Annotated in this window: 60 protein-coding genes and 1 pseudogene (2 of these 61 running past the window's edge); 25 read left to right on the top strand and 36 right to left on the bottom strand. The window is 63.9% G+C overall.

The features are described from left to right. From sdhD to JJT62_RS06600, 7 genes are all read left to right on the top strand, one after another. Positions 1-173 carry the final stretch of a succinate dehydrogenase, hydrophobic membrane anchor protein gene (gene sdhD / locus JJT62_RS06630; protein ID WP_202071913.1) on the top strand. Its footprint begins 223 nt before the window's first position, so 173 of the gene's 396 nt are visible here — the last part of the coding sequence; its start codon lies beyond the left edge, outside the window; it ends in the stop codon at positions 171-173. 52 nt (positions 174-225) lie between these two features. Then, a complete protein-coding gene (sdhA, locus tag JJT62_RS06625; RefSeq protein ID WP_202071912.1) occupies positions 226-2,058 on the top strand; it encodes a succinate dehydrogenase flavoprotein subunit in 1,833 nt (610 codons plus the stop codon). A gap of 35 nt (positions 2,059-2,093) precedes the next feature. Next, positions 2,094-2,333 carry a hypothetical protein gene (locus JJT62_RS06620; protein ID WP_202071911.1) on the top strand — a complete coding sequence of 80 codons (240 nt, stop codon included), beginning with the start codon at positions 2,094-2,096 and terminating at the stop codon, positions 2,331-2,333. After that, positions 2,330-2,776, top strand: coding sequence for a type II toxin-antitoxin system VapC family toxin (locus tag JJT62_RS06615; RefSeq protein WP_202071910.1), 447 nt, complete (start codon positions 2,330-2,332; stop codon positions 2,774-2,776). The genes JJT62_RS06620 and JJT62_RS06615 overlap by 4 nt, the downstream gene beginning before the upstream one ends. A 1-nt stretch (position 2,777) precedes the next feature. Continuing rightward, the gene (locus JJT62_RS06610) at positions 2,778-3,557 is read left to right on the top strand and encodes a succinate dehydrogenase iron-sulfur subunit (protein WP_202071909.1); all 780 of its coding nucleotides are present in this window, start codon (positions 2,778-2,780) and stop codon (positions 3,555-3,557) included. A 147-nt stretch (positions 3,558-3,704) separates the two neighbouring features. Continuing rightward, positions 3,705-4,088, top strand: a complete 384-nt coding sequence (locus tag JJT62_RS06605) for a hypothetical protein (protein ID WP_202071908.1) — start codon at positions 3,705-3,707, stop codon at positions 4,086-4,088. A 148-nt stretch (positions 4,089-4,236) separates the two neighbouring features. Next, positions 4,237-5,271 carry an aspartate-semialdehyde dehydrogenase gene (locus JJT62_RS06600; protein ID WP_202071907.1) on the top strand — a complete coding sequence of 345 codons (1,035 nt, stop codon included), beginning with the start codon at positions 4,237-4,239 and terminating at the stop codon, positions 5,269-5,271. A 582-nt stretch (positions 5,272-5,853) separates the two neighbouring features. Here JJT62_RS06600 and JJT62_RS06595 read toward each other — a convergent pair. Both JJT62_RS06595 and JJT62_RS06590 read right to left on the bottom strand, forming a co-directional pair. Beyond that, on the bottom strand, positions 5,854-6,651 hold the full coding sequence (locus JJT62_RS06595) for an outer-membrane lipoprotein carrier protein LolA (protein WP_202071906.1): 798 nt from the start codon (positions 6,649-6,651) through the stop codon (positions 5,854-5,856). Between the two features lie 168 nt (positions 6,652-6,819). Beyond that, positions 6,820-7,353, bottom strand: coding sequence for a TetR/AcrR family transcriptional regulator (locus JJT62_RS06590; RefSeq protein ID WP_202071905.1), 534 nt, complete (start codon positions 7,351-7,353; stop codon positions 6,820-6,822). A 152-nt stretch (positions 7,354-7,505) separates the two neighbouring features. Here JJT62_RS06590 and JJT62_RS06585 point away from each other — a divergent pair, with 152 nt between their 5' ends. Together JJT62_RS06585 and JJT62_RS06580 are read left to right on the top strand one after the other, a co-directional pair. After that, positions 7,506-7,955 carry an SRPBCC family protein gene (locus JJT62_RS06585; protein WP_202071904.1) on the top strand — a complete coding sequence of 150 codons (450 nt, stop codon included), beginning with the start codon at positions 7,506-7,508 and terminating at the stop codon, positions 7,953-7,955. 82 nt (positions 7,956-8,037) lie between these two features. Next, the gene (locus tag JJT62_RS06580) at positions 8,038-8,643 is read left to right on the top strand and encodes a nucleoside deaminase (protein ID WP_202071903.1); all 606 of its coding nucleotides are present in this window, start codon (positions 8,038-8,040) and stop codon (positions 8,641-8,643) included. Between the two features lie 16 nt (positions 8,644-8,659). Here JJT62_RS06580 and JJT62_RS06575 read toward each other — a convergent pair whose 3' ends face one another. The 9 genes from JJT62_RS06575 to JJT62_RS06535 all read right to left on the bottom strand — a co-directional run bounded on the left by JJT62_RS06575 (position 8,660) and on the right by JJT62_RS06535 (position 16,628). Continuing rightward, complete coding sequence (locus JJT62_RS06575; RefSeq protein ID WP_202071902.1) at positions 8,660-9,082, bottom strand: PIN domain-containing protein; 423 nt, start codon at positions 9,080-9,082, stop codon at positions 8,660-8,662. Continuing rightward, on the bottom strand, positions 9,079-9,318 hold the full coding sequence (locus tag JJT62_RS06570) for a hypothetical protein (protein ID WP_202071901.1): 240 nt from the start codon (positions 9,316-9,318) through the stop codon (positions 9,079-9,081). Before JJT62_RS06570 ends, JJT62_RS06575 begins: the two co-directional genes overlap by 4 nt. Positions 9,319-9,462: 144 nt before the next feature. Further along, complete coding sequence (locus JJT62_RS06565) at positions 9,463-9,873, bottom strand: hypothetical protein (RefSeq protein WP_202071900.1); 411 nt, start codon at positions 9,871-9,873, stop codon at positions 9,463-9,465. After that, on the bottom strand, positions 9,863-10,117 hold the full coding sequence (locus JJT62_RS06560; RefSeq protein ID WP_202071899.1) for a type II toxin-antitoxin system Phd/YefM family antitoxin: 255 nt from the start codon (positions 10,115-10,117) through the stop codon (positions 9,863-9,865). The genes JJT62_RS06565 and JJT62_RS06560 overlap by 11 nt, the downstream gene beginning before the upstream one ends. 58 nt (positions 10,118-10,175) lie before the next feature. Continuing rightward, positions 10,176-12,722, bottom strand: a complete 2,547-nt coding sequence (locus JJT62_RS06555; protein ID WP_202071898.1) for a DNA translocase FtsK 4TM domain-containing protein — start codon at positions 12,720-12,722, stop codon at positions 10,176-10,178. An 84-nt stretch (positions 12,723-12,806) separates the two neighbouring features. Further along, entirely contained in the window at positions 12,807-13,685 is an 879-nt protein-coding gene (locus JJT62_RS06550; RefSeq protein WP_246744748.1) for a YihY/virulence factor BrkB family protein, read from the bottom strand. A gap of 247 nt (positions 13,686-13,932) precedes the next feature. Further along, positions 13,933-14,307, bottom strand: a complete 375-nt coding sequence (locus tag JJT62_RS06545; RefSeq protein ID WP_202071897.1) for a response regulator — start codon at positions 14,305-14,307, stop codon at positions 13,933-13,935. Positions 14,308-14,310: 3 nt separating this feature from the next. Continuing rightward, positions 14,311-15,768 (bottom strand): PAS domain S-box protein, encoded by a 1,458-nt coding sequence (locus tag JJT62_RS06540; RefSeq protein ID WP_202071896.1) that lies wholly within the window; start codon positions 15,766-15,768, stop codon positions 14,311-14,313. Positions 15,769-15,860: 92 nt separating this feature from the next. Beyond that, positions 15,861-16,628, bottom strand: coding sequence for a helix-turn-helix transcriptional regulator (locus tag JJT62_RS06535; protein ID WP_202071895.1), 768 nt, complete (start codon positions 16,626-16,628; stop codon positions 15,861-15,863). An 86-nt stretch (positions 16,629-16,714) separates the two neighbouring features. Here JJT62_RS06535 and JJT62_RS06530 point away from each other — a divergent pair, with 86 nt between their 5' ends. After that, positions 16,715-17,479, top strand: a complete 765-nt coding sequence (locus tag JJT62_RS06530) for a class I SAM-dependent methyltransferase (protein WP_202071894.1) — start codon at positions 16,715-16,717, stop codon at positions 17,477-17,479. 166 nt (positions 17,480-17,645) lie between these two features. On the opposite strand, the gene JJT62_RS06525 is transcribed toward JJT62_RS06530, so the two are convergent. Further along, positions 17,646-19,016, bottom strand: a complete 1,371-nt coding sequence (locus JJT62_RS06525) for a multicopper oxidase domain-containing protein (RefSeq protein ID WP_202071893.1) — start codon at positions 19,014-19,016, stop codon at positions 17,646-17,648. 323 nt (positions 19,017-19,339) lie between these two features. After that, positions 19,340-21,325 carry an excinuclease ABC subunit UvrC gene (gene uvrC / locus JJT62_RS06520; RefSeq protein ID WP_202071892.1) on the bottom strand — a complete coding sequence of 662 codons (1,986 nt, stop codon included), beginning with the start codon at positions 21,323-21,325 and terminating at the stop codon, positions 19,340-19,342. Between the two features lie 1,219 nt (positions 21,326-22,544). Between uvrC and JJT62_RS06515 the strand changes: the two genes are divergently transcribed. Together JJT62_RS06515 and JJT62_RS06510 are read left to right on the top strand one after the other, a co-directional pair. Next, positions 22,545-23,654, top strand: coding sequence for a calcium:proton antiporter (locus JJT62_RS06515; protein ID WP_202071891.1), 1,110 nt, complete (start codon positions 22,545-22,547; stop codon positions 23,652-23,654). Positions 23,655-23,665: 11 nt separating this feature from the next. Further along, positions 23,666-24,306, top strand: a pseudogene (locus JJT62_RS06510) (glutathione S-transferase family protein). A gap of 220 nt (positions 24,307-24,526) precedes the next feature. On the opposite strand, the gene ung reads toward JJT62_RS06510, so the two are convergent. The 5 genes from ung to tolQ all read right to left on the bottom strand — a co-directional run bounded on the left by ung (position 24,527) and on the right by tolQ (position 29,165). Next, complete coding sequence (gene ung / locus JJT62_RS06505; protein WP_202071890.1) at positions 24,527-25,195, bottom strand: uracil-DNA glycosylase; 669 nt, start codon at positions 25,193-25,195, stop codon at positions 24,527-24,529. Between the two features lie 125 nt (positions 25,196-25,320). Then, positions 25,321-26,622: a Tol-Pal system beta propeller repeat protein TolB gene (tolB, locus tag JJT62_RS06500; RefSeq protein ID WP_202071889.1), complete on the bottom strand. Its 1,302-nt coding sequence runs from the start codon at positions 26,620-26,622 to the stop codon at positions 25,321-25,323. A gap of 145 nt (positions 26,623-26,767) precedes the next feature. After that, positions 26,768-27,964 carry a cell envelope biogenesis protein TolA gene (locus tag JJT62_RS06495; RefSeq protein WP_202071888.1) on the bottom strand — a complete coding sequence of 399 codons (1,197 nt, stop codon included), beginning with the start codon at positions 27,962-27,964 and terminating at the stop codon, positions 26,768-26,770. A 7-nt stretch (positions 27,965-27,971) separates the two neighbouring features. Beyond that, on the bottom strand, positions 27,972-28,421 hold the full coding sequence (locus tag JJT62_RS06490; RefSeq protein ID WP_202071887.1) for a biopolymer transporter ExbD: 450 nt from the start codon (positions 28,419-28,421) through the stop codon (positions 27,972-27,974). Between the two features lie 3 nt (positions 28,422-28,424). Next, positions 28,425-29,165 (bottom strand): protein TolQ, encoded by a 741-nt coding sequence (gene tolQ, locus JJT62_RS06485; protein WP_202071886.1) that lies wholly within the window; start codon positions 29,163-29,165, stop codon positions 28,425-28,427. A 256-nt stretch (positions 29,166-29,421) separates the two neighbouring features. Here tolQ and JJT62_RS06480 point away from each other — a divergent pair, with 256 nt between their 5' ends. Then, positions 29,422-30,399 carry a PstS family phosphate ABC transporter substrate-binding protein gene (locus JJT62_RS06480; protein WP_246744747.1) on the top strand — a complete coding sequence of 326 codons (978 nt, stop codon included), beginning with the start codon at positions 29,422-29,424 and terminating at the stop codon, positions 30,397-30,399. A 220-nt stretch (positions 30,400-30,619) separates the two neighbouring features. On the opposite strand, the gene ybgC is transcribed toward JJT62_RS06480, so the two are convergent. The 6 genes from ybgC to ruvB form a co-directional block, all read right to left on the bottom strand. After that, positions 30,620-31,033: a tol-pal system-associated acyl-CoA thioesterase gene (ybgC, locus tag JJT62_RS06475; RefSeq protein WP_202071884.1), complete on the bottom strand. Its 414-nt coding sequence runs from the start codon at positions 31,031-31,033 to the stop codon at positions 30,620-30,622. Next, positions 31,030-31,320 carry a type II toxin-antitoxin system RelE/ParE family toxin gene (locus JJT62_RS06470; RefSeq protein WP_202071883.1) on the bottom strand — a complete coding sequence of 97 codons (291 nt, stop codon included), beginning with the start codon at positions 31,318-31,320 and terminating at the stop codon, positions 31,030-31,032. The genes ybgC and JJT62_RS06470 overlap by 4 nt, the downstream gene beginning before the upstream one ends. Then, positions 31,317-31,538 carry a hypothetical protein gene (locus JJT62_RS06465; protein ID WP_202071882.1) on the bottom strand — a complete coding sequence of 74 codons (222 nt, stop codon included), beginning with the start codon at positions 31,536-31,538 and terminating at the stop codon, positions 31,317-31,319. The genes JJT62_RS06470 and JJT62_RS06465 overlap by 4 nt, the downstream gene beginning before the upstream one ends. 75 nt (positions 31,539-31,613) lie before the next feature. Continuing rightward, complete coding sequence (locus JJT62_RS06460; protein ID WP_202071881.1) at positions 31,614-33,122, bottom strand: PepSY domain-containing protein; 1,509 nt, start codon at positions 33,120-33,122, stop codon at positions 31,614-31,616. A gap of 262 nt (positions 33,123-33,384) precedes the next feature. After that, on the bottom strand, positions 33,385-33,690 hold the full coding sequence (locus tag JJT62_RS06455) for a hypothetical protein (protein ID WP_202071880.1): 306 nt from the start codon (positions 33,688-33,690) through the stop codon (positions 33,385-33,387). Between the two features lie 501 nt (positions 33,691-34,191). Further along, positions 34,192-35,232 carry a Holliday junction branch migration DNA helicase RuvB gene (ruvB, locus tag JJT62_RS06450; RefSeq protein ID WP_246744746.1) on the bottom strand — a complete coding sequence of 347 codons (1,041 nt, stop codon included), beginning with the start codon at positions 35,230-35,232 and terminating at the stop codon, positions 34,192-34,194. A 60-nt stretch (positions 35,233-35,292) separates the two neighbouring features. Between ruvB and JJT62_RS06445 the strand changes: the two genes are divergently transcribed. Together JJT62_RS06445 and JJT62_RS06440 are read left to right on the top strand one after the other, a co-directional pair. Further along, positions 35,293-35,877, top strand: a complete 585-nt coding sequence (locus JJT62_RS06445; RefSeq protein ID WP_370568494.1) for a Uma2 family endonuclease — start codon at positions 35,293-35,295, stop codon at positions 35,875-35,877. Positions 35,878-35,979: 102 nt separating this feature from the next. Further along, positions 35,980-36,414 (top strand): hypothetical protein, encoded by a 435-nt coding sequence (locus tag JJT62_RS06440; protein WP_202071878.1) that lies wholly within the window; start codon positions 35,980-35,982, stop codon positions 36,412-36,414. Between the two features lie 170 nt (positions 36,415-36,584). Here the strand turns inward: JJT62_RS06440 and ruvA are convergent, their stop codons facing one another. The 5 genes from ruvA to JJT62_RS06415 all read right to left on the bottom strand — a co-directional run bounded on the left by ruvA (position 36,585) and on the right by JJT62_RS06415 (position 39,136). Further along, positions 36,585-37,205 (bottom strand): Holliday junction branch migration protein RuvA, encoded by a 621-nt coding sequence (gene ruvA / locus JJT62_RS06435; RefSeq protein ID WP_202071877.1) that lies wholly within the window; start codon positions 37,203-37,205, stop codon positions 36,585-36,587. Between the two features lie 10 nt (positions 37,206-37,215). Further along, positions 37,216-37,608, bottom strand: a complete 393-nt coding sequence (locus JJT62_RS06430) for a hypothetical protein (RefSeq protein WP_202071876.1) — start codon at positions 37,606-37,608, stop codon at positions 37,216-37,218. Beyond that, complete coding sequence (gene ruvC, locus JJT62_RS06425) at positions 37,605-38,114, bottom strand: crossover junction endodeoxyribonuclease RuvC (protein ID WP_202071875.1); 510 nt, start codon at positions 38,112-38,114, stop codon at positions 37,605-37,607. The genes JJT62_RS06430 and ruvC overlap by 4 nt, the downstream gene beginning before the upstream one ends. Positions 38,115-38,176: 62 nt before the next feature. Beyond that, entirely contained in the window at positions 38,177-38,416 is a 240-nt protein-coding gene (locus tag JJT62_RS06420; protein WP_202071874.1) for a hypothetical protein, read from the bottom strand. A gap of 285 nt (positions 38,417-38,701) precedes the next feature. Further along, positions 38,702-39,136, bottom strand: a complete 435-nt coding sequence (locus JJT62_RS06415; RefSeq protein ID WP_202072035.1) for an iron-sulfur cluster assembly scaffold protein — start codon at positions 39,134-39,136, stop codon at positions 38,702-38,704. A gap of 256 nt (positions 39,137-39,392) precedes the next feature. Between JJT62_RS06415 and folE the strand changes: the two genes are divergently transcribed. From folE to JJT62_RS06385, 6 genes are all read left to right on the top strand, one after another. Next, entirely contained in the window at positions 39,393-40,112 is a 720-nt protein-coding gene (gene folE / locus JJT62_RS06410; protein WP_202071873.1) for a GTP cyclohydrolase I FolE, read from the top strand. Further along, the gene (gene hisI, locus JJT62_RS06405; RefSeq protein ID WP_202071872.1) at positions 40,112-40,501 is read left to right on the top strand and encodes a phosphoribosyl-AMP cyclohydrolase; all 390 of its coding nucleotides are present in this window, start codon (positions 40,112-40,114) and stop codon (positions 40,499-40,501) included. The genes folE and hisI overlap by 1 nt, the downstream gene beginning before the upstream one ends. Positions 40,502-40,505: 4 nt before the next feature. Beyond that, positions 40,506-41,012: a hypothetical protein gene (locus tag JJT62_RS06400; RefSeq protein WP_202071871.1), complete on the top strand. Its 507-nt coding sequence runs from the start codon at positions 40,506-40,508 to the stop codon at positions 41,010-41,012. A gap of 52 nt (positions 41,013-41,064) precedes the next feature. After that, a complete protein-coding gene (locus JJT62_RS06395; RefSeq protein ID WP_202071870.1) occupies positions 41,065-41,853 on the top strand; it encodes a manganese efflux pump in 789 nt (262 codons plus the stop codon). Positions 41,854-41,925: 72 nt separating this feature from the next. Further along, on the top strand, positions 41,926-42,225 hold the full coding sequence (locus JJT62_RS06390) for a DUF2190 family protein (protein WP_202071869.1): 300 nt from the start codon (positions 41,926-41,928) through the stop codon (positions 42,223-42,225). Positions 42,226-42,418: 193 nt separating this feature from the next. After that, positions 42,419-43,471, top strand: a complete 1,053-nt coding sequence (locus JJT62_RS06385) for a patatin-like phospholipase family protein (RefSeq protein WP_246744745.1) — start codon at positions 42,419-42,421, stop codon at positions 43,469-43,471. 310 nt (positions 43,472-43,781) lie between these two features. On the opposite strand, the gene JJT62_RS06380 is transcribed toward JJT62_RS06385, so the two are convergent. Both JJT62_RS06380 and JJT62_RS06375 read right to left on the bottom strand, forming a co-directional pair. Then, complete coding sequence (locus tag JJT62_RS06380) at positions 43,782-44,213, bottom strand: CBS domain-containing protein (protein WP_202071868.1); 432 nt, start codon at positions 44,211-44,213, stop codon at positions 43,782-43,784. An 85-nt stretch (positions 44,214-44,298) separates the two neighbouring features. After that, positions 44,299-45,135, bottom strand: coding sequence for a rhomboid family intramembrane serine protease (locus JJT62_RS06375; protein ID WP_283482064.1), 837 nt, complete (start codon positions 45,133-45,135; stop codon positions 44,299-44,301). 384 nt (positions 45,136-45,519) lie between these two features. Between JJT62_RS06375 and JJT62_RS06370 the strand changes: the two genes are divergently transcribed. Then, a complete protein-coding gene (locus JJT62_RS06370; RefSeq protein WP_202071867.1) occupies positions 45,520-46,125 on the top strand; it encodes a PAS domain-containing protein in 606 nt (201 codons plus the stop codon). Positions 46,126-46,196: 71 nt separating this feature from the next. Next, positions 46,197-46,811, top strand: a complete 615-nt coding sequence (locus JJT62_RS06365) for a PilZ domain-containing protein (protein ID WP_202071866.1) — start codon at positions 46,197-46,199, stop codon at positions 46,809-46,811. An 8-nt stretch (positions 46,812-46,819) separates the two neighbouring features. Here JJT62_RS06365 and JJT62_RS06360 read toward each other — a convergent pair whose 3' ends face one another. From JJT62_RS06360 to ubiG, 5 genes are all read right to left on the bottom strand, one after another. Beyond that, positions 46,820-47,020, bottom strand: a complete 201-nt coding sequence (locus tag JJT62_RS06360; protein ID WP_202071865.1) for a hypothetical protein — start codon at positions 47,018-47,020, stop codon at positions 46,820-46,822. A gap of 219 nt (positions 47,021-47,239) precedes the next feature. Beyond that, a complete protein-coding gene (locus JJT62_RS06355; RefSeq protein ID WP_202071864.1) occupies positions 47,240-49,285 on the bottom strand; it encodes a M3 family metallopeptidase in 2,046 nt (681 codons plus the stop codon). Positions 49,286-49,437: 152 nt separating this feature from the next. Further along, positions 49,438-50,361 carry a polyphosphate kinase 2 gene (gene ppk2 / locus JJT62_RS06350; protein WP_202071863.1) on the bottom strand — a complete coding sequence of 308 codons (924 nt, stop codon included), beginning with the start codon at positions 50,359-50,361 and terminating at the stop codon, positions 49,438-49,440. A 343-nt stretch (positions 50,362-50,704) separates the two neighbouring features. Then, the gene (locus tag JJT62_RS06345; RefSeq protein WP_246744744.1) at positions 50,705-51,322 is read right to left on the bottom strand and encodes an invasion associated locus B family protein; all 618 of its coding nucleotides are present in this window, start codon (positions 51,320-51,322) and stop codon (positions 50,705-50,707) included. Positions 51,323-51,462: 140 nt separating this feature from the next. Next, positions 51,463-52,275, bottom strand: coding sequence for a bifunctional 2-polyprenyl-6-hydroxyphenol methylase/3-demethylubiquinol 3-O-methyltransferase UbiG (ubiG, locus tag JJT62_RS06340; protein ID WP_202071862.1), 813 nt, complete (start codon positions 52,273-52,275; stop codon positions 51,463-51,465). Positions 52,276-52,618: 343 nt separating this feature from the next. Between ubiG and JJT62_RS06335 the strand changes: the two genes are divergently transcribed. Continuing rightward, positions 52,619-53,851, top strand: coding sequence for an aspartate kinase (locus JJT62_RS06335; RefSeq protein WP_202071861.1), 1,233 nt, complete (start codon positions 52,619-52,621; stop codon positions 53,849-53,851). Positions 53,852-54,131: 280 nt separating this feature from the next. Further along, positions 54,132-54,538, top strand: the 5' portion of a protein-coding gene (locus JJT62_RS06330) for a hypothetical protein (protein WP_202071860.1). The gene runs 46 nt beyond the window's last position; 407 of the gene's 453 nt are visible here — the first part of the coding sequence; its start codon is at positions 54,132-54,134; its stop codon lies beyond the right edge, outside the window.

Below are 54,538 nucleotides of genomic sequence, written 5' to 3'. Positions count from 1 at the left end.
TCTTCGGGGTCATCGGCATGATCCACGCCCGCCAGGGCGCCACGGAGATCATCGAGGATTATGTCCACGACCCGGCGCTGAAAGAGCAGGCCCTCTACTGGAACCGGATCGCGTCGATCGCGATCGCCGGCGTCTGGACCCTCGGGATCATGCTGATCGCCGCGCCGAGATAAGAGTAGCGCGCAAGAAAGCCCGCTGGAAAGACATTCAACAAAGGCTTCGATAATGGTTGCGAATGGCGCTGCTTCATCCGTAACGGTCGGCGGACGTGCCTATCCGATCGTCGACCACACTTTCGACGTGGTGGTCGTCGGCGCCGGCGGCGCCGGGCTGCGCGCCGTCGTCGGCTGCGCCAAGGCGGGGCTCAATGTCGCCTGCGTGACCAAGGTCTTCCCGACCCGTTCGCATACGGTCGCGGCCCAGGGCGGCGTCGCCGCCGCGCTCGGCAATATGGGGCCGGACGACTGGAAATGGCACATGTATGACACCGTCAAGGGCTCCGACTGGCTCGGAGACCAGGACGCGATCGAATATCTGTGCCGCAACGCCCCTCAGGCGGTCTATGAGCTCGAGCATTGGGGCGTGCCCTTCTCGCGCACGGCCGAGGGCACGATTTATCAGCGCCCCTTCGGCGGCATGACGACCGATTACGGCAGGGGCCCGCCCGCTCAGCGCACCTGCGCCGCCGCCGACCGCACCGGCCACGCCATGCTCCACACCATGTATGGGCAGGCGCTGAAGCATGAGACACAGTTCTTCGTCGAATATTTCGCCATCGACCTGATCATGGATCAGCAAGGCGCCTGCCGCGGCATCGTGTGCCTCAAGCTCGACGACGGCACGATTCACCGGTTCCGCTCGGCGCTGACCGTTCTCGCCACCGGTGGCTATGGGCGCGTCTATCTTTCCGCCACCTCGGCCCATACCTGCACGGGCGACGGCAACGGCATGGTGTTGCGCGCCGGCCTGCCGCTGCAGGATATGGAGTTCGTTCAATTCCACCCGACCGGCATCTATGGCGCGGGCTGCCTCATCACCGAGGGCGCGCGCGGCGAGGGCGGCTATCTGACCAATAGCGAAGGCGAGCGCTTCATGGAGCGCTACGCGCCTTCCGTCAAAGACCTCGCGCCGCGCGACATGGTTTCGCGCGCGATCACCATGGAGGTGCGCGAGGGCAGGGGCGTCGGCAAGCACAAGGACCACGCTTACCTCCATCTCGAGCATCTCGATCCGGCGATCCTGCATGAGCGCCTGCCGGGCATTTCCGAAAGTTCGAAGATTTTCGCCGGCGTCGACGTGACGCGCCAGCCGATCCCCATCATCCCGACCGCGCATTACAATATGGGCGGCATCCCGACGAATTATCACGGCGAAGTGCTGCGCAAGCTCGACGGGAACCCCGACTCCGTGGTGCCCGGCCTGATGGCGATCGGCGAGGCGGCCTGCGTCTCCGTGCATGGCGCCAATCGCCTCGGCTCCAATTCGCTGATCGACCTGGTGGTCTTCGGCCGCGCGGCGGGCCTGCGCGCCGCCGAGGTGGTCAAGCCCGGTCAGTCGCAGCCAGAGCTGCCCGCCGATTCGGCGGAGCTGCCGCTCTCGCGCCTCGATTTCTTCCGCAACGCCAATGGCGCGATCTCGACGGCCGATCTGCGCGACAAGATGCAGCGGACCATGCAGTCGCATTGCGCCGTCTATCGCACCGGCGAGGTGCTGGCCGAGGGCGTCGCGGGCGTGCAGGAAGTTTGGCGGGAAGCCGCCGAGGTGAAGGTCTCCGACCGCTCGCTGATCTGGAACTCCGATCTCGTCGAGACGCTGGAGTTCGACAATCTCATCGCGCAGGCCGCGGTGACGATCGAATCCGCCGCCAACCGCAAGGAATCGCGCGGCGCCCATGCGCGTGAGGACTTCCCGAATCGCGACGACGCCAATTGGATGAAGCACACGCTGGCGTCGATCGACCGTGAGAAGAAGACGGTCTCGATCGACTATCGCCCGGTGCATAGTTACACGATGACGGATGAGGTGGCTTATATCGAGCCGAAGGCGCGGGTGTACTGAGGAAGCGACGGCCCGACCGAAGGGAGCACGGTGCGATGAATGCGATCGTCATCCGTAATTTGGCCGAAGAGACGCTCGCGAGACTCGAGCGCCTTGCGAATAGCCATCATGTGTCTCTGGAGGACGAGATCGCCGATCTGCTCGAAACGGCGTCCAAATCCCGCGAGATTTGTGATGAGCGCGTACGTCTCGCCGACTCGATCGCCGCTATGACGCCGAAAGGCGTTGTGCAGACGGATAGCACGCTGCTCATCCGGGAAGATCGTGACCGATGAAGCTCGTGATTGACGCCTCGATCGCGGTCAAATGGATCGTCGACGAGGCGGATCACGATCTCGCTCGGGGGCTGCTCGCTCGATGCTCGGATCTTTATGCGCCGGATTTCTTGCTGGCCGAAGTGGGGAATGTTCTTTGGAAAAAGACACGTTCAGGCCAGTTCGCCAGCGAGCAAGCTCTTAAGGGCCTCGCCTCGATGAGTAGCTACTTTACTGAATTGTCGCCTTCGGCGGCATTTGTCGAGCGCGCCTTGGCGTTGGCTACAAGTCTCGATCATCCGATCTACGACTGCCTTTACTTGGCTTGCGCTGAAAGCCTAGCGGCGACATTCGTTACTGCGGATGAAAAATTCCTTCGGAAGGCGCTTGCCTCATCCTGCAATGTCGAAATAGTCGCTCTCCAAGCCTCCGCCTCGCTCCAAGCCTCTTCTCTCCGAGGGTAAAATGGTCGAATTCACCCTTCCCAAGAACTCCGTCGTCGCCGAGGGCAAGGTCTGGCCGAAGCCGGAAGGCGCCGCCAATCTGCGCGAATATCGGATCTATCGCTACAACCCAGACGCCGACGCCAATCCGCGCGTCGACACTTTCTTCGTCGATACGGGCGATTGCGGGCCGATGGTGCTGGACGGCATCATCTGGATCAAGAACAAGGTCGATCCGACGCTGACCTTCCGCCGCTCCTGCCGCGAGGGCATTTGCGGCTCCTGCTCGATGAACATCGACGGGGTCAATACGCTCGCCTGCACCAAGGGCATGGACGAGATCGAGGGGCCGATCAAACTCTACCCGCTGCCGCATATGGGCGTGGTGAAGGACCTCGTGCCCGACCTCACCATTTTCTACGAGCAGCACGCCGCCATCGAGCCCTGGCTCCACGCCGGCGCCAACCCCGAGAAGGAGCGGCTGCAGTCACCGCAGGATCGCGCCAAGCTGGATGGTCTCTACGAGTGCATCCTCTGCGCCTGCTGCTCGACCGCTTGTCCGAGCTATTGGTGGAACTCCGACCGTTTCCTTGGCCCCGCCGCGCTGCTGCAGGCGCATCGCTGGGTGCAGGATTCGCGCGACGAGGCGACGCAGGAGCGTCTCGGCTATGTCGACGATACCTTCCGCCTCTATCGCTGCCATACGATCATGAACTGCACCAAGGTCTGCCCGAAGGGCCTCTCGCCCGCCAAGGCGATCGCGGAGCTCAAGAATCTGGCGATCGCCCGGCAGGAGGCGTGACGCCGCTTCCGGGAGCGACTGTCACGGACCGCGAGCCTTCAGGCTCGCTTTGTCGCGGCGCGCCTGAAGGCGCGCGGTCCAGCGGGGCGCCTTGATCCCGCCGCCGTGCGGCGCTAGGACGTCCCGTTCAATTTCGGAGACAGTGCCATGCGTCTTTGCGCGCGTCGTTTCAGCGGTTCTCTCCTTGTCGCAGCCTTTGTGATCGGCGCCGGCGCGGCTGTCGCCCAGGAGCTGCAGCTCGATCCCAAAGCGTTCGATCCTAAGGCGCTCGACACCAGCGGCGCCTCTTCGGTGCAGACCAAGCGCGCCAAGGGCAGGAAAGGCGCGGACGCCAACGCCCAGCAGACGACGCCCGGCAAGCCGCAGGCGACGCCGAATGGTCCGAACCGCCAGTTCGGCGAGCTGGAAGGCTGGTCTCCCGGGAAGGCCCCGCCCAAACCGAAAGACAAAGAAGACAGCGCCCCTTCGGGATCAAAACCGCCAGTCTCCGTGACCCCCAGCGGAAACATGGGAACCGGCTTCACCTTCTAGCGCGCTTTCGAGATCGCTTGATTGGTTTGGCGTCATTCCCGACGCTTCGCGCCAGCGAAGCGATCGGGAATTGGAATGACGAGCCCAAAAGCGAGCGGTTCAAACGGAAACAGTATGAGACGCCGGCGGCGCCGGCTGGAGAAAGTTCATGGCTTATAAGGTCGCTATCGTCGGCGCCACAGGCAATGTGGGCCGCGAGATGCTGGATATTTTGGCCGAGCGCCGCTTCCCCGTGTCGGAAGTCGTGCCGCTCGCCTCTTCGCGCTCGATCGGCGTGGAGGTCTCCTTCGGCGACAAGACGCTCAAATGCCGCCATCTCGACACCTATGACTTCTCCGACACCGACATCTGCCTGATGTCCGCCGGCGGCAGCGTGTCGACGCAATGGTCGCCGAAGATCGGCGCCCAGGGCTGCGTCGTCATCGACAATTCCTCGGCCTGGCGCATGGACCCGGACGTGCCGCTGATCGTGCCGGAGGTGAACGCCGACGCGGCGGCGGGCTTCAGGAAGAAGAACATCATCGCCAATCCGAACTGCTCCACCGCGCAGCTCGTCGTGGCGCTGAAGCCGCTGCACGACAAGGCCAAGATCACGCGCGTCGTGGTGTCGACCTATCAGTCGGTCTCCGGCGCCGGCAAGGATGCGATGGACGAGCTCTTCGCCCAGACGCGCTCGGTTTTCGTCTCCGACCCGGTCGAAGCGAAGAAATTCCCCAAGCGCATCGCCTTCAACCTCATTCCGCAGATCGACTCCTTCATGGAGGACGGTTTCACCAAGGAAGAGTGGAAGATGGTCGCGGAGACGAAGAAGATCCTCGACCCCAAGATCAAGCTCGTCGCCACCTGCGTGCGCGTGCCGGTCTTCATCTCTCACTCGGAAGCTGTAAACATCGAATTCGAGAACCCCATCTCGGCCGACGAGGCGCGCGACATCCTGCGCGAGGCGCCGGGCGTGCTCGTGATCGACAAGCGCGAGCCCGGCGGCTACATCACGCCGCATGAGGCGGCGGGCGAGGATGCGACCTATATCTCGCGCATCCGCGAGGACCCGACCGTGGACAACGGCCTGGTGCTGTGGTGCGTCAGCGACAATCTGCGCAAAGGCGCGGCGCTCAACGCCGTGCAGATCGCAGAAGTGCTGATGAACCGCAAGCTCCTGACGCCGAAGAAGGCGGCGGCGTAACGCGCTGGCCCGGGTTGACGGTGACAAAGCTCCGAGGCGGCCTCGTCCTTCGAGACGCGAGCTTCGCTCGCTCCTCAGGATGAGGCCTAAGTGTTTGATGTAGATGCAGAAGCCCCTCATGCTGAGGAGCCTGCGCAGCAGGCGTCTCGAAGCACGAGGGGCGTCAACGCCGGTTTATCAATAGTCTGAGCCCCGGAGCTAATCCCCGCCGTCATTGCGAGGAGCAAAGCGACGAAGCAATCCAGCGCCACGCGATGGCCCTGGATTGCTTCGCTTCGCTCGCAATGACGGGCTCTGGGCAAATCCGGCGCTCTTGTGGCTCTCGATTCCCGGTCGGGCTTTCAGTCCGCCTTATGGCGCGGCAGCCTGTCTATATCCGGATTGACGTCGCGCCCGGCGAAGGCGCGCGAATCGCCGGCGAGACCCTCGATGGAGGTAAACGCCTGTGATTACGGGTACAGACAGGAGATCGGCGATCCAGCCGGACGTCTCCGTCTGTTCACGAGCGCCCGCCCGGCCACGAGACCGGTGCAGAGCCTCCCGCCGCACAGTCCCGCGAAGGTGGGGAGCCCTCCGCCACGGTTATTTGTTGATCTTGAAAAGCGCCGCGTCCGGCGTCTTGGTCTGGTCGATGTTGAAAAGGGTGATCAGCGTCTCGTAACCCTGCGGGTCCTTCACTTGCCATTGCTTCAGCTTGAAGGTCTTGGGGTCGAAGATGAGCTTGAGATGCGAGGTGCCCCCGAAGGTCGCCTTGTCCTCGATGAAGATGGTCACCCCTGAGTCGTCGGTCTGGACGTCCTGCACGGTGACGTCCTTTTCCAGGTCGATCTTCTCCTTCATCAGGAATTTGAGCGGCGTCTGATTGATGAAGTAGAGGTCCTGCGTATTGAGCTTGCGATCGCGCACGGCGACCTGGGCGCCGTCGGCCACGACTTCCATGGTCGCCGGCTGGGCGTATTCGAAACGCACGCGGCCGGCGCGCTGCACATGCAGCTTGCCCTCCGAGCGCTTGCCGTCGGCGCCGATCTGGACGAAGTCGGCGGTCATCACTGGCGAGGCATTGAAAAAGGCGTCGGCGCGTTTGATCGCCTCTTCGCGGCTGAGCGGCTTCGGCGGCTCGGCCGGGGCGGCGGGGTTGGTGAGCTGCACGGGCTCGCTGGGCTTGGCGGCCTCGGCGGCCGGCGGCTTGGCGGGGGTCTTCTTGTCCTTGGCGGCGGGTTTGGCGTCCGCCGGCTTTGCATCTGCCGGCTTTGCGTCTGCAGGCTTGGCTTCCGCATGTTTGGCGGCGGCGTTCGCATGCGCCTTCTTGGCGTCCTCGGCGTGAGCCGGCGCGACGAGCGCCAGGATAAGGGCGAAAGCGGCGAGGGGGAGGTGCTTCACGGCGCGAATCCAATTCGAAGGGGCGATCCCGGCGTCTTGGTAACATAAGTTGGCGGAATTGGGGGCGGCGCGCCGCTGTCGGAAAGAACATCCGGCGCGACAATTCTCGATCGACTAGGAGGAAGGTTAGCCTCGTAGGCCCCCCCCGGGAATTCGTCCCGATTTATCCTAACAGCCGCAGGTCGCCCGGCCGGTGGCGATCAGATTAGCAATGCGAGGCGTGAATCCCTCGAACGCGCCAATTGCCGAGCAAGCAACCGCGACAGAAAACGCCTGACGCGCGCGGATTTGCGGCGAGGGATCAGGCGCAATCTCTCCACGCGCCAAAGCGCCGCACAGGGCATTCTCAAAGGCGCTGGAAAGGCGGTCAAAGAATGCTCTTATCTCCACCGCTATGTCGGGCTCGTCCGCGATCCGGTGAGCAGAGGTTCGCACGACGAGGCAACCAGACCAACCAGGCTGCCGGGCGGCATTTTCGAACCTGCTCCAAAACTTTGAAAATTCCGCCAGACCCGCATCCTCACTCTCTAGGTCTTGCAGAAGCTGGCTGCTGACCATCTGGCCGTAGCTCTTCAGCGCAGCGACGAAGAGCGCCTGTTTATCTGGCCAAAGCGCGTAAAGCCCCTTGCGGCTCGCGCTGATCTCGCTGACGAGCATATCCAACGACACGGCGTCGTAACCGTGGCGCCAGAAAAGAGTCATCGCGGTTCGCACTGCTGCGTCAGGGTCGAACCCTCTCGGCCTCCCCATCGTCCTCGCTTCCCAATTGCGCCAAGCTCATTGACAGAGAATGTGTATTCTCTTATTCGTCGCAATAAGAGACTATCACGTCTCTTACGACAAGGGAGCGCAATTTGAAAACCTTGAAAATCGAGCGCGACATTGCGGCGGAGGCTGGCGCTATCTGGGCGTTGCTAAAGGATTTCCAGCATATCGACGCTTTCAATCCCAATTTGTCGCGCTCGTCGCATATTGGCGGCACGCCCCTCGAAGGGGTTGGCGCCGAACGGCGCTGCGATCTCGCGGACGGACGCAATTGGATCGAGGAACGCGTTATCGATTGGCGTCCCGGGGAAAGCTACACGGTCGAGATTTACGCGGGCACGATGCCGATCAAGGATGTTCAGACGACGCTTGCGGTATTTCCGAACGGGGCGGGATCGCGCGCCATGATGCAGATCGTCTATACGCCGAAGTTCGGGCTGATCGGCCGAATTCTCGACGCCCTGCTGCTGCGTCGGAAAATGACAGGGTTGATGCATAAAGTGCTCGAGGGACTCGCGCACAAATCCCTCCAAATCTGAAGGAGATGGGTTGCGCGATTTCCTATCGCCCGCATGATTCCATGCGATCGGAATGCGCGCAAAGCGTTGCAAGGAGCGGCCCATGAGCCTTTTGATCGAGGAAGACGCGACTGTCTCGGACGCAGTGCTCAAAGCCATCGCCCACATACCGACGCGCAGCCTGTTGGCGATCGTCGCGCAAGGTTTCTTCGAGAAGCTCGGCGACCGCGATTTCATGCGCATCGCTGCCTGGCTTGCGCAAAAGAGCTTTGACGAGGGCGGTTGTCCCATCGGCGCGCTCATCGTCGACAATGCGACGCGCCAGATACTCGGCAAGGGCCATAATACGCTCGTGCAAGGGAACGACCCTTACAACCATGGGGAAACCGCCGCCATCAGAGACGCCGGCCGACGCGATTTCAGCCAGACGACCATCTACACATCGCTCAGCCCTTGCGACGTCTGCGCTGCGCTTCTCCACATGCGGCAGTTCGATCGCGTGGTCGTCGGCGACGTTACGAACGCCAAGGGAAACGAGGAGCTGCTCCGCGCGAAAGGCGTGAGGGTCGACATTCTGGAAGATTCAATGGCCGTTGCGCTTTACGCGAAATACCGGCGAGAGCGCCCCGATCTCGATATGGAAGACTGGAAAGGGGTTGCCGCAGTTCGGAAATGCAAGAAAGGCGGTAGTGAGGCGGAGCGGAGCTAATCGGCGCTCGCTTCTCCTACCTAAATGGATCGATGATCCGCACGCCTTCTATGACTTGTCCGTGCGACATATCTTCGGAATAAAGCTCGCCGCATCCTTGGGCGATCGCGGCGGCAATGATCGCCGCGTCCCAGTAAGAAAAGCCGTAGCGCGCCTTGATGCTGAGAGCGGCAATCAATATCTCGGACGTAACGTCTTGCACGCGAAAGCGCATCCATGTGCGCACCAGGCCCGCTGCAATGTGGTGCGGGAGCGGATCTGCACGGGAGGGGCGTGTGGCTTGGACGTAAAATTCTTGCAGCACTTGGACGGACAAGCGCCAGTCATCCCGGTCGAGCAACGCTATTGCACGCTCGCGCTTGGCGTTTTCGGCTGGGTCACGGCTGATCGAGTAGAGCAGGATATTGGTGTCGAGAAAGCCGGCGACGCTATCTGTCACTTGCCGCGTCTCGCATGGATGTCGTCGCGTGAGAGGCGGTCGGCCGCGCGGAAGGTCGAAATCTGGGCGCGAAGCTCTTTCTCCTCGCGCTTTAGTTGTTCGAATTCGGTTTCGGACGCGGCGAAGTCGATCAGGAACCGCCGGACAACGGCGGAAACCGATGTGTCTTCCGCAGCAGCTTTGATGCGAGCGCGGCGATAGGTGTCGTCGTCCACGGTTACTGTGATGTTTTTCATGGACTCACAGTAGGCTTCGTGGCTGATTTTATCAACGACAGGGGGGCCAGCGAACTACTCCGCCGCCTCTATATCGAACGCTCCCCGATCCACGCCGCCGCCCACCAAAATCTCGCGCTTGCCCGCACGGTCCCGCGTCTTCAGCTAGCGCCTGGGGATCTGTCCGAGGAATCCAGCGCGTAGCTGCTCTAGCGCTACAACCCTGATCCGTTCGAACAATGCATAGCTTACCCTCCCCAGCGGCCGTCGATCCGAGACATGGAACGATGCCTCCCAAATATCGAGATTACATTCGTCGAGAATCACCCAAGCCGGCTCCCGAAGGCCGAGCCGCTTCAATTCTGTTTCGGGAATCTGGAGAGAGGCGCGCTCTTTCGACGGCGGTTGGCTGGTGATCGGAAAAAGCGCGACACGGGTCTTGCCGGCGTCCTTGTCCAAAAGCACGGAGAGGCAGACCGGCCGAATTTTCCGGCCTGCATCCTCGCCGCGTTCCGACTCGCGCCGCCAGAGGTAGGAATAGCGAAAGACCTCGCCGTTCCGAGGTCTATTGCTCATCGTAGTTTGACGCGGTCACCGCTTCGAGAGAGGAGGCCAGATATTCGGCGGCCTCTGCAGGCAATTCCGAAAGCAGGTAGGCGCGGCGAGGATCGGCGGCCTCGCGCCAGCGGTCGAACTCCTCCTGGCTCATCAGCACCAGCGCGGGGACGCCGTGCTTGGTCAGGCTGACCGGCTCCTTTATCGCTGCGTCTACGATTTTGCCGGTGTGGTTCTTGAGTTCCGAGAGTGTGTAGGATTTCACGGGCGTTATCCGAGGCGTCTAACGGATAAAATAGCTATTTTCGCTAAAATAGCCAGCCTTACTCCGCCGCCTCTATATCGAACGCCCCGCGATCCACGCCGCCGCCCACCAAAATCTCGCGCTTGCCCGCATGGTTCGGGGCGGACACCACGCCTTCCTTCTCCATGCGCTCCACGAGCGAGGCGGCCTTGTTGTAGCCCACCGACAGACGCCGCTGGATGTAGCTCGTCGAGCATTTCTTGTCGCGCAGCACGATATTGACGGCGCGGTCGTAGAGGTCGCCGCCTTCTTCGGCGTCCATGGAGCCGGGCGTCGGCGCCTCGCCGTCCTCGCCGCCTTCGTCGTCCTCCGAGGTGATGTTGTCGAGATATTGCGGCGCGCCCTGGGCTTTCAGATGCGCCACCACATGCTCGACCTCGGCGTCCGACACGAACGGCCCGTGTACGCGCGAGATGCGGCCGCCGCCCGCCATGTAAAGCATGTCGCCCTGGCCCAGGAGCTGCTCGGCGCCTTGCTCGCCGAGAATGGTGCGGCTGTCGATCTTGGACGTCACCTGGAAGGAGATGCGCGTCGGGAAGTTCGCCTTGATCGTGCCGGTGATGACGTCGACCGAGGGGCGCTGCGTCGCCATGATGAGATGGATGCCGGCGGCGCGGGCCATTTGCGCCAGGCGCTGGATCGCGCCTTCGATGTCCTTGCCGGCGACGAGCATCAAATCGGCCATTTCGTCGACGATGACGACGATATAGGGCAGGGCGGAGAGGTCCATCTCCTCATGCTCGAAGATCGCTTCGCCGGTCTCGCGGTCGAAGCCCGTCTGCACGGTGCGGGTGATGATCTCGCCCTTGGCCTGCGCTTCGGCGACGCGGGCGTTGAAGCCGTCGATATTGCGCACGCCGACCTTCGACATCTTCTTGTAGCGGTCCTCCATCTCGCGCACCGCCCATTTGAGCGCGACCACCGCCTTCTTCGGGTCGGTAACGACGGGCGTCAGCAGGTGGGGGATGTTGTCGTAGACCGAGAGCTCCAGCATCTTCGGATCGACCATGATGAGCCGGCACTCCTCGGGCTTCAGCCGATAGAGCAGCGACAGGATCATGGTGTTGATGGCGACCGATTTGCCCGAGCCGGTGGTGCCGGCGACGAGCAGATGCGGCATGCGGGCGAGATCGACGATCACCGGCTCGCCGCCGATCGTCTTGCCGAGCGCGATGGCGAGCTTGTGCTTGGAGTGCAGGAAATCGTCGCTGGCGACGATCTCGCGCAGAAAGACCGTCTCGCGGCGCTGGTTGGGCAGCTCGATGCCGATGGCGTTGCGGCCCGGCACGACGGCGACGCGGGCCGAGACCGCCGACATGGAGCGAGCGATGTCGTCGGCGAGGCCGATGACGCGCGAGGATTTGATGCCTGGCGCGGGCTCCAGCTCGTAAAGCGTGACCACCGGGCCGGGGCGGACATTGATGATCTCGCCGCGCACCGAGAAGTCTTCGAGCACCCCTTCAAGCACGCGGGCGTTGGATTCGAGAATATCCTCGGAAACAGTGACGGCCCCGCCCTTGTTCTTGGGCTCGGCGAGGAGCTGGAGCTCCGGATATTCGTAGGCTTCCGGCGTGGCGTGGGTGGGCGCCCGCGTGGGCTCGCGGCTGACGCGCTTCGGGGCGGGGGCGGCGGGCGCTTCCGCCGGGCGGGCGCCGGCCTGCTGCCGTGGGGTCGGCGCAGGCGCGCGGGCTGCGGCGGCAGGGCGCGCATCTTCCTCGTCTTCATCGAGCGGGCGCGCGCGGCGCGTGAAAGTCGGATAGGTCTCGACGTCGTCGAAGGTCGGCTCGACGCGCGGATGCGCAGGGGCGGGTTTTTCCGTCGCGGGCGCCGCCGCGCGGGCGCGCAGCTTTGCAAAGAGCCGCACAGCCCAGCATTTCAGCGTCAGCCCGGTATGGATCAGCGCGCCGAGCGAGATCAGCGCGAAGCCCGGCTCTCCAGCCCGATCCTCGTCATCCTCGGCGTAGGCGGCGGGGGCTTGCTCGTCGAAAGCTTCTTCACGGATGTCGTTTTGGCTCTCGAAGCCGAGACCCGCCGCGCCGCTCACCGAGAGAATGGCGACAAAGGCGGCGGCGACGCCGAAGATCGCCATGACGGAACCGGAGCCCGCGGAAATGGCGCGCGGCACGGCGAGAATGGCGTCGCCGGCGACGCCGCCGAGCCCCGTCGGCAGGGGCCAGCGGTCGGTCGGCGGCAGGAAGGAAGCTGTCGCGGCGGTTGCGAAAATGCCGGCGATCCACAGGCCGAGCCGCAGCGGCGCGCGCTCGATGCGGCGGCGCTTGATGATGCGCAGCCCCTGCGCCGCGAGCGGCAGGATCACGGCGACCGCGCCGAGGCCCAAGAGCTGCATGAGCAGATCGGCGACGATCGCGCCGGGATGTCCGAGAAGATTCCGGACATGGCCGCCGGTCGCATGGTTGAGCGAGGGATCGCGCGCCGACCAGCTCACCAGCGCCACGGTCGCGGCGCAGGCGCAGGCCAGCATCAAGGCCCCGGCCGCCTCGGCAAGGCGATGGGCGGTGAATTCGCGGAGCTGTTCGGGGAAGAGACCAAATCTATGGCTGCGCATGTCACCAGAAGCCCGCGTGGCGCGGCGCGGCCATTGCGGCGCGCCGACTCTCGGCGAGGGTAAAAAAGCTGGGTTAAGAGGCGCTTAACCCTCAGGTTGCATCCGTTCGCCCGATCTTGCGGTCGCCTGGTTCAGCTCGGCCCCATAAATGAAGATCACCGCCAGGGTCTGCAGGAAGACGATCGCCATCATAATCGAGGCGAGACCCGCATAGGTTGAAACGTAATTGATCGCAAATCTCGCGAGATAGGCCCCAAAGCCCGCGCCGAAGGCGAGGGAGGCGAGCAGCGTCAGCGCGAAGCCGGGCGCGAGGTCGAGAAGCCGCGGGCGCCCCGCCGGCAGCAAAATATGCGCGCCCAGCACGCCGACGCCGACGACCGAGGATGTGACGCCATAGCGCACCGGCCCATAGAGCGGCTCGAGCTCCCGCATCAGGCCGGGGGCGTGTTTTTCGGCGAGCGCGCGGGCAAGCGGCGCCAGCACCATGAGAAAAGCGATGGCGAGCAGCGAGGCGGCGCCGAGGAAGACGTAGAGAATCGATTCCAGGCGCAACAGCCACCAGGGCCGCTGGTCGCGCTGATTATAGGCGCGGTTCAGCGCGATGCGCAGCGACTCGACGCCGCTCGACGAGAAGAAAATGGCAAGAAGCGCGCCGACGGTGAGCAGCCCACCGCGCGGCCGGGTGACGACATTGCGGATTTCGGCGGCGATGGGCTCGGCGATATTCGGCGGCCAGTTCTCGAAGATAAGAGTGGTGGCCGCGTCGGCCTCGCTCTTCAGACCGAAGAAGCCGGCGAGCGCCGTGACGAAAATGAGAAAAGGAAAAAGCGAGGTGAGGATCGAGAGCGCGATATGGCTCGCGATCGCCCAGCCGTCGTCGTCGTTGAATTTGAGATAGGCGGCGTAAAGCGCGCGGAGCAGGGTCATAGGGCAAAGGGTGTCACATATTTCGGGGATCGTCATGACCGGGCTTATCCCCGCAGCCCACGCCCCCACGATTATCCTCGGGCGCGTGTCATTCCTGGCGGGCTGAAAGCCCGACCGGCATCCAGAGCCACAAGAGCGCTGGTTTTACTCAAAGCCCCGTCATTGCGAGCGAAGCGAAGCAATCCAGGGCGGCGATGCGGCCCTGGATTGCTTCGTCGGCTCCGCCTCCTCGCAATGACGGCGGTAAAAAGCAGAATGGTGCGGAATAGCCCTCCATCCAGCCTCAGTCTGCGGGCAAAAAAGCGCGTAGCGCCTCGATGATCGCGTCCGGCCGGCAAGGCTTTTGGAGAATGACAGTGCCCGGCGGAAAGCGCTCTCTCTGCTGCTCGGAATCATAGCCGGACAATATGAGAAACGGCGCCCCGGCCGCTCCCAGGGCTTCCGCGACAGGGCCCGAGAACACGCCTGCGAGATTGGCGTCCAATATGGCGGCGTCGTAGCCGCCTTGGGCGGCAAGCTTCAGCGCTTCTTCAACCGTGGCCGCGATCCCCGCGCTCTCGAAACCCGAGAACTCCAGGAGCATTTCGATCGACATCGCGACCATGGGCTCGTCTTCGACGACAAGAATCCGGCGCCTTTTCTGGCCAGGGTCCTGCATCGACTATCTCACGAAAATCCTGTCCGCCGGCGCCTTCAACATCCAGCTTGCTCCTTCTTCGGCGAAGGTCAACCGTGTTTTTCCGCCCACCGAGAGCTCCGCCATGCGGCCGAGAACCGTGTTGCCGAAGCCCTTGCGGGTCGGCGGCGTCACTTTCGGGCCGCCGCTTTCCTCCCAGGACAGCATAAATTCATCGTCGACGAGGCGCCACGCAATCCGCACCTTTCCGTCCTCGGACGACAACGAGCCATATTTCGCGGCGTTGGTCGCCAGCTCGTGGAGGGCCATGCCGACCGTCTGAGCGGCGGCGGCGTTCACGCGGATCGCCGGACCATTCGCGACAATGCGCCCGCCGATCAGGTCGCGATAGGGCGCGAGCTGCGCGCGCACGAGTTCGGAAAGATCCGTCCCCTGCCATTCGTTTCGCACGAGCAGCGTTTGGCTCGCCGCGAGGCTTTGAATTCTCTCGACGAGCTTTGCGACATAGGCTTTGGGGTCGCCCTCGAAAGAAGTCTGCTGGGCGATCGCTTGCACGACGGCGAGAAGATTATTGGCGCGATGGCTGATTTCCGCGACCAGAAGCTGATTGTGCGCCTCGGCGGCCTTGCGCGCCGTAATGTCTTCGACAACAGCCACGAAATTGACGGGCTGGTCGGCGGCGCTGCGTGCGATGCCCACCGTCACATTCGCCCAAACGTCCTTGCCGTCCTTCCGGATATAGCGCTTTTCCGTCGAGTAGCTTCGGGCCTCGCCTGCGAGGAGGCGGCGCACATTTTCCCGGTCGGCTTCGCGATCCGCCGCGTGGGTGATGTCGCCGGCCCGCATTTGCATCAGCTCGTCGCGGCGATAGCCGAGGATGTCGCACAGGCGTTGGTTCATTCGCAGCCATCGACCGTCGAGCGCCACCTCGGCGATGCCAACGGCGGCGTTTGCGAAGGTCGCCTCCAAACGCGACAGCGCCTCGCGCAGAGCGTCGGCCCCTCGTTTTCGCTCTTCCAGAATTTGGCTCTGCAGCGCTTCCATGGCTTCGGCCTTGAAGGCGCGCGCCTCGGCGCGATGCATCAGCTCGGTGGTGGCGATGATGAGCGCGCAGCTCCCGAAAAAGACGAAAAGGGCAAGCCAGTCGGCCGCGCCTTCGAGGGGAAGAATGAGGGTGTGCAACAGGACCGCGCCGAGCAGCGCGACTGTCGTTCCGGTGATCCATCCGCCGACCAGCGCGCCCACGGGAACCATTGGAAAAAGGGTGATATAGGCGACCTTGGTCGTCGCCGTTCCGATCAGAGCGGCGCGCGCAAGGATCGCGACCACGGCCAGGGCCACGCCGAGAGCGGGCGCAAGAAAGTAGTGCGCTTTCGGGGGAAGCTTTGCCTTGTCGGCCAGAATGCGAAGAGGCAGCCTTGCGTAGAAGGGGAATCTTTCCTCGACGACGGCATGGAGGTTCGACAACTCCATGTCGGACATTCGCTTACTCCATCCAATTTTCGGGAATTTTTGGTAGGACAAGGCGGGAAATGTGGCAAGCTTGACTAATATCATCCCGACATTTGACGTCGTCAATTCCCGGGAAGAAGCAAGACGAGCTTGTGAGAGGGCGCGTCCGAGGGCGTGAAGGAATGCTGCTCGAACAGCAATCTGCCGTCTTGCGGGTGATCGAAGGCGCGCAGCCCGCCTTCGCGGCTGAGAACGTCTTGCGCTTCCCAGGCTTGCGCAAAGAAAGCGCTCTCGCGCCGCAAGTCGTCGATGAAGCGACGCACGCGCGCGTCGCGAAACATATGCGCGTAATCGGAGCGAAATTCGCAGAGCAGGCGGCGCGCCCGCGTCTCCCAGTCCGGCAGCAGATCGCGCGCCGCGGCGTCCTGGAACACGAAACGCAGGAGGTTGCGCTGATGCGCGCCATCGAGCCAGCCCGAGAACAGGCGCGCCGCCGCTTCGTTCCAGGCGCAGGCGTTCCAGCAGCAATCGAGGCCATAGGCCGGGTGGCGGAAAGCGGCGATGGCGGCTTGCAGCGAGGCGGGCGCCATCTGCGTCGGCGCCGGCGCGTCCGGGTCGATGCGGCCGGCAAGCTCGAAGAGATAGGCGCGTTCGGCGGGCGTCAGCGACAGCGCCAGCGCGATGCGGCCGAGCGCCTCGGGCGAGGCCTGCACGGGCCGCCCCTGTTCGATCCAGGCGCACCATGTGGCGCTGATGCCAGCGCGCGCCGCCAGCTCCTCGCGCCGCAAGCCCGGCGTGCGCCTGCGGCCGCCCGCGACGTCGGGCCGCGCCCGCTCGCGATGGGCGCGAATGAAATCTCCCAGCAGCCGCCTTCGGTCCGCGTCCAGCATGGAGGGTATTATAATAGGATAACAATCTAAATTGTAACAGTTTGATTGCCGCGCAATCCTGAGCTCCGGAACGAAGGAGCAAGCCGATGGAACGCACGCATGAAACAGTTGTCGCCGCGCAATTCGGGCCGCGGGCGCAGGCCTATGTCCAAAGCGCCGTGCATGCGCGGGGGGCCGATCTCGAGGCTCTCGAAAACATCGTCTCCGCGATCGCGCCCGAGCGCGCGCTCGATCTTGGCGCCGGCGGCGGGCATGTTTCTTATGTGATGGCGCGCCATGCAGGTCTGGTGACGGCGCTCGATTTATCGGCGGAAATGCTCGAGGCGGTCGCCGCGACGGCGCGCGAGAAAGGGCTCGCCAATATCGAAGCGGTGGAGGGGCCCGCCGAGCGCCTGCCGTTCGCCGAAGGCTGGTTCGATTTTCTGGCGTCGCGCTACTCGGCGCATCATTGGCGCGATTTCCATGGCGGTCTGCGCGAGGCGCGCCGGGTGCTCAAGCCTGGGCGGTCTGCGGTCTTCATCGACGTCCATGCGCCCGCCAGACCGCTTTTCGACACCCATCTGCAAGCGGTCGAGCTGCTGCGCGATCCCTCTCATGTGAGGAACTATACGATCGCGGAATGGGCCGCCGCGCTCGCCGCGTCGGGCTTTGCCGTCGAGCGGCTGCAGACATGGCGGCTGCGGATGGATGTCGCCGCCTGGGCGGGACGCATGCGCACGCCGCAGGAAAATTTGCGCGCCATCCGGGCATTGCAGGCGGCGGCGTCGCGCGAGACGCGGGAGCATTTCGCGATCGAAGCAGACGGTTCGTTTTCGATCGACGCTATGATGATCGAAGCCAAGGGCGCGTGAGCCCTCATCCGACCCCTGCTGACGCAGGGGCCACCTTCTCCCGCAAGCGGGAGAAGGGAGAACCCCAAGGTTTTTGAACAACAAAGTTTCAGCGCGATTCCTTCTCCCGTTTACGGGAGAAGGTGGCCCCGCGAAGCGGGGTCGGATGAGGGTTTCATCCCGCCCCTCAGTCATCTTGCCGCCTCTCCGGCCCCTCACGCATCAAAGCGTCGTCGCGCGGCCCCTCGACGATCAGATCGCCGACAAGCCCGCGCTCCATGCGGGAGAGCGCGTGGTCGATCAGAACATATTGGCCGCCGCGCCGCACGTCGAATTCGACAATCGCGGCGTCCCCGGGAGCCACGGAAACCGTCTGCGCGCCTCTCTCGCGAACCGTCAGCGTCTCATTGCGTCTGACGCGGTCGAAGAGGCCGCCGATCAAATGCAGCGCGGACGTGAAATTCGGTCCGCCGACGCCGAAAAAGATACGGATATTCTCGCCGCGCTCGGCCCGTAGCGGATGCTCCGCCGTCAGCGCGCCGACGGCGCCGTTGAAGAGGAAATACTCCGGCTGCTCGGCCATCAGCTTCTCGTAATCCAGCTCCTGCCGGCCCTGGGTCCCGAAAGGCTTGGTCGTATAAAGCTCGCCCTGCATGACGTAGAATTCGCGGTCCGCCTCCGGCAATCCGCCTTCGGGCTCGATCAGCACGAGACCATACATGCCGTTGGCGACATGCTGCGCAATGCTCGGCGTGGCGCAGTGGTAGACGAAGAGGCCGGGCGTCGTCGCTTCGAAGCTGAAGACCTTCTCCTCGCCCGGGTCGGCTTGCGTGAAACGCGCGCCGCCGCCAGGGCCGATGGCGGCGTGAAAATCCGCCGAATGCGCCAGCACGCTGCTCGAGTCGTTCTTCAAATGCACTTCCAGCGTATCGCCCACCCGCGCCCGGATGAAGGGGCCGGGAACCTTCCCGCCGAAGGTCCAGAATTGATAGGTCGTCTTGTCGTCGAGCCGGCCATCGGTCTCGATGGTCGTGAGATCGACGCGCAAGGTCCGCGGCCCGCGGGCGCCGACCGGCGGGGGCAGGTCGGAAGGATCGCGCGATATGTCCGATGCGACGAGCTTCGCCTTGTTGCGCGGCCCCGGCTCGACCCTGATCTTGCCCTGCATGCCCGCGTCGCGATGGCCGGGAACCGAGCAGTAATAGGTAAACTCGCCTGTCTTGTCGGCAAAGAACGAGACCGCGCTGCTCGCGCCCTTGTCCACGACGCGGTTCGACCGCACGCCGTAAAACTCGATGACAATGTCGTGCTCCGCGCCCTCGCCGTTGACGAGATTGATCTGGGCGCGCTCGCCGTCGTGGAAGACGAGCTCAGGATTGACCTTCTCGTCGATCGCGCCGCCGACGCCAAGGAAGACGAGCCGCCCCTCGGCGATCCCCGACCGCAGCGTATAGACGACAGTTCGCGCCGCCGCGTCTTCCTGCGAAAAGGCGAAAGGAGCCCAAGCGAGCAAGGCCAAAATCACGCAGAAGAACAGAAGGGCTCTGTCTGGCTTCATCGGCCGAGCCTCTGGCGGATGGAGATGCGTGCGGCAGTTAACTAGGCGACCCCTCCGCAATGAAAAGGCGCAGCGCTGGTGACGCCCCTCGCGCTTCGAGACGCCTGCTGCGCAGGCCTTCACGTCGCTACCCTCGTCATGCCCGCGCTTGTCGCGGGCATCCACGCCAAGCAAGTCACAGCTAATGCCGGGCAAGTCTCTGCAGCCTCCAAAGCCCTGCCTGAACCTTACCCATAACGATAACGCGTCTTGTCGGGCTGTGCCCCACGGCGTGGGTGGCCGGGACGAGCCCGGCCATGACGGCCCTCGGGATTTGTGACTCTTCAATCCCCGCGCTGAAAATGGTCGTACACCATCCGCGCCGTCGCCTTGTTGATGCCCGGCGTCTTCTCCAGATCCGATAGCGCCGCCCGCGAGACGCCCTTCGCCGAGCCGAAGGCCAGAAGTAGCGCGCGCTTGCGCGACGGCCCGATGCCGGCAATCTCATCGAGTGGGTTCTTGGTGAATTCCTTCTTGCGCCGCGCCCGATGCGTGCCGATGGCGAAGCGATGCGCTTCGTCGCGCAGCCTCTGCACGAAATACAGCGCCGGATCATGCGGCGGCAGGCGGAAGGCTTCGCGGCCCTCGATGAAGAATTGCTCGCGTCCCGCGTCGCGATCGCGGCCCTTGGCGATCGACGCCAGCGCCACGCCCTCGACGCCGCTCTCGCGCAGAGCCTCTCGCGCCACGTCGAACTGGCCGCGCCCGCCGTCGATCAGCACGAGATCGGGCTTTGCCGGAAAGGCCTCCGGATCGGTCTCCTTCTCCGGCTCCTTGGCGAGGCGGGCGAAGCGGCGCGTCAGCACTTCGCGCATCATGCCATAATCGTCGCCCGGCGTGATCTCTGTGCTCTTGATGTTGAAGGTGCGGTAATGCGCCTTCATGAAACCCGCCGGGCCGGCGACAACCATCGCGCCGATCGCCTGCGATCCGCCCGTATGCGAATTGTCGTAGACCTCGACGCGGCGCGGGGCGTGCGGCAGGCCGAAGACTTCGCCCAAGGCCGCCAGCAGCCGCAACTGGCTCGCGTCCTCCGCGAGCTTGCGGCCGAGCGCCTGCCGCGCATTGTTGAGCGCATGTTCGACGAGCTCGCGCTTTTCGCCGCGCTGCGGCGCGATGACGTCGACGTTTCTGCGCAGCTTTGCGGAAAGCGCGTCTTCCAGCAGCGCGCTGTCTTCGATTTGGTGCGACAGCAGCACGCAGCGCGCGGAGGGATGCTCGTCGTAAAATTGCGCAAGAAAGGCGTCGAGCACTTCCGCCTCCGACAGGCTCGCGTCGGCGCGCGGGAAATAGGAGCGGTTCCCCCAGTTCTGATAGGCGCGGAAGAAAAAGGCCTCGATGCAGAAGCGCCCCGCATCCTTGGCGATGGCGAAGACGTCGGCCTCCTCGACCGTGCGGGGATTAATGCCCTGCGCGCCCTGTATGGCCGAGAGGGCGGAAATACGATCGCGCAGCCGCGCGGCCCGCTCGAATTCGAGCCGCTCGGCCGCTTCCGTCATCTCGGTGGCGAGCTGCTCGCGCACGCTGCGGCTTTTGCCGGAGAGAAAGTCACGCGCCTCCTGCACGAGGACGCCATAGTCTTCAGTCGAAATCTCGCCGGTGCACGGCCCGGCGCAGCGCTTGATCTGATAGAGCAGGCAGGGGCGCGTGCGATTGTCGTAAAAGCTCTGCGCGCAGGAGCGCAGCAGAAAGGCGCGCTCCAGTGCATTGAGCGCGCGATTGACCGCCCAGACGCTGGCGAAGGGCCCGTAATAATCGCCCTTGCGCACGCGTGCGCCGCGATGCTTGGCGATCTGCGGCGCCTCATGGTCGCGGGCGATGAAGATGTAGGGAAACGACTTGTCGTCGCGCATCAGCACGTTGAAGCGCGGCTTCAACTGCTTGATGAGATTAGCTTCCAGCAGCAGCGCCTCGGTCTCGGTCTCGACCGAGATGAAGACCATGGAGACGGTCGCCGAGATCATGCGCGCAATGCGGTTCACATGGCCGGCAAGGCGCGTATAGCTCGCGACGCGCTTCCTGACATTCTTGGCCTTGCCGACATAGAGCACCTCGCCATTCTCGGCGATCATGCGATAGACGCCGGGGCCGTTCGGCGCATGTTTCCAATAGGATTTGATGACGCCGACGCCGCGCTTGACGCTCTCGGGCGTCTGCGGGGCGTCGTCTTCCGGAGCGGGTTCGGCGGTCTCCGACACGGCGTCGGGCGCGTCGAAGGCGTCGTCGTCCTCGGGCGGGAGGTCGCGCGTCTGTGAGGGGGGAGGGGTCATCCTATAAGGATTTATGCCGCGTTTGCGGCGATGGGAAGGGTTTCCGAGCCCGTGCCTTCGCCAAAGCTCGGTTGCCCTCTCGGCCGCAGGGAAACTGTCACCTTTCTTTCCGGGCCGTTCTGTCACCTTTCTATTGGAGCTAGGCGCCGCTCCTCTCCCCGCTTGCGGGGAGAGGCTGGGTGAGGGGCCGGGGCCGGAGCCCGGGCGTGCATTACGAGCCCTGGCGCCCTCCGGCGTTTATCGCTTCCGCTCATCCCCAAGCCCCTCACCCAACCTCTCCCCGCGCGCGGGGAGAGGAGTGGAGCGCGGCCTTCTTCGAGAAATTTGCTCCCCAATTTATCCCCACCCCCCAAAACCTCCCTTATCCTTCGCCCGCCTCGCCAACTTGCAGGGGCGTCGTCAGGGTCGGCGGCGCCGGCGGGGTCGGTTAAGCGCGGGACGCGACCCTCGTTCCGTGCGGGACTCCGGCGCCGCCCGCCGGGTCTCTCCTTCGTGGGGAGATTGCGTGGAGAAATCCACGCAAAGGCTGGGCATAGTTTTCGCGCCCGCGACACGCGGCCCGAGTACCGAAAGGGAAAGCGCCGGCGGGCCGGAGGCGGCGCATGTCGAGGCCCTTGCGACGCGCTCGGGAGGTTCAAACCTCCCGGGAAAGAAGCAGGCGCCGTCTGGCGGCTGCGCCGGACGGAGGAACCGCCACGAGATGGCGCTACTTCGGCCCGGAAAGGTGCGCGCGAATAAAGACCGCAGCCGGGACGCTCTGGCTCCGATGCGCTTATTCTTTCACGCTACCGGCCGAACGGGGCCGGTGCGTCCCGGCTTCCTGGATCAACCTGCGCCGGAAATCGGCGGCGGGGCGCTTGGGGCTGGGCGGCTTTTCCGAGAGGCACATGGAACAGAGCTATGACACCATTTCCGTTTGAACCGCTCGCATCGGGCGCGTGTCATTCCCGGCGGGCTGAAAGCCCGACCGGGAATCCAGAGCCACAACAGGCGCTGGTTTTGCCCAGAGCCCGTCATTGCGAGCGAAGCGAAGCAATCCAGGGCGGCGATGCGGCGCTGGATTGCTTCGTCGGCTTCGCCTCCTCGCAATGACGGCGGTGAGTCCCTGTGTGTTCAAACGGCGCGAGTGGCAAACGTAAGATTCGCCCGCCCGCCCTTGCGCCGCGCCCAAAGCGACGTCAAAACTCGCCGCCATAATTCGACGGCTATCGAGGGCGTTATGAGCGGTGGCAAAATCACGGTCGGGGGCGTTATTTTTCCCGTGCTGGCGCTCGGCCTCGTGGCGATATTCGCGGCAGGGGAGCGCTGGCTTCACGCCTTGCCGCCGACGCTCGCCTGGGCGCCGTCGCTCGTCGCCGCCATTCTCGTCATCGGGTCGGTCTTCGCGACGCTGCAGCACGCCGGGCGGATCGGCGCGAGAGTTGGCGAGCCGCTGGGCACGCTCGTGCTCACCATCGCGGTGACGATCATCGAGGTCGCCATCATGTCCTCGATGACGACGCATGGCTCGGATAATCCGACCGAGGCGCGCGAGGCGGTGTTCTCGGCGATCATGATCGTTTGCAATGGGCTCGTGGGCCTGTGCCTGCTGCTCGGCGGCTTCCGTCATGGCGAGCAGGAGCTTCATCCCATGGGCGCGAGCGCCTATCTCGCCGTGCTCATCGCTCTGTCGATGCTGACGCTCATCTTGCCGAATTACACGACCTCGACGCCGGGCCCGACGCTGTCGCGCGCGCAGCTCGGCTTTGTCAGCGTGCTCTCGATCCTGCTCTATTGCGCTTTTCTCTTCATACAGACGGTGCGCCACCGCGCTTATTTCATCGATGCGCGCTTGGCGGCCATCGGTCACATGGGCGCGAAACCGACGCTGAACCAGGCCTTGATCTCGCTCGTCGGTCTCGGCGCAAGTCTAACGGGCGTGTCGCTGCTGGCCGAGCACGTCATTCCGGGGCTCGAAGAGGCGCTGAAATGGGCGGGCGTCGAGGAGGTCAACCCTGTGACCGGCGCCGCCGTGGCCATCCTCGTGCTCATGCCAGAAGGCATGAATTCGGTCCGCGCGGCCGCCCGCAACGCCTTGCAGACGAGCCTGAACGGGGCGCTCGGCTCGGTCGTGGCGACGATCGGTCTCACCGTGCCGGCCGTGGCGCTGATGAGCCTCGCCTCTGGCCGCGAGCTCGTCTTCGGGCTCGATCATCGCGACTCCGCCATGCTGATGCTGACGTTGATGCTGTCCGTCGTCAGCTTCGGCGCGGGCCGCACCAATGTGCTGACCGGCCTTGTGCATCTCGTCGTCTTTGCGGCATATGCCTTTTTCCTAGTCGCGCCATGAGCGGGGAAGAGATGAGCGGCGATCTGATTTTCTATCATTCTCCCAATACGCGTTCGTCCGCGTGCTCATTCTGCTCGAGGAGCTCGATGCGCCCTACACATTGAAAGACCTCAATATGAAAATTGGGGCGCAGCGTGAGCCCGACTATCTCGCCGTCAATCCGATGGGCAAGGTTCCGGCCATCGTGCACAATGGCGCATTGGTGACCGAGCTCGGCGCGATCTTCATCTATCTCGCAGACGCCTTTCCGCAAAAGAAGCTCGCGCCGCAGATCGGCGATCCGCTGCGCGGGTCTTATCTGCGTTGGCTCGTGTTCTACGGCTCGGCCTTCGAGCCGGCGATCATGGATCGCTTCATGAAGACGAAGCCGCCGCAGCGCACCTGTCCTTATGGCGATTTCGACAGCGTGATGACGCTGATCAACAAGCAGCTTGCGGCGGGGCCCTATCTGCTCGGCGCGCGTTTCTCCGCCGCCGACATTCTCTGGGGGACGGCGCTGCGCTGGACGACGAGCTTCGGCCTCGTGCCGATGACGCCGGAGATTTCCGCTTACATCGAGCGCATCGGATCGCGGCCTTCCGTTATGCGCGTCACAGAGACGGACAAACAGCTTCTGGCGATTCACGAAGCGGCTGCGGCGGCCAAGGGGTGAGGATTATTCCCGACGGGCCGAAGGCCAGCTCGGGAATCCAGAGCCGGAATGAGTCATATGAGATCCGCGCGGTTGGTTCGCTGTCATTCCCGACGCTCGCGCAGCGAGCGATCGGGAATCCAGAGCAACACAAGCTACTATGGCTCTGGATTCCCGGTCGGGCTTTCAGCCCGCCGGGAATGACATTCCTCAACGTGAGCCGTTCAAACGGAAAACGGTATCACCACTCGATCGGCGTCTGGCCAAGCGCGATGAGATATTCATTCGCCTTGGAGAAATGCTTGCAGCCAAAGAAGCCGTTATGCGCCGAGAGCGGCGACGGGTGGGCGCATTCGAGCACAAGATGCTTCTTGCGGTCGATGCCGGCGCCCTTGCGCCGCGCATAAGCGCCCCAGAGCATGAAGACAATTCCCTCGCGCTCCCGCGACAGCGCATGGACGGCGGCGTCGGTGAATTGCTCCCAGCCCTTGTTCTGATGCGATCCGGCCTGCGACGCGCGCACGGTGAGCGTCGCGTTCAGGAGCAGAACGCCTTGTTTCGCCCAGCGTGAAAGGTCGGGATCGCGCGATACAGGATGGCCGAGATCGGCCTCGATTTCCTTGAAGATATTCTGCAGGGAAGGCGGCGGCGCCACGCCGGCGCCCACCGCAAAGCAAAGCCCATTCGCCTGTCCCGGCCCATGATACGGGTCCTGGCCAAGGATGACGACCTTCACCTGGTCAAAAGGACATTCGTCGAAAGCGCGAAAAATCTGCGCCGCCGGCGGATAGACGGAGCAAGAAGCGTATTCGGTCCGAACAAATTCGCGAAGGTCGGTGAAATAGGCCTTCTCGAACTCGGTGGCGAGATGCCTCTTCCAACTTTCATCGATGCGGACGGGCTTGGTCATGGAGCGGCGTGTAGCATGAGCGCCGAGCCCGCGTCAGCTTCGTCATTGCGAGCGCAGCGAAGCAATCCAGGGCAGCGGGCGTGGCTCTGGATTGCTTCGCTGCGCTCGCAATGACGAATGTGATCTCAATCCTGCAATGGCCCCCACGCCGGATCGCTGGCGTAGTTCGGCGTCGGCACCAGCGCTTCCGAGCGGCCGAAGACGTCGACCATGTAAATCTTCGGCCCGCCCGCGCCGCCGCTTTCGCGGAAGAACATCAGGAACAGCCCGTTGGGCGCCCAGGTCGGCCCCTCATTGTGGAAGCCCTCGGTCAGGATGCGCTCGCCCGAGCCGTCGGTCTTCATCACGCCGATGGAGAAATTGCCGCCGTTCTGCTTGGTGAAGGCGATGTAGTCGCCCTTGGGGCTCCACACCGGCGTCGAATAGCGTCCGCCGCCGAAGGAGATGCGCTTGGCCTCGCCGCCATGCGCGCCCATGACGTAGATCTGCTGCGAGCCGCCGCGGTCGCTCTCGAAACAGATGCGCGCGCCGTCCGGCGAATAGGAGGGCGCCGTGTCGATGGCGCTGGTGTCGGTCAGCCGCGTCGTCGTGCGCGAGCGCAGGTCCATCGTATAGAGATTGGTCGACGAGCCCTGCGACAGCGACATGATGATTTTCTGCCCATCGGGCGAGAAGCGCGGCGAGAAGGTCATGCCGGGGAAATTGCCGACGACCTCGCGCTGGCTGTTCTCGATGTTCATCAGGAGAACCTTCGGCTCGCCTTCGTCGTTGAACGCCATATAGGTGACGTCGAGCGAGGAGGGCGAGAAGCGCGGGGTGACGACAAGCTCGTCGCCGCGGGTCAGATAGCGCACATTGGCGCCGTCCTGATCCATCATGGCGAGCCGCTTACGGCGCTTGTCCTTGGGGCCGCTCTCGTCGACGAAGACGATGCGCGTGTCGAAGAAGCCTTTCTCGCCGGTGATGCGGGAGAAAACCGCATCCGAGAGAAGATGCGCGACGCGGCGCAGGTTGGAGGCTTCCGTCACATATTGCTGGCCAGCGACCTGCTCGCCGGTGGTGACGTCGAAGAGGCGAAACTCTGTCTTGAGACGCCCGTCGCCGGCGCGCACCGACCGGCCGGTGAGAACGAATTGCGCGTTGACTGTCTTGTAGACAGCCAGGTCCGGCTGATCGGGCGAGCCGGCCTCGCCGACATTGGCGTCGACCGGCCGCAGGAAGACCGAGCGCTTGAAATTATTGGTCGCGACGGAAGTGATCGTGCGCGCGGCCTCATCGCCGACGAAGGGGGCGACGGCGATATTGGTCGGCTGAAAGCCGCCGCCCTTGAGGTCGATGATGCGGCCGGCGCGCGCGGGCGCGAAAGGCGCAAGAGCGGCGCTGGCGATGAGGCCGGCGGCGGCGCGGCGGGTGATGAGGCGGGTCATTTCGAGGGTCTCATGAGATGTAAAGGGCCCCTCCCACGCTCACGATCGGCAATAGCCGGAATCTTGAAGGAGGCGGCAATTTGCTCCCTCTCCCGCGAAGCGGGGGAGGGCTGGGGAGGGGGCATAATCAGCAGCGACGCGCGCATCAATTCGCATCCTGGAAGCGGATGGTCACTTCATGCAGCGCTTCCTCGTAATAAGGCATGAATTCCGCTGGAATCCGCATCGGGCTGCAGCGGCGCACGGCCTGCACCGCTTGCTCGCCGCGCGCCTGCTCCACCGGATTGGCGGAAGGATTTACGAGGCGCGGGCGGCCTTCCAGCGCCCCCTCGCGCGACAAGTGAAATTCTACGACCGGCGCAAAAGTCGCGCCGCCCAGCGAGAGGCCCGAGGCCCAGCAAGGGTGGTAGTGATCGTGGATGTAAGAGGCGATGCGCGCCTCCATCGACGCCGACATTTTCGCCGCCGCTCCCTCCGGCGCGCCGAGCGACGCGGTCTTGATCTCCTTGCCCGTCGATTCCCGGCGCTGCGGCGCCTCCTTGCTCAGGAGATTGGCGATATTCGCGGCGTCGAATTTCGACTTGGGGGCGTTCTCGTCGCCCGACTTGGGCTTCGCGCCCTTGGCGCTCTTCTCCGCCGTTTCGCCTTCCGCGCTGTTCTGGGGCTTCGTCGGCTTTTCCTCGGCCTTCTTGCTTTGGAGCAGTTTCGCCACTTCGTCCGTCTTCAGCCGCGTTTCCTTCGGCTTTTCGGGCGCGGGCTTAGGCTCCTCCTTGGCTTCCTTCTCGGGCTTGGGGCGCACGGGGGGCTTTGGCTTCACGACCTCGGCGTCCTTGGGCTCCTCGCGCTCCTTCTCCTCGGGCGCGGCGGCCTTCGGCTTGACGGGCGGCGTCGGCTTCGCCTCGACAGGCTTTTCAACAGGCTTGGGCGGCTCGGGCTTTTTCTCGACCGGACGCTCCGGCGGCTCCGGCGTGGGCGGCAGAGCGGCGACGCGTTTCGGGGGCGTCGGCTCGGGCTTGTCGTCGGCGCCGGGGTCGGGCAGGCGCTTCAAGGACGGGGGAGGGGTCGGCACATCCTTCTTGGCTTCCGCAAGCGGCGGATGCGGCTTGGTCTCGCTCTCCTTGGCGACCTTGTCGACGCGCGGCGCGGGCTTTGGATCGTGGGCGGTCTTCTCGCCCTTCGTCACCTGCGTGAGCGCGTCGTCGGTGACGACCTCGACCGGGATCGTCTCCTGGGCGTCCTCGAATTTCCGCGCGTCCGAAAACAAGACAAGCGCCGCCACCAGCAGGCCCGCATGGGCCGCGGAAGAGATGACAACGCCTGGCTCGGAGCGCGAAACTCTCATTCGAGCCTCACTTCTTCTCCTGCTCCGTCACCAGAGCGACTTTCTTGTAGCCCGCCGTGGTGACGAGCGACATGACCTCGGCCACGCGGCCGTAATTCACGGCCTTGGAGCCGCGCACATAGATGCGCTCGTCAAAGCCCTGTTTTGCGGCGTCCTTGAGCTTGTCGAGGAGCTGCGCCACTTCGACCGGCTGATCCATAAGGAATATCTGGCCCTTGTCGTCTATCGCGATGGACACCGGCTTCTGGTCGATATTGAGCTGGCCCGCCTTGGTCTGCGGCAGATCGACGGCGACGCCGGTCGCGAGCAAGGGCGCGGCGACCATGAAGATGATGAGCAGCACCAGCATGACGTCGATGAACGGCGTCATGTTGATTTCGGCCATGGCGCCGTAGCGCGGCACGCCGCGGCGGCGCCTGCCGCCTTTGCGTCCGGGAGCGGAAACCGACGCGCCCATGGGTCAGGCCGCCCGGTCGCGGTTGGCCGCGTGCTGATCGATCTGGCGGGAGAGAATGGCCGAGAATTCATCGGCGAAGCTCTCCATGCGCGCCTGCGCCTTGGCGACGTCGCCCTGCATCTTATTGTAGGCGATGAGCGCCGGAATGGCGGCGAAAAGGCCGATGGCGGTGGCGAGCAACGCTTCCGCAATGCCCGGCGCCACGACGGCGAGGGAGGTGTTCTTGGAGGCGGCAATCGAGCGGAAGGAGGTCATGATGCCCCAGACCGTGCCGAAGAGGCCGACGAAGGGCCCGGCAGACGCGACCGTCGCCAGCACCAGCAGATTGGATTCGAGCTTCTCGACCTCGCGGGCGATGGAGACGTCGAGCACTTTCTCGATGCGCGCCTGCAGGCCCATGAAGCTGGCGCTGGCGCCCGTCTGGAAGGAGCGCTTCCATTCCTTCATCGCCGCGACGAAGAGCGTCGCCATGCCGGTGGTCGGGCGCTCGGAGAGCTTGCCGTAGAGCTCTTCCAGTGAATTGCCGGACCAGAAGCTCTCCTCGAAACGATCCATCGCCCGGCGAAGGCGCGCAAAGAGCAGCGTCTTGTCGATGATGATCGCCCAGCACCAGACCGAGGCGAGGAGCAGGCCCACCATCACGAATTTCACGACGATATGCGCGCCCCAGAACATGCTCCAAATGGTGATGTCGGCGGCGGGGGCGGCGCCGGCGGCTGTCGCGGCGATGTCGGTTGGATTCATGATTTGTCCTTGAAGCGGAATGGCGCGCGCTTGCAGTATCGGCAGCGCCCCTTATTCCCCGCGATTCCGCCCTTTTCTGGGCCGCGGGTGCGGCGCACAACGATACTTATCGCGGAAGAATTAACAAGCGGTAAGGGTTAAAGAACCTTGAAAAATGGGTTCGGCGGCTCGTGGATTCCGCGCGCCTCGTCACGCGCGTGTCACATCATTGCTGAAATGTTTCTTCAGACCAATTCTAACCTTTCGAAGCATCGCCATGAAACTCCCTTTCCTTTCCGCCATCGTCGCCGCTTGCGCACTTTCCGCCAGCGCCGCTTTTTCGCTCGATCTGGAGCTCTCGCCCTATAAGCGTCTGCCGTCGCTTTCGGGAAAGCTGAAGTCGGTCGGCTCCGACACAATGCTCCATGAGATGGAACTCTGGGCCGACGGGTTCAAAACCATTTACCCGGGCGTGCAAATCGAAATCGACGGCAAAGGCTCGAACACTGCGCCGCCGGCGCTGCTGTCCGGCGAGGCGCAGCTTGGCCCCATGTCGCGCCAAATGACAGTCGACGAGATCGACGCCTTCGAGGCGAAATTCGGATACAAGCCCACCGCCGTTTTGGTCGCCGTCGACGCTCTGGCGATCTATGTGCACAAGGATAATCCGATTACTTGCTTCGCCATAGAGGAGGTCGAGCGCATTTTTTCCGCCGATCCCAAAAATGGCGACGGGAAGAGCATTCACACCTGGGGAGAGCTGGGATTGACGGGCGAATGGGCGCGCAAACCCATCACAATGTACAGCCGCAATTCTCTTTCCGGCACGCATAAACTCTTCAAGCAGCAAGCGCTCGGCGGCGCCGATTTCAAGACCACCGTGCATATGGAGCCGGGTTCCGAGGCGGTCGTGAGCGCCGTGTCGGCGGACGCCGCGGCGATCGGCTACTCGGGCATTGGCTACAAGACCAGCGGCGTGCGCGCCGTTCCCGTGGCGCAAAGCCAGGGCAAGAAGTGCTACGACACCTCCTTCGAGAGCGCTTATACGCGCAAATATCCGCTCGCGCGTGGGCTCTATGTTTATTTGATGAAAGACCCAAAGGCGCCGATGGACACGCTCTCTGGCGAATTCGTCAAATATATTCTCTCGAAGGACGGCCAGACGCAGGCCAAGCGCGGGGGCTATTATCCGATAACGCGCAATATTCGCGAACACGAGCTGACGCGTTTGGGCCTTCTCGTTTCGGCGGAGTGATACTGATCCGCTTTAATTGGTTCGCTGTCCCCGCCGTCATTGCGAGGAGGCAGAGCCGACGAAGCAATCCAGGGCCGCATCGCTGCCCTGGATTGCTTCGCTTCGCTCGCAATGACGGGCTCTGAGTAAAGCCAGCGCTTTTGTGGGCTCTGGATTCCGGTCAGCTCGCCGGGACGGATTCAAGCCAAATTCGAGCCGCTCAAACGGAAAATGCGACAGCTCAGCGGGCGAGCACGCTTTCGAATTTCGCTCTTACGTCCGGCGGCAAGCGTTTGGCGCGGCCGCTCTCGACGCAGACGACTTTGACGATCGCCGTCGCCAGCGTTTCCACGCCACGAAGCACGCGCTGTTCCAGCGACAGCGAGGCGCCGCCGAGTTCGAGCACGCGCGTTTCGACCGACAGTGCGTCGTCCATCACCGCCGGCCGCAGGAATTCGAGCTGCATCGCCCGCACCACGAAGAATGTCGGCGCTTCCGCGCCGCCTTCGAGCAGGGGGCGTTGATCAATGCCGATCGACCGCAAAAGCTCCGTGCGCCCGCGCTCCATGAAGCGGATATAGGAGGCGTGATAGACGAGGCCGGAGGCGTCGGTGTCTTCCCAATAGACGCGGACGGGGAGGGTATGGGGAATCATTTATCGAGCTGCGCCTCAATATCCATGCGGCCGTCGAGCACACGCAAGATCATGAGCTCGGCTTCGCTGATACGATAGAGGATGACATAATTACGGGAAACGAAGCTTCGCGCGCCAATCCCGAACTCTGGCCGCTCTCGTCCCAACCGCGGGTTGTCTGCAAGCATGCTGAATTTCTGATCTATCTCGATGATAATTCGCTTGGCCGCGTATGGGTTGAGGCCGGCAAAATAGCGGTAAATGCGCTCGAGATCGTCCCGGGCGGCGGCCGACCTCCTGATCTTCATTCGGCGGCGCGCCGCTGTTCATGCATCTCTTTCAAAAATTCATCGAGATTCCATTCGGACACCCGCCCGGCTTCGACGTCGTCCAGCGCCTCCTGGACGAGGGCGCGCATAATGGCGAGCTTTTCAGCCTGCTCTTCGAGAAGGGCGACGGCGCGTTCCTGCATGTCTTCCGGCATGCGGGCGAGGGCGTCGGCGGCGCGTTGGGCGAGCTGGGTCATGCGGGCAATATAGCACGCTTCACCAAAAAGCGCAGGGAGGCGGCCGCGCCACCGCTGGCGCGGCCTGTCGGAATTTTATTCCGCGGGAACGGTCGCCTCTCGCGACGGCTCCTCGGCGGCGCGCTGCGGGAGGCTGCGCCGCAGGCGCCGCCAGGCGAGGACGACCGCGCTCGTCGCGAGCGTCAGGCCGAACAGAACCCAGGTCACGATCCACACCCGACGCGCCAGCGGGTGATGGGCGAACCAGCCGAAATCCCAGTGATGCACGGCGGAATACAGCCAGCGCCAGGCGCGGCGCTTGTCGTCGATCTTCAGCAGCAGACGGCCGTCCTGCGGGTCGAGATAAAGTGCGCCATGCAGCGCGTCGGCAAGATCGATGCGCAGCGCCGGCAGCGGCCGGTCGAAAGCGCCCGCGCCATGGCCAGCGAAATAATAGCTGTCATACTCCTCGATGCGCTCCGCCGCGGCGACCTTCGTCGCGCCGGCGAGGCGCTGCGCGGCGGAGACGAGCGCCGTCTCGTCGAAGCTCGTCTGCGCGCCCGGGATCGGCAGCGCGCGGCGGGCGCCGTCGCGATCGTAGCCAAGCAGCACGGCGTCGTCGCCGAGACGCGACCAGCGCAGTTCCACGATGTCCGCCCCGACGGATTCCTTCGACGGAGCCCACTCCTTCGCGACGCGCGGCAGGTCGCCGCCGCGATAGCGCGCAAGCTCGTCTCGGCTCGGCGTCGCCGAAGAGAAGATGTCGCCCGGATTGGTCGAGAGAAATCCGCTGCCGGCCCATAACAGCGCGAAGACGCCGCCGATGAGCCCGGCCCAGAAGTGATATTTGAACCAGCTCTCGCGATAGGGCTGCGTGCGGCCGCGCGCATAGGTGGGCCGGCCGAAGAAGCCGGGTTTCCATTTCAGCCAGCCGATGACGACGCCGGTCAGCGCCCCGACGAAGGCGAAGAGGCCCGCATAGGTCAGCGCGCTTCGGCGCCATTCTCCGGCGCCGAGGAGATCGAGCGGCCGGAAGAGATGAACCCAGCCGCCGACGTAATAGAGGATGCGCTGCGCGCGGGTCGCCGCCTGCAGCACCTCGCCGCTTTTCGCCGACACGACGACAATCACGCCGTCGTCGGTCGAAAAGCGATGAAAGGGTTTCAGCGCTTCGGCGTTGCGCAGGCCGATAACCATGTCGACCGTATCGAGATAGGCGACGCCCTGCGCCGTGCCTTCCGCGGCGAGCCAGTCATAGGCGATCCGCTGCGCGATCGGGGTCGTGACCTCGATCCGGCTCCCATCCTGCGCAGATAGGGGAACGCGCTTCCCGTCCTCGCTCTCGACGAGCCAGGCCGGCTCCTCGCCGAGACGCAGCAGCCGCGCTTCAGTGACGGCGCCCTTCCATCCGCTTCGTTGCAGCGCCTCGCCGAGCGAGAGCCAACCGGCGGCGGGATCGAGCTTTTGGGCGTGCGCCAGTTGCGCGCTTCGGGAGAGGGCGATCGAGCCGGAATTGGCGATGATCAGGCCTGAGGAGAACCACAGCAGCATGAAGAGGGCGAGCGCGACGCCCACCCAGCGATGAACGAAAAAGAGCAGCCGCATCGGAATATTCCTGTCTTTTCGGTAGATAAACCCTCTCCAGCGCGGACGACGGCGTCCCCGCCAATCGCGGTGGCCTTACGCTTTCTGAAGATTTGACGAGGGCGGGAGCAAGGCCGCGCCATCGGCTGGTTAATAATCTACCTTATGAATAGGAAATCCGTCAATGCCACGGCAGAGGCGCCCCCTCCGGGGAATCCATTTTGTTTCAAAGAGTGCTTGGCGCGGCGTCGAACTTCTCCGGCGCCGCGTCGCGGGGTAAAAATCAATGCGCCGCCGCACCCGTGTTGCTGGGCAGGACCTTGCGGATGCGATTGCCCTCGACCCAGGCGAAGCCAGCGTCGGGATCGGCGCACTCGATTTCCTGCTCGATGATGAGCTTGTCGCAGAGCATCACGCAAATCGCCTCGATCGGCGCGGAGGTGTCATTTTCCTCGGTCATGCGGTCGATGGAGATTTCGCCCATCTCCTCGTCGTCGACGAGATGCATGATGAAGACTTCCTCATGCCCTGCGACGCCATGCGCATTCACGCGGAAGGTTTCGCCCTTGTATTGGAATTCCTGGATCATTTCCGTCCTGCCTAATTTTTAATCGTCGCCAAATTTGCTCGTCAGTCGAGCAGCGCGGCGAAATTAGCCGGGGTTTCGGTGACGTCAAGGGCTGATTTGTCGCATAGCGAACAGTATTTCGAAATAATTACGATCGAAACTGTATTGGTAATTAGCGACATATTTTCAAGGCACAATGTATTATGAATTTATTTCGTAAGTATAAGTAGTTTGATAAGGTGGCAGTTATTCATGTTTAACGGATTGTTCGATGTCATTCCCGACGCTCGAAAGCGAGCGATCGGGAATCCAGAGAAAAACCGACGCCCTTACGGCTCTGGACTCCCGGTCGGGCTTTCAGCCCGCGGGGAATGACACGCCCCGCCGCGAGCTATTCACCGGAAACGGTACAAGATATTGCTGGCGGCTTGTTTGGCGGCGGCAAGAGACTGGAGCGTGAAATAGTGATTGGCGATCAGAAAGATAGTTGGCTTTTTGAAACACGATGTCAGTTTCTGCCGTCTAATCCTCCTCCCCAAACAATCCGAACTGCCCAGCCGGCCGTGCCGGCTCCGCCAACCCCAAATGCCGGAAGGCGTGCGGCGTGAGCAGCCTTCCGCGCGGGGTGCGCTGCAGGAATCCCTGCTGCAGCAGATAGGGTTCGATAATGTCCTCGATCGCGTCGCGCGGCTCCGACAGAGCCGCGGCGATCGTCTCAATGCCCACTGGGCCGCCGCCGAAGTTCAAGGCGACCATATCGAGATAGCGCCGGTCCATGATGTCGAGCCCGATGGAGTCGACCTCGAGCAGGGAAAGCGAACGGTCGGCGAGCTCGCGGGTGATCGTGGCGGCGTCTTCGACAACCGCGAAGTCGCGCACACGGCGCAGCAGGCGCCCGGCGATGCGCGGCGTGCCGCGCGAGCGGCGCGCGATCTCTCTCGCGCCTTCATCGCTCATGCCGACGCCAATCACCCGCGCGCCGCGCTTGATGATCAGCTCCAATTCCGCCGCCGTATAGAAATTCAGCCGCACTGGAATGCCGAAACGATCGCGCAGCGGCGTCGTCAGCAGGCCGGCGCGGGTCGTAGCGCCGACAAGCGTGAATTTGGCGAGGTCGATCTTCACCGAGCGCGCCGCCGGCCCCTCGCCGATGATGAGGTCGAGCTGGAAATCCTCCATGGCGGGATAGAGGATTTCCTCCACCGCCGGATTGAGCCGGTGGATTTCGTCGATGAAGAGCACGTCGCGCGGCTCGAGATTGGTGAGCTGCGCCGCGAGATCGCCGGCCTTGGCGATGACGGGGCCGGAGGTCGAGCGGAAGTTCACGCCCATCTCGCGCGCCACAATCTGCGCGAGCGTGGTTTTGCCAAGCCCGGGCGGGCCGACCAGCAGCACATGGTCGAGCGCGTCGCCGCGCGTCTTGGCGGCCTCGATGAAGATTTTGAGATTGGCGCGCGCCGCCTCCTGGCCGGTGAAGTCGGCCAGGGTGAGAGGGCGCAGGCTCGAATCCGTATCGTCGTCGCGCTGTTCGGGGGAGACTAAGCGCCGGGGAGGGGTGGTCAAGGATCGCTCCAATGCGCCGGCGCGCGCGCTATGCTATTCTTCGCCAAACGGAGCCGCGCCGTGAATCGCCCGTCCTCGCTGTATGAGTATATGTCCCTCGACGATTTCGAGGAACTTTTGGCCGACAAGCCCGCCGATGAAAAGTGGGAGCTGATCGGCGGCCGGGTCGTGCGCATGATGGTGGGCGCGCGCTGGGAGCATAAGCGCATTATCCAGAACCTTACCGTGGCGATGATGAACGACTTTCGCCGCCGCGGCTCGGATTGCCGGCCGTTCGACGAGACCTTCTGGCTCAAGGAACGATTGCTCGATCTCGCCTGCTTCCCCGACGTCATGGTCCGATGCGGGCCCTTGCCGCCGGACGCGACCTCGGTCGACGATCCCGTCGTGCTTGTCGAGGTCGTCTCCAAAGGCTCGGCCCAGCGCGACCGCTGGGAGAAATGGGGCTTCTATCGGCGATTGCCCTCGCTCCAGCATTATGTGCTGGTCGAGCGGGACTATTTCGCGGTCGATGTCTTCGACCGCGTCGAGGGCGGCTTCTTCGAGCGCCCCAGGCTCGCCGCCGCCTCGGAGATGTTGCGGCTGCCGGCGATCAGCTTCGACATCGCGCTCGAGGACGTTTACCGGGACGTTCTCGCCGCCTGAGCGCATCTGCGTTCGGGTTGTGCGCTGGCAAACGTGTTAGGCGCCTCAGTCCCGCTACCGTGCCTCTCGATGGTTCGTTGAGAACTTGGTTAGGGGGCAAATATGCGTTGCAATATCTCGCGCCTGTTTTTGGCAATGGGCGTCAGCTTGGGGGCCGTGGGACCGGCCCTGGCCGGGACGGGCGAGCTTTTGAGCGGCGACGCTTCCGAGACGGTCGACGCCAATATCGAGCGCGACGGCGGCGCCTTGCTTGGGCCTTTCGTCACGACGTCGGCGAGATGCCGGAAGACGGCGGATTCCGCCGCCTGGATCATCGAGGCGCCCAGATATGGCAGGGCCGCTGTGGTCAAGAAGCGGGGTGAAATCGCCTATGGGGACGAACACCGCTACGCCTATTGTAACGACCGCCCGATTTCAGGGACCATGATCCGCTACCGCCCGGCGCGTGGCTTTGCGGGCGATGATACGTTCGTTTTCACGCTGCGTTTTTCGGATGGCGAGGTGCGGACGAAGCGGGTGAATGTTCACGTGGAGTAGGGCGGGCCCTCATCCGACCCTCGCTGACGCGAGGGCCACCTTCTCCCGTAAACGGGAGAAGGAGAAAAGCTGCAAGATCGTGGATCACTTACCTTTCAACGCGACCCCTTCTCCCGCTCGCGGGAGAAGGTGGCCCTCGCGTTAGCGAGGGTCGGATGAGGGCGCGCCGCTCACGCCTTCGCCAGCTCCTTGAGCCCCTGGCGGATCAGCGCGCCCGTCTCCGCGCCTTCGCCTAAAGCCTTCACGCTCGCGGCGACGGCGGCGGCGGCCTGGGGGCGGGCGTAGCCGAGATTGGCCAGCGCCGAAATGGCGTCGCGCACGGCGGAGGGGGCGCTCGTGTCTTCATCTACGCCGGCGAGCTTCGCCACCACAGGGTCGATAGAGGCGAAGGCCGGCGCCTTATCCTTCAGCTCCGCGACGATACGGGCGGCAAGCTTCGGCCCGACGCCAGAGGCGCGCGCCACCATGGCCTTGTCCTGCGTGGCTATGGCGGAGCCGAGCTCGGACACCGAGAGGATGGAAAGAATCCCGAGCGCGACCTTCGAGCCGACGCCCTGAACCGTCTGCAGCAGTCTGAACCATTCGCGCTCGGCCTCGGCCTCGAAGCCGAAGAGCCTGATCGCATCCTCGCGCACTTGCGTCTCGATCGAGAGCGCCGCCGCCTCGCCGGGACGCGGCAGCTTCTGCAGCGTTCGGCCCGAGCAATGCACGACATAGCCGACGCCATTCACATCGAGGATAACGTAATCTTCGCCATAGCTATCGATGAGGCCCTTGAGCTTGCCGATCATGACGGGCCGATCACAGTTTGCCGCAGCGCATGAAGACTGCGCTTTTGGCGCCGTCGGCCCAGAGGATTTGCAGGCCGGCGGCGTCGAGGACGAGGGTGAAGCTCTCCTTACGCGGCGGGCCCGGCTCCTCGCCCAGACAAGAGCGGGCCGTCACCGCATAGACCGCGCGGCCGCCCTTGTTCTCCGTTTGGTCATAGGAGACGCCCTTGCAGCCGAGGGTCGGCAGAGTGACGGCATCGTCCGTGAGGGTGACGAAATAGTCCTTGGCCTTGCAGGCCGCGCCGTCGAGCGCATAGCGACCGACCGGCGAGTCCTTTCCGGCCGAGGCGGCCAGGGCTGGGCAGGGCAAGACCGTACCCGAGAATACGGCGACGAGCGCCGCGTCGAGGAGACATTTTTTCATCCGATCGCTTTCCTTAGCGCGCGGGCGCCCCGGTGCTGGGCGTGGCATATGGCGACCGCCAGCGCATCGGCGGCGTCTGCGGAGGAGGCCTGGCTCGCCGGCAGCAGCACGCGCACCATCATCTGGACTTGCGCCTTTTCGGCGTGACCGGCGCCGACCACGGTCTTTTTCACGAGATTGGCGGCATATTCGCCGATGACAAGCCCGGCGAGCGCCGGCGCCATCAGCGCTACCCCGCGCGCCTGTCCAAGCTTGAGCGTCGACTGTGGGTCGCGGTTGACGAAGGTCTCCTCCACCGCCGCTTCATCAGGCTGGTAGTCGGCGATGACCCCCATCAGGCCCTCGTGGAGCTGGCGAAGCCGGAGACCCATGTCGAGCGCAGCGTCCGATTTCACGCGCCCGCAAGCGACGAAGGAGAGCCGCGAACCTTGCGACTCGATCACGCCCCAGCCGGTGTTTCTGAGGCCGGGGTCGATGCCGAGAATGCGAATCGGAGGCGAAAGCATATGCGAGGGTAACCGAAACGCCGCCGTTGTGACGAGCGCGGTCTCGCAAGCCTGGGGAGAGCTTAGGTTTCTAAAAAGTGAATGTTCGTCGGAGATTCGCGATGCAAGCCTTGCCCTTTATCAAACAGTTGCGTTCCCGCCTCAAAATCGAGTTCGCCGCGGCTCCCGAATGTTTGGAGCTGGAAAGAACCGAGCGGATGCTCAGCATCTACGAGCAGATCGTCATTCAAAGAGGCTTGCAGAGGAAAGAGATCGGGCCGAAGGCGCTGAAAGCTTTCGAGCATTTGTTCGCGGTCGTCCACGACGCCTATCCGGAAGAGAAGGCCCCGCCGATTCGTCTGAGGGCCCCTGCCGCGGCTCCCGCGACCCGTGTTTCTGCAGCTCCCGTGGTCCGCGCTTCGGCCGCCGCGGCTCCTGCGGCCCGCGCTTCAGCCGCCGCCGCGGCGCCCGTGGCCCGCGCCGCCGCCGCCCCCGCGAGCCGCGCTCCCTCAGCCGCCGCTCCGGGCCCGGCCTCTGCGCCCTTCGCCAGATGGATCAAAGCGGCGGAGGTCGCCTAACCCCGCTACGGCGGAGGCGTCGGCGGCGTTCTACTCCGCCTTCTCCTCCGCCTGCGCCACTGCATCGGCGACGGCGTCGAAAGCGAGCATGGTCGAGCCATGCCGCGCCTTATAGTCCCGCACGGGCTCGAGCAGAGCGAGGTCGGCCCATTTGCCGGTCGGGGGCGGGCCATTTTCTTTCAGCATTTTCCGCAGCGCCTCGCGGGCCTCACGCAACTCTTCCGGCGTCGCGCCGATCACATTGCGGGCCATGATCGAGGCGGAGGCCTGGCCGAGCGCGCAAGCTTTCAGCTCATGCGCATAATCGGTCACCTTGCCGTCTTGCAGGGTGAGGTCGACGGTGATCGTCGAGCCGCAGAGCTTCGAATAGCCTTTGGCGGTGGCGTCCGGATTCGCAAGGCGGCCGAGCCGCGGGATGTTTCCGGCGAGTTCCAGAATGCGGGCGTTGTAGACCTTGTCGAGCATATTGGGCGCGGGCTTCACGGGCGGGGCTTACCTTCGCTCCCGCTGACCTCTATATAGAACACCCGAGGGCTGATGCGAAAGCATAAGTCCCGGCGTAACGCCGAGGCGCCGCAATTTTTGCATGGCTCAGGCGAAGTCTCGAATTCTCGCGGTTTCTCGGGTGAGGGGCGATGATTTGAGGTTAATTTCCCTTGCGTCTTGAGCGCAGGGGGACAGCGTTGCGGGTTTTGCGACGCGATTGTCGAGGAGGCTCCACATGGACGACGTGGTTAAGACCTTTCCAGTTCGCCCCAGCTTTGAAGAAGACCGCAACAGTAAAGTGACCGATTCCACCTCCTCGACCAAGAACCGCGCCGCCGCGCCGCCATCCGAAAAGACCGCGCTCGCCGAAAAGACCACGCTCGAACGCCCCAGCCGCGAGGAGGCCGAGGCCGCCGTGCGGACCCTCCTGCGCTGGGCTGGCGACAATCCCGATCGTGAAGGCCTCCTCGAGACGCCGCGCCGCGTCGTGAAAGCTTACGAGGAGTTCTTCCGGGGCTACGCCGAGAGCCCGGACGAGGTGCTCTCCCGCGTCTTCGAGGAAGTGGAGGGCTATAACGACCTCGTGCTGGTGCGCGATATTCCCTTCACCTCGCATTGCGAGCATCATGTGGTGCCCTTCATCGGCAAGGCGCATATCGCCTATTATCCGACGGGCGGCGTCGTCGGCCTTTCCAAGCTCGCCCGTCTTGTCGACGTCTTCGCCAAGCGCCTGCAGACGCAGGAGGCCATGACCGCGCAGATCGCCGAGGCTATCGAGACGCATCTCGATCCGCGCGGCGTTGCCGTGCTGGTCGAGGCCGAGCATATGTGCATGTCCATGCGCGGCGTGTTGAAGCAGGGCTCCTCCACCGTCACCGTCCAGTTCTCGGGCGTCTTCCAGGACGATCCCGCGCAGCAGGCGCATTTCTACACGCTGCTGCGCGGCGCGCGCTGATGGGCGCGGATAAAGCAGCGCTGGAGGAGGGGAGCGCATTCGCTCCCCGCTTCGACGCGAATGGTCTCATCGTCTGCGTGACGGTCGAGGCGGCGACGCGCGAGATCCTCATGGTCGCCTATATGAATCAGCTCGCGCTCGACAAGACGATCGAGACGGGAATCGCCCATTACTGGTCGCGCTCGCGCAACGCCCTCTGGCGCAAGGGCGACACGTCGGGGCAGGTCCAGCGCGTGGTCTCGTTGTCGGTCGATTGCGATCAGGACGCCATTCAGTTGATGGTCGAGGCGGGCGGCGACGGCAAGGCCTGCCACACGGGCCGCAAGTCGTGCTTTTATCGCAGTCTGTCGAGCGAGGGCGGCGCGCGCCGGCTGATTTTCACGGAGTGAGGCGGTGGGAAAGCGGCATTTCATCTTTGCGATGGCGCTGCCGCTTTTATCCGGCGTCGCACACGGCGACGAATTGCGAAGCGCGCGCGAGGCCGTCGATCGCGCCTTGAAAACGGACGAGGGCGGCGGGCTGGTCGCGCGTCAGTCCGCCTGTCCCCAATCGGTCGACGACGCTTCTGAATACATCACCCGGGTGGAGCTCGCGCCTGTCGGCGACTCTACCGACATCACATTGATCGACAGCGCCATGTGCGGGGGCGGAAACAGACACGGCCAATATCTCGTTGTCACGCGCCGCGGCAAAAGCAATCTCGTTAGGGACACGGAAATTGGCGACATGAGCTTCCTCGGGGAGATCATGCGTGTCGACGGGAACAAGGTCGTCCTGTCCGGCAATCGGTGGCTTCCCGACGATCCGCATTGCTGCCCCTCCCGGCGGGCTGTGCTGGAATATGACGTCGAGACCGGCAAGCACAGCCTCAAGCTCACGTCGAGAAAGCTCGGGAAATGACGGTCCTCGAGCCGTCGACGTCGATCCCCGCCGTTGCATTCGCTGGGGTCAATTGACCAGCGCGAAATATCCCGGCTTCAATGAGGAACGGGGCGAAGGGGCCAGCGTCGGGAGCTTTGCATCCGCAATTTTCGTCACCATCGTGGTCGCCTTCGGCGCATCTATCAGCGATGCGACGCTCGTGCTCCTCGCCTTGCTGATGTCCAGCGCCGCGCATGATCAGTGGACGATGCATCATGTGCTTTCGGCGGTGGTGATTGCGCTCGCCAATAATGTGGACAATCTTGGCGCAAGACTCGCCTATAGCGTTCAAGGGACGAAGGTCAGCGGCGCCGTCAACGCCTGGATTTCCGTTATCACGCTCGTCATCTCGGCGGCGGCGGCCTATTTCGGCCGCTCGATCATTACGCTGGTTGGAGACAAAGTCGCATCGATCATCGCAATGGCGATGTTGAGCGCGCTTGGTTTGTGGATGATTCTCCATGCCCGCCTGCAAAGCTGGCACGAGCGAATTCACGAGGAAAAGACCGCGACGAAGCACGCCGCAATTTTGGTGAAGCCGCATCACGCGGACATCGACGATTCCAAGCACATCGACTTCTTCGAAGGCACAGTGCTGGGCTTCGCCTTGTCGATCAACAATATCGGCGGCGGCCTGACCGCAGGCGTGCTGGGCGTCGATCCGCTGCTGGTGGGCGTTTTGTCGGCGGCGGTCAGCTTCTCGGCGCTTTTCGCTGGAAACTATGTCGCTGATTTCTTCATTCAAAAACGCATATCCGACAAAGCCGCGACGATTGGCGGCGTCGCCTTGATCTTGATCGGGGTGAAGCAGTTGTTTTGATATGCGCGAAAGGCATCGCCTGGGAAAGGAATCGAGTTGGAAGAGATCTTTCCATCAGAGTCGGAGATGATCATGGTTCCGGCGCCCGAGGGCGGCGTGAAGCGCGGCGAGCTTGTCATCATCGGTAAGCTCTGCGGCGTCGCGACGGATGCGGCGGAGCCGGGGCAGGAAGTCGAAATCCTTGTCGAGGGGTGTTTCGACTTTCCGAAGGACCGCGGCGCCATCGCTCTGGGGTCCGCCGTTTATTGGGATACGGTCGCCAAGAAGGCGACGGCTGCGGCGCAAGATCGCCTGCGCGTCGGGGTCGCAATCGGCGCCGCGCCTCCCGAGGCCGAGATCGTGCGCGTGCGTCTCGACGGGTTTATTGCTTAGGGTCCAGACGACATTTTAGGCGACGCGCCAAAGCGCTGTCGCCGCCTCGCGAAAGGCGGCTTCCGCCCGCCCGCAGCAAATATGGCTGGGGGCGCGGCTGAAGGTTAACCTTCTGGCCATTTTCCAGGCGCAGCCTCGCTCCCATATAGAAAATCAAAGTCTTGATCGCGAGACGACTGAGCGGGAAACTACGATGCTATCGTTGCTACGACGCACGGATACCGTCACCAGCGAAGCGCAGGACGCGATGAGCGCAGGAGACTCCAATACCGGGGCGACGACGCCCGCCGTCATCGACGACCTCGACCAATCGCGCGCCCGGCGGCGGGGTCAGCCGCTGATCGGCCTCGCTTTGGGCGCCGGCGCGGCGCGGGGCTGGTCGCATATCGGCGTGCTGCGGGAGCTCGCGGAGCAGGGCATTCACCCCGACATTATCGCCGGCACCTCGATCGGCGCCGTTGTTGGCGGTTGCTACGCGGCCGGCAGGCTCGACGCGATCGAGACTTTCGCACGGTCGCTGACGCGCCGGCGCGTCTTCACGCTGATGGATCTCTCTTTCTCCGGCGCGAGCTTGATCACCGGCGAAAGGCTCAAGGCGGCGCTGGAGCAGGAACTCGATAGTTTCACCATCGAGGAGCTTCCCATTCCCTTCGCCGCCGTGGCGACCGAGGTCGGCACGGGCCATGAGGTCTGGCTCCAGCAGGGGGCGCTCGCTCATGCGATCCGCGCTTCCTATGCGCTACCGGGCATATTCGAGCCGGTGCGCGTCGGCGACCGTTGGCTTTTCGACGGCGCTTTGGTCAATCCGGTGCCGGTGACAGTGTGCCGCGCGCTCGGCGCGGAATTCGTGATTGCGGTCAATGTGACGGCCGACACGATGTATCGCGCCCGCGTCATCCACGATTCTGCGTCGGCGAAAAAGGCGGCGGAGGAGGGGCCTTTCGGCGAGAAGTCCGACTTTTCCTTCGTCGACCGCATTTTGCCGCGTTATTTCGATCGCCAGCGCGGCGATGCGCCCAATGTCGCGACGGCGATGATCGATGCCTTCAATATCATCCAGGACCGCATTCTGCGCTCGCGCCTCGCGGGCGACCCGCCGGACGCGACCATCACGGCGCGGATGGAAGACATCGGCATGTTCGATTTCCATAAGGCGGATCAGCTCATCAATGTCGGCCGCTCCGCCGCCAAGCGGGCGCTGCCCAATATTTTCGCGCATATCCCGATCCCCGGCGCGACCGCCTGAGGCGTCGCGCGCTTCCGTCTGAACAGCTCGCATCGGGCGCGTGTCATTCCCGGCGGGCTGAAATCCCGACCTGGAATCCAGAGCGACAAATTCGCTGGTTTTGCCCAGAGCTTGTCATTGCGCGCGAAGCGAAGCAATCCAGGGCGGCGACGCGGCCCTGGATTGCTTCGTCGTCTCCGCCTCCTCGCAATGACGGCGGTGATTTCCTGAGTGTCCAAACGGCGCGAGCGTCGGCAATGGCGCCGAACCAATCGAGTGGCTTTCAGCCCGCCGGGAATCCAGTTGCTTCAACGAAGGCGCTAAACCGCGGTCACGCCTGCGCGATATATTCGCGCATGGAGCGGTGCTCCTCCTCGATTACCCGGATGCGATATTTCACCACGTCGCCGATCGAGACGAGGCCGCTCAGGAGGCCTTCACGCAGCACCGGCAGGTGACGCCGGCGCTCCAGCGTCATGGTCTGCATGGTGGAGTCGACCGTGTCGTTCTCGAGCGCCGTCACCGGATTGGACTGCATATGGCGCTCGACGGGCGCCTCCAGCGCCTCGGCGCCGAAGGTTGCGATCGCCGAGACGAGATCGCGTTCCGAAATGAGACCGATCACCGCGCCGGCGCCGTCGACGATGACCAGCGCGCCGATGCCGTGGCGCATCAGCTCCTGCGCGACCTCCCGCATCGTCAGACTGGGAGGGGAGGTGACGACGTGGCGGCCTTTTTCGGACAGTATCGTGGCGACGGTCATAGGCTTCTCCTCCTCGGCGCAACCCCTCCCGCGCGCGCTAGCGGCGGCGGCCTGAGAGGGCGCAGATGAGGCCTGGAGGGAAATCCTACCCGCCTCTCCGAGGCCTCGCTCCGAAGCGCCGCGCCCAATGATCGAAGGCTCCGAAGGTCAACAGCCCGAACAGGAAGCCCCCCATGTGCGCTTCCCACGCGATGGGTTCGGAGGACCCCGCCGCCTGTGGGAAGGCGCCAAGCAGGGCGTTGGCTGCGAACCAGACGATGAGAAAAACCATCGCCTGTCTGTTACTCGCCAGCCGCCTCAATGATGCGGTTCGCGCTTCTCTCCCGTCGCCATCCTCTCCCAGCCGCGCGCCGGGGGCGAAAGCGAAACGCACGACTGCCGCCATGGTTCCAGAAATCGCGGCCGAGGCGCCGACGACAGGCGCAGCGTCCATAGAATGCAGCGCGAAATGCATCGCCGCGCCGGCCACAGCGCAGGCGGCGAAGAACGACAGAAAGAGCGCCGCCCCGAACCGCCGGGCCACCGGCGCGCCGAAGGCCGCGAGCGTCAGAGCGTTGATGAGAAGGTGCGTCCAGCCGCCGTGGAGAAAAGCGTAGGAGAGCGGGGTGATATAGACCGTCGGCCCCCCGCTCAACGCCGCCACGATCTGTTCCCGAACAACGGGATCGAGCGCTTCGCCCTGACCCAGCGCAGCGAGCACGGATTTGGGCGCCAGAAGGAAGCTCAACCGCAGAGGGATGAAGGCGAAGGCCTCGTAGAGAGAATAGACCACGTCTCTTGGCGCGACGGCCGCAACAAATTCGATCGCCGCCATCGTCCCCAGGAGCGCGGTAATCACGCCTGGCAGATTGATCATCCGGTTGCTGGGGATCGCCAAATCATCCTCGCATCTGCTCGACTTGATCGGAATCAAGAGATCCACGTCCTATCATAAGACGCGCGAAGAGCCCTATTTGAGGCGTGCAGAGGGAAGGGAAGGCGGGCGAGAGCGGCCCGGTTTGGCGAGAGGGGGGACGCCGGAGCATGCATCCCCCCTCGTGCCGTCTTTTCGCTTGGGGTATTTCAAAAAACAAATCAAATTTCAGTGTCTTACGCCCGGATTGCCTCGGGAGCGGAGCATCTCCCGATCAGTCCTCGGCATGGGGATAAGGTGCCACAGCCTTCGCAGGGCGACAAGGAAAGGATTGAGAAAAGGTTAACGGCGCTGGTCGGTGGCACAGGGGCTGCTCTTGGGTGGCGTGGACGGGCGAAGACGACGGCGCCCGTTTCAAAACGACACAGAAATCCGGATTCGGGGCGGCGCGGCATGAGACATCAGGTCAGCAAGGATTTATTCGCCTATTGGCGCGAACTCAAAGGCGCGCGTTCGGCGCCTGACCGGTCAGACATCGACCCGGGCAAGATCCGCCATATTCTGGCTGACACCTTCATCATAGAAGTCGATGCGGACCGCGCCTTTCCGCTGCGTCTCTCGGGCACGCGGGTCAACGCCCTCTGGCTTCGGGAACAGAAGGGCGGCTCCTTTCTCGATCTTTGGAGCGCCGACGACCGCCAAAGCGTATCTGCGGCGCTTACCACAGTGATCGACGGCGTGGCGCCCGTGGTGGCGGGCGTGAAGACGCGGGCGGAGAACGACGCGCGCCTCGAGCTCGAGCTGCTCCTGCTGCCGCTGCGATACTTCGGGAAAACGCATGCGCGCGTGCTCGGCGCGCTTTCTCCGGTCTATCAGCCCGACTGGCTCGGTTATCTTTCGGCGGGCCCGCTCGAATTGATCTCCATGCGCGTGATCGGCGCGCCGTCTGTCCGCTCGGGCGTTTCATTTCGCAGATCCGAGCCGATGGAAAACGCGCGCCCGCGGCCGCGCCTCGTGGTTTACGATGGCGTGAACCGCGATGTTGATATTCGATTTTAATCGATCGTAAGCAATCCTTAATTGACGCGGCAGTAAGTCTGTGGTGACTTAATGCGGAAGCACGCGCAGACATGGCCGCAATTCAACCCGAACTCAATTATCTTTATGATTTGCGGGAGAACCGGCGCTTTCAGCGGGTTCCCGTCACTTTGTTCGGCCGCTACATGCTCGAATCCCGGCGCGAATATCCGTGCCAGACCGTCGAGATGTCGCCCGGCGACATGACCTTGTTCGCGCCCGTCAAGGCGGAGATCGGTGAGAAGGTCGTGGTCTATCTCGATGAGATCGGCCGTTTTGCCGGCGTCGGGACGCGGCAAACCAACTCCGGTTTCGTCCTGACGATGAATCTGCCGCCGATGAAGCGGGACAAGCTCGCGGACCAGTTGACCTGGTTCGCCAATCGTCACGCGATCAGCCTTCTGGAAGACCGCCGCCACGACCGCATTGTGCCGCTGATGCCGCGCACGCTGCTGCGCCTGCCGGACGGTCAGGAAATCATCGCCAAGATCAAGGATATCTCGCTCTCGGGCGTCGGCATCGAAACCGAGTCGCGCCCGCCGCTCGGCACGAGCGTCATCATCGGCTCGACGCCTGCGAAAATCGTGCGCCATTTCGAAGGCGGCATCGGCGCCGAGTTCGACAAGCCTTTCAATCCCGGCGACATCGACGAAGCGACGCGCCTTTAGGCTTAACGCTAGCCGCCGCCGATCCCCTCGACGATCCGGCCCGTTCCGTCACAGCGCGCGCAGATCTCGTCCAACTGCGCGCCGGTCTCGGGGTCGGTCTTTTTTCCGCTGCCGTGGCATTCGGGGCAGACGTCTTCGCCGGTCCCAGGGGCGCCGGGCGCCGGATCATCTTCAGGGGTACGCTGTCGGGAGGGAGGCTTGGGCTGCATGGCGGGCGCCATTGTTGTTGTCGCCCACCATAGATAGCGCGCTCTGCGGTTTCCCACGAGATCCGCTTGATTGGTCCGATGTCATTCCCGACGCTCGCAAAGCGAGCGATCGGGAATCCAGAGCAAAACCAGCGCTTTTGCGGCTCTGGATTCCCGGTCGGGCTTTCAGCCCGCCGGGAATGACACGCTCCAAAGCGAGCTGTTCAAACGGAAATGGGATCAAGCGTTTGCGGGCGCGAAGCCGCGCTGCCGCAACAGCGCCTCGACGGTCGGCATTCTGCCGCGGAACCCAACATAGGCGTCCGCGGCGTCCTGGCGCCCGCCGGCCGCATAAATGAACGTCCGGAGCCGATCCGCGACGTCGGGAGCGAAGAGATCGCCCGTCTCTTTGAAAGCGGCGAAAGCGTCGGCGTCGAGCACCTCGGCCCAGAGATAGCTGTAATAGCCGGCCGAATAGCCATCCCCCGAAAAGACGTGGCTGAAATGGGGGAGGCGATGGCGCATGACGATCTCTTCCGGCATCGAGATGCTGTCGAGACTCTGCCGCTCGAATGCGCTCGCGTCGAAATCGGCGGGCGCGCCGCTCTCGTGAATATGGAGATCGACATAGGCCGAGGCGCAAAACTCCACCGCGGCGAAGCCTTGGTTGAAGTGCCGAGCGTCGGCGATGCGCTGAAGCAGATCGTCGGGGATGGGGGCGCCCGTCTCCGCATGCAGGGCGAATTGCTTCAAAACCTCCGGCTCCATCAGCCAATGCTCGTAGAGCTGCGACGGCAGCTCGACGAAATCGCGCGCGACGCTGGTTCCGGAGACGAGCGGAAAAGTGACGTCCGACAACATGCCATGCAGCGCGTGGCCGAATTCGTGGAAGAGCGTGCGGGCGTCGTCGAGACTGAGCAGCGTGGCCGCGCCGTCTGCGCCTTTGGTGAAATTCATCACATTGACGATGATCGGCCTGACCTCGCCATCGAGCTTATGCTGCGAGCGGAAATCCGACATCCAGGCGCCGCTGCGCTTCGACGGTCGCGCGAAGTAGTCGGCGAGGAAGAGCGCGACATGCTTGCCCTCCCGGTCCAGCACCTCGAAGGCGCGCACGTCGGGATGATAGAGCTTCAAATCCTTCTGCTCGACGAAGCGAAGGCCGAAGAGCCGCTCGGCGACATGAAAGGCCGCCGCCGTCATTTTCTCGAGCTGGAAATAGGGGCGCAGGGCCGCCTGATCGAGATCGTAGCGCTCCTTCTTCACGCGCTCGGCGTAGTAGCGCCAGTCGTGACCCGTGACGGCGAAAGTCGCGCCCTCCTGATCCGCGAGCGCCTGGAGCTGCGCGCGCTCCTCGGCGGCGCGCCCAAGCGCGGGCGTCCAGAGATTATCCAAAAGCTCGCGCACGGCGCGCGGCGTTTTCGCCATTGTGTCGTCGAGCTTGAAATCCGCGAAGCTCTCGAAGCCCATGAGCTTGGCGCGCTGGGCGCGCAATTCGACGATCTCTTTGATGAGCTGCCGGTTGTCGGTTTCGCCGCCATTCTCGCCGCGGCTTGCCCAGGCGCGAAAGACTGTCTCGCGCAGATCGCGGCGTGTGGACGTTTGCAGGAAGGTCTCGGCGCTGGAGCGCGCCAGTGTCACGGCATATTTGCCGGGCGCGCCGCGATCCGCGGCGATCTGCGCCGCCGCCGCGCGGAAATCCGCCGAGAGGCCGTCGAGATCGTTTTCGTCCAGGAGCAGGAGCCAGGAGGACTCGTCCGCCAGCACATTTTGCGAGAAGCGCGTGGAGAGCTCCGCGAGCCGCTCCATGATCGACTTGAGCCGCGCCTTGTCTTCGTCGTTCAGCCTGGCGCCGGCGCGCACGAAGTTCTTATAGGTCAGCTCCAGAACGCGGCGCTGCTCCGGCGTGAGGTCGAGCGAGTCCCGATTTTCATGAAGCGCCTCGACGCGCCGGAAGAGCGCGGCGTTCATGGAAATCTCGCTGCTGTGCCTCGACAGAGCGCTCGCCATGTCACGCTCGATCTCCTGCAGCTTCGGGTCCGTGTCGGTCGAAGCGAGGTTCCAGAAAACCGAGCCGACGTCGGTCAGCAGCGCGCCGGCCCGTTCGAGGGCCTCGATCGTATTCGCGAAATCGGGCTCCGACGGGTTATTCGCGATCTCGTCTATCTCGGCGCGATGGCGCGCCAGCGCCGTCTCGAACGCCGGCCGGAAATGCGCGCTGTCAATTTGGTCGAAGGGCGGCAGGCGGTAAGGGGTCGCCCAGGGAGTCAGGAGTGGGTTCGACATCAGCTTCCTCATGCGGAGCGGCGCTCCGTCGCTGCCCGGCAGCATAACGTCTTTGCGTGCGCGACTGGACAAAAATCCTGACCATCCCCCTCACGCCGCCACGCCATCGCCGGGGCGATGAACGCCGGCTCTGGGTCCCTTGTGGCGCGCGCTCAATATTTGCGTGGCACGTACATGCTCTCGGCGATCGGCTCGCGAATGTAATCGGGGTTGTGCACGCGCGGGGGAAGCTCCGCGAGCGGGCGTTGGACTTCCTCATAGGGAAATTGGCTGAGGAGATGCGCGATGCAGTTCAGCCGCGCGCGCTTCTTGTCGTCGGCCTCGACGACCCACCAGGGCGCCTCGGCGATATGCGTGCGCTCCAGCATGGACTCCTTGGCCTTCGTATAGGCCTCCCAGCGCACGCGGGACTGGAGATCCATTGGGCTGAGCTTCCATTGTTTCAGCGGATCGTGGATGCGCATCTGGAAGCGAAAATGCTGTTCACTGTCGGAGATTGAGAACCAATATTTGATCAGCGTTATCCCCGAACGCACGAGCATGCGCTCGAAATCCGCGACGCTGCGGAAAAACTCCTCGACCTCGTCCTCCGTGCAGAATCCCATGACCCGTTCGACGCCGGCGCGATTGTACCAGGAGCGGTCGAATAGAACGAGCTCGCCGCCGGCCGGCAGATGCGGCGCGTAACGCTGGAAATACCATTGGGACTTCTCGCGCTCGCTCGGCGCCGGCAGAGCCACGACGCGGCAGACGCGGGGGTTGAGCCGCTGCGTGACGCGCTTGATGACGCCGCCTTTCCCTGCCGCATCGCGCCCCTCGAAGATCACGACCGCCTTTTTCTTGTTCGTCGCGATCCAGTCCTGCAGCTTCACCAACTCGCGCTGGAGGCGGAACAGCTCCTTGAAATAGAGGGTCCGATCGAGGCCCGAAATTTCCGGTTGCTCGGCGGCGTTGTCGAGAAGCTTCGCAAGTCGCTGGTCGTCGATTTCCTCCTCCAGCTCCTCGTCGAAACTGTCCAGCAATTCGGCGCGGATGCGGTCTTCGTGGGCGAGGAGGTCGAGCGTCTCATTCTTCATGAAGGTCAGGTCTCCGGGAAGCCGGAACGCGGGCCAGGTCTTCTGCCGGCCAGGGAAGCGTCGCAGCCAAGACTGATTTCTTCGGCTTCTAAACCGCCAAGTTTGCAGCCGTGCGACGGCATGGGGGTCGAAAAGGGCATTCGCTAAATGACGAAAATAGGAGGGCGCGGAAGCTGGACCGCGCGCCTTCAGGCGCGCTCGACATGCGGACCTGAAGGGCCTCTACACCAACTACTCAGACATCATCCTGAGGAGCGAGCGAAGCTCGCGTCTCGAAGGACGTGGTCGCCTCAAAGGTTTGTCGACAGACTGTGCGGGCCTGAAGGCCCGCGGTCCGACTCGCTTACTTGCACTCTTGCGCCACGCGCGCCAGCGCGTCGGAGAGGCCCTTGAGCGTATAGGTGTCGGTGGTCGTGGTGCCCTTCGCCGAGGAGGCCTTCACCACGAGCTTGGCGCCGCCGCGTAGCGCGCCGACGAATTCCTTCTCCTTGGCCTGATCCTTCACCCAGGCGTTCGTGCCCTTGGTGATCAGCTCCCAGTCGTCGCCGTCGATTGCGGCGTTCGCGGCGGAGCCGTCTTTGGTGGCGTAGCCGAGATTGATCGCCACCTCGTTGCGCACGCCCTCGCCGGGGCGCGACGAGATGAAAATATAGGCCGAGGTGTCTTTCAGCTTCGTCTTGGGCTCGCGGACTTTGGGCTGGCCGAGCGCATAGCAGGTTTTGTCCTTGCCGCCTTGCGCCAGATAGGCGCCCCAATCGCCGAAGGTGGCGAGCTGCTCAGGCTTGCCGGAGCCGGCACTTTTGTCGGCCTTATCGGTCTTGCCCTTCTTCTTGCCCTTCTTGTCGGTCGATTCCTCGGGAGCCGCCGCCTCGTCCGCGGGCTTCTCCTTGGCGTCCTTTTTGGACGCGTCTTTCGCGGCCGCCGGCTTCTCCTTGGCGAGAGCCGGGGCGGGGGCGGTCATTGAGGCCGCCGAGAGCGCAAGGGCGAGCGACAGGCCGAGCCGGAGCGCGCGCCTGGCGAAGGGAGACGGGAGCGACGATTCGTTCAGCATCGCGTAAAGTCTACTTTCCGCTCATAGCGCGAACAAGACGGTTGCAGCGTTCAGCCCTCCTTTTTGGCGGCCATCAGATAGTTCACGTCGGTGTCGTGGCTCTTGCGCCAGCTTCGCGTGAAGGGCTGGAACGTCATGCCGGCGCGGTCGATCTCCCGCAGGCCGGCGCGGCGCACCCAGGCCGAAAGCTCGTCGGGGCGGATGAATTTGTCGTGGTCATGCGTGCCCTTTGGCACCCAGCCCAGCACATATTCCGCGCCGAGGATGGCGAAGACATAGCTCTTCATCGTGCGATCGATGGTCGCCAGAAACAAAAGGCCGCCAGGCTTGACCAGGCTGGAGAGCTTTTTGATGAACTCGCTCGGTCCCTCGACATGCTCGATGACTTCGAGCGCCGCGACCGCGTCGAACTGCTCGCCGGTCTCGGCGAGCGTCTCGGCGGTGATGTTCCGATAGTCGATCGTGAGGCCCATCTTCTCGGCGTGGCGGCTCGCCACCGCGATATTGTTGGGGGCGGGGTCGATCCCCGTCACCTGCGCGCCCAGCTCGGCGAGCGATTCGCTCAAAATGCCGCCGCCGCAGCCGATGTCTGCGATGCGCACGCCTTCGAGCGGGCGCTCCGGCGATTCGTTAAGCGCGCTTTTGTCGTTGAGCAGAAAGCGGCGGATATGGTCGCGGATATAGGTGACGCGGATGGGATTGATGTCGTGCAGGATGCCCATCTTGCCCTGCTTGTCCCACCAAAGATCGCCGAGGCGGTTGAAGCGCGCGACATCCTCGGGATTGACGCTGGCGGAGTGGGGGGCGGGATGCTCTTGGCTCACTTCGAACTCTTTCGCTTCGGCGGAGGATGTGCTCGGCATCGGGCAAATAGCCATCTGGCGTTGTCGGCGCCAGATACCTCCCCTTTACGGGGAGGTCGGCGGCCACAGGCCGCCGGGTGGGGTTCTTGCCGCCACGACTCGGGTTGGAGCTTACCCCACCCGACCCCGCTTACGCGGGGCCACCCTCCCCGTAAAGGGGAGGGATAGCTCACGCCCGGCCTTTAACCCGGTTGCCGCGCCCGGCGTTGACAGGGCGGCAGGCGCCGTCACATATACGCGCGCTTTTTGCGGGACGCGAGCGTCTCGCACGGCGGCAGGCGGTTGGCAGTCCGCCGTTTCTGCCGGCCGCCCGTTTCCCGCTGCCCAAGACCGATATTCCCTGATGTCACGTCTGGTCATGAAATTCGGCGGCACCTCGGTCGCCAATGTCGAGCGCATCCGCAATGTCGCGCGCCATGTGAAGCGCGAGGTGGACGCCGGCCGCGAGGTCGCCGTGGTCGTCTCCGCCATGTCCGGCAAGACCAACGAGCTCGTCGCCTGGTGCAAGGAGGCGGCGCCGCTCTACGACCAGCGCGAATATGACACTGTGGTCGCCTCCGGCGAGCAGGTCACCGCAGGCCTTCTGGCCATCGCGCTGCAGGAGATCGGCGTTCCGGCGCGCTCCTGGCTGGGCTGGCAGGCGCCGATCTATACCAACGACACCCATGGCTCCGCCCGTATCGAATCGATCGAGGGCGCCGGCATCATCGAAGGCTTCAAACGCGGCGAGGTCGCTGTCGTCGCCGGCTTCCAGGGCGTCCACAAGGACAGCGGCCGCATCACCACGCTCGGCCGCGGCGGCTCGGATACGAGCGCGGTGGCGATCGCGGCGGCGATCCACGCCGATCGCTGCGACATCTACACGGACGTCGACGGCGTCTATACGACCGACCCGCGCGTCGTGCCCAAGGCGCGCCGCATGGACCGCGTCGCTTTCGAGGAAATGCTGGAGATGGCGTCGCTCGGCGCCAAGGTTTTGCAGGTCCGCTCGGTCGAAGTGGCCATGGTGCACGGGGTGCGGACTTATGTGCGCTCCTCCTTCGACGATCCGGCCAATCCGGGCGAGGGGACGCTTATCTGCAACGAGGAGGACATTGTGGAAGCCCAGGTCGTCACAGGCATCGCTTTCTCGCGCGACGAGGCGCAGATCACGCTGCGCAATGTCGCCGACAAGCCGGGCGTCGCCGCCGCAGTCTTCATGCCGCTTTCCGAGGCCGGCATCAATGTTGACATGATCGTCCAGGTCGTCTCCGAGAAGGGCACGACCGACATGACCTTCACGGTCGGCTCGGCAGACTACGAACGCGCCTTTGCGATCCTCGATAAGATCAAGGCCGAGATCGGCTTCGCCAGCATGGCCGGCGAAAAGGACGTCGCGAAAATCTCCGCCATCGGCATCGGCATGAGAAGCCACGCCGGCGTCGCGGCGCGCGCCTTCCGCGCGCTCGCCGAAAAGGGCGTGAACATCCGCGCGATCACGACCTCGGAAATCAAATTCTCGGTGCTGATCGACGAAGCCTATACCGAGCTTGCCGTGCGCACGCTGCATTCGCTCTACGGGTTGGACGCCGCCTGAGGCGGCGGATTAACCAGCCGAATGCCGGGCGTGAGCCCATCCCTCCCCTTTACGGGGAGGGTGGCCCCGCGTAGCGGGGTCGGGTGGGGTAAAGCCCCACCACGATCGTTGCTGCGCGAACCCCACCCGGCGGTCTTCGACCGCCGACCTCCCCGTAAAGGGGAGGTATAGGGGCGCAACGACACCAGGTCGTTCGCCACTCAGTTATTCGCCAAACTTGGCTTGACGGCCAGGGTCAGCGCGACATTTCCCTTCGGCGTATCCCTGAAGGGAGGAAGTCATGGAAGACCTGACCCGACGCGTCGTCGACTCGACGTCGCTCGAACCTTCGATCGCCAAAGCGGCGATCGGCCATGTGCTGCTGTTTCTGCGTGACAAGGCGCCGGGGAGTCATGTCGACGAATTCATCGACAAAATGCAGGGAGCCCGCGAGGCGGTCGCCGCGGCGCAAGCGGCCGACGACGGCGGCGTAACGCAGGCGATCGAGGGCCTGACCAGCTTCATGGGTCATGGGCGCGCCGATCTCAACATTTTGGTTGGCAAGCTCGGCAATCTCGGCCTGACGGAGGCGCAGAGCGCTCGGCTGATCGAGGAGATGGTGGACCGGGCCAAAGCGCTGATCGGCGACGAGGGCGTCGCCAAGATCCGGGCGATTCTGCCCGCATTGGCGGAGCGTTCCGGCGTCAT

Origin of the sequence: Methylocystis sp. Sn-Cys (assembly GCF_016745395.1) — a bacterium.
Classification (GTDB): Bacteria; Pseudomonadota; Alphaproteobacteria; order Rhizobiales; family Beijerinckiaceae; genus Methylocystis; species Methylocystis iwaonis.
This window is presented reverse-complemented; position numbering and strand designations above follow the sequence as displayed.

Coding starts and splice junctions, on each gene's coding strand:
- sdhA (WP_202071912.1), top strand. CDS start 226: ATGGTTGCGAATGGCGCTGCTTCATCCGTAACGGTCGGCGGACGTGCC.
- JJT62_RS06620 (WP_202071911.1), top strand. CDS start 2,094: ATGAATGCGATCGTCATCCGTAATTTGGCCGAAGAGACGCTCGCGAGA.
- JJT62_RS06615 (WP_202071910.1), top strand. CDS start 2,330: ATGAAGCTCGTGATTGACGCCTCGATCGCGGTCAAATGGATCGTCGAC.
- JJT62_RS06610 (WP_202071909.1), top strand. CDS start 2,778: ATGGTCGAATTCACCCTTCCCAAGAACTCCGTCGTCGCCGAGGGCAAG.
- JJT62_RS06605 (WP_202071908.1), top strand. CDS start 3,705: ATGCGTCTTTGCGCGCGTCGTTTCAGCGGTTCTCTCCTTGTCGCAGCC.
- JJT62_RS06600 (WP_202071907.1), top strand. CDS start 4,237: ATGGCTTATAAGGTCGCTATCGTCGGCGCCACAGGCAATGTGGGCCGC.
- JJT62_RS06590 (WP_202071905.1), bottom strand. CDS start 7,353: ATGACTCTTTTCTGGCGCCACGGTTACGACGCCGTGTCGTTGGATATG.
- JJT62_RS06580 (WP_202071903.1), top strand. CDS start 8,038: ATGAGCCTTTTGATCGAGGAAGACGCGACTGTCTCGGACGCAGTGCTC.
- JJT62_RS06570 (WP_202071901.1), bottom strand. CDS start 9,318: ATGAAAAACATCACAGTAACCGTGGACGACGACACCTATCGCCGCGCT.
- JJT62_RS06565 (WP_202071900.1), bottom strand. CDS start 9,873: ATGAGCAATAGACCTCGGAACGGCGAGGTCTTTCGCTATTCCTACCTC.
- JJT62_RS06555 (WP_202071898.1), bottom strand. CDS start 12,722: ATGCGCAGCCATAGATTTGGTCTCTTCCCCGAACAGCTCCGCGAATTC.
- JJT62_RS06550 (WP_246744748.1), bottom strand. CDS start 13,685: ATGACGATCCCCGAAATATGTGACACCCTTTGCCCTATGACCCTGCTC.
- JJT62_RS06545 (WP_202071897.1), bottom strand. CDS start 14,307: ATGCAGGACCCTGGCCAGAAAAGGCGCCGGATTCTTGTCGTCGAAGAC.
- JJT62_RS06540 (WP_202071896.1), bottom strand. CDS start 15,768: ATGTCCGACATGGAGTTGTCGAACCTCCATGCCGTCGTCGAGGAAAGA.
- JJT62_RS06535 (WP_202071895.1), bottom strand. CDS start 16,628: ATGCTGGACGCGGACCGAAGGCGGCTGCTGGGAGATTTCATTCGCGCC.
- JJT62_RS06530 (WP_202071894.1), top strand. CDS start 16,715: ATGGAACGCACGCATGAAACAGTTGTCGCCGCGCAATTCGGGCCGCGG.
- JJT62_RS06525 (WP_202071893.1), bottom strand. CDS start 19,016: ATGAAGCCAGACAGAGCCCTTCTGTTCTTCTGCGTGATTTTGGCCTTG.
- uvrC (WP_202071892.1), bottom strand. CDS start 21,325: ATGACCCCTCCCCCCTCACAGACGCGCGACCTCCCGCCCGAGGACGAC.
- JJT62_RS06515 (WP_202071891.1), top strand. CDS start 22,545: ATGAGCGGTGGCAAAATCACGGTCGGGGGCGTTATTTTTCCCGTGCTG.
- ung (WP_202071890.1), bottom strand. CDS start 25,195: ATGACCAAGCCCGTCCGCATCGATGAAAGTTGGAAGAGGCATCTCGCC.
- tolB (WP_202071889.1), bottom strand. CDS start 26,622: ATGACCCGCCTCATCACCCGCCGCGCCGCCGCCGGCCTCATCGCCAGC.
- JJT62_RS06495 (WP_202071888.1), bottom strand. CDS start 27,964: ATGAGAGTTTCGCGCTCCGAGCCAGGCGTTGTCATCTCTTCCGCGGCC.
- JJT62_RS06490 (WP_202071887.1), bottom strand. CDS start 28,421: ATGGGCGCGTCGGTTTCCGCTCCCGGACGCAAAGGCGGCAGGCGCCGC.
- tolQ (WP_202071886.1), bottom strand. CDS start 29,165: ATGAATCCAACCGACATCGCCGCGACAGCCGCCGGCGCCGCCCCCGCC.
- JJT62_RS06480 (WP_246744747.1), top strand. CDS start 29,422: ATGAAACTCCCTTTCCTTTCCGCCATCGTCGCCGCTTGCGCACTTTCC.
- ybgC (WP_202071884.1), bottom strand. CDS start 31,033: ATGATTCCCCATACCCTCCCCGTCCGCGTCTATTGGGAAGACACCGAC.
- JJT62_RS06470 (WP_202071883.1), bottom strand. CDS start 31,320: ATGAAGATCAGGAGGTCGGCCGCCGCCCGGGACGATCTCGAGCGCATT.
- JJT62_RS06465 (WP_202071882.1), bottom strand. CDS start 31,538: ATGACCCAGCTCGCCCAACGCGCCGCCGACGCCCTCGCCCGCATGCCG.
- JJT62_RS06460 (WP_202071881.1), bottom strand. CDS start 33,122: ATGCGGCTGCTCTTTTTCGTTCATCGCTGGGTGGGCGTCGCGCTCGCC.
- JJT62_RS06455 (WP_202071880.1), bottom strand. CDS start 33,690: ATGATCCAGGAATTCCAATACAAGGGCGAAACCTTCCGCGTGAATGCG.
- JJT62_RS06440 (WP_202071878.1), top strand. CDS start 35,980: ATGCGTTGCAATATCTCGCGCCTGTTTTTGGCAATGGGCGTCAGCTTG.
- ruvA (WP_202071877.1), bottom strand. CDS start 37,205: ATGATCGGCAAGCTCAAGGGCCTCATCGATAGCTATGGCGAAGATTAC.
- JJT62_RS06430 (WP_202071876.1), bottom strand. CDS start 37,608: ATGAAAAAATGTCTCCTCGACGCGGCGCTCGTCGCCGTATTCTCGGGT.
- ruvC (WP_202071875.1), bottom strand. CDS start 38,114: ATGCTTTCGCCTCCGATTCGCATTCTCGGCATCGACCCCGGCCTCAGA.
- JJT62_RS06415 (WP_202072035.1), bottom strand. CDS start 39,136: ATGCTCGACAAGGTCTACAACGCCCGCATTCTGGAACTCGCCGGAAAC.
- folE (WP_202071873.1), top strand. CDS start 39,393: ATGGACGACGTGGTTAAGACCTTTCCAGTTCGCCCCAGCTTTGAAGAA.
- hisI (WP_202071872.1), top strand. CDS start 40,112: ATGGGCGCGGATAAAGCAGCGCTGGAGGAGGGGAGCGCATTCGCTCCC.
- JJT62_RS06390 (WP_202071869.1), top strand. CDS start 41,926: ATGGTTCCGGCGCCCGAGGGCGGCGTGAAGCGCGGCGAGCTTGTCATC.
- JJT62_RS06385 (WP_246744745.1), top strand. CDS start 42,419: ATGCTATCGTTGCTACGACGCACGGATACCGTCACCAGCGAAGCGCAG.
- JJT62_RS06380 (WP_202071868.1), bottom strand. CDS start 44,213: ATGACCGTCGCCACGATACTGTCCGAAAAAGGCCGCCACGTCGTCACC.
- JJT62_RS06370 (WP_202071867.1), top strand. CDS start 45,520: ATGAGACATCAGGTCAGCAAGGATTTATTCGCCTATTGGCGCGAACTC.
- JJT62_RS06365 (WP_202071866.1), top strand. CDS start 46,197: ATGGCCGCAATTCAACCCGAACTCAATTATCTTTATGATTTGCGGGAG.
- JJT62_RS06360 (WP_202071865.1), bottom strand. CDS start 47,020: ATGCAGCCCAAGCCTCCCTCCCGACAGCGTACCCCTGAAGATGATCCG.
- JJT62_RS06355 (WP_202071864.1), bottom strand. CDS start 49,285: ATGTCGAACCCACTCCTGACTCCCTGGGCGACCCCTTACCGCCTGCCG.
- ppk2 (WP_202071863.1), bottom strand. CDS start 50,361: ATGAAGAATGAGACGCTCGACCTCCTCGCCCACGAAGACCGCATCCGC.
- JJT62_RS06345 (WP_246744744.1), bottom strand. CDS start 51,322: ATGACCGCCCCCGCCCCGGCTCTCGCCAAGGAGAAGCCGGCGGCCGCG.
- ubiG (WP_202071862.1), bottom strand. CDS start 52,275: ATGCCGAGCACATCCTCCGCCGAAGCGAAAGAGTTCGAAGTGAGCCAA.
- JJT62_RS06335 (WP_202071861.1), top strand. CDS start 52,619: ATGTCACGTCTGGTCATGAAATTCGGCGGCACCTCGGTCGCCAATGTC.